The sequence below is a fragment of the Aeromonas sp. R4-3 genome, assembly GCF_040908275.1.
GTDB lineage: Bacteria > Pseudomonadota > Gammaproteobacteria > Enterobacterales > Aeromonadaceae > Aeromonas > Aeromonas rivipollensis.
Window position 1 is genome coordinate 55784 of sequence record NZ_JBFODK010000022.1, and the last position, 56128, is coordinate 111911.

General features: G+C 63.1%; 53 protein-coding genes, 1 tRNA gene and 1 pseudogene (2 of these 55 cut by a window edge). 23 read left to right on the forward strand and 32 right to left on the reverse strand.

The genetic code is table 11. From position 1 onward, the window contains the following. On the forward strand, positions 1-854 hold the 3' portion of the coding sequence (locus tag AB5Y91_RS05560; RefSeq protein WP_368169259.1) for a malic enzyme-like NAD(P)-binding protein. Its footprint begins 403 nt before the window's first position; only the last 854 of its 1257 coding nucleotides appear in the window; the start codon falls outside the window, past its left edge; the stop codon is at positions 852-854. A gap of 65 nt (positions 855-919) precedes the next feature. Here the strand turns inward: AB5Y91_RS05560 and AB5Y91_RS05565 are convergent, their stop codons facing one another. The 5 genes and pseudogenes from AB5Y91_RS05565 to trmA all read right to left on the reverse strand — a co-directional run bounded on the left by AB5Y91_RS05565 (position 920) and on the right by trmA (position 4737). Beyond that, a complete protein-coding gene (locus tag AB5Y91_RS05565) occupies positions 920-1099 on the reverse strand; it encodes a hypothetical protein (protein ID WP_163157567.1) in 180 nt (59 codons plus the stop codon). Between the two features lie 54 nt (positions 1100-1153). Continuing rightward, complete coding sequence (gene rstB / locus AB5Y91_RS05570; protein WP_368169260.1) at positions 1154-2479, reverse strand: two-component system sensor histidine kinase RstB; 1326 nt, start codon at positions 2477-2479, stop codon at positions 1154-1156. Between the two features lie 108 nt (positions 2480-2587). Further along, a pseudogene (locus AB5Y91_RS05575) lies at positions 2588-2677 on the reverse strand (two-component system response regulator RstA); the annotation flags it as partial. 25 nt (positions 2678-2702) lie between these two features. Then, on the reverse strand, positions 2703-3410 hold the full coding sequence (gene rstA / locus AB5Y91_RS05580; protein WP_368169261.1) for a two-component system response regulator RstA: 708 nt from the start codon (positions 3408-3410) through the stop codon (positions 2703-2705). 220 nt (positions 3411-3630) lie between these two features. Next, positions 3631-4737, reverse strand: a complete 1107-nt coding sequence (gene trmA, locus AB5Y91_RS05585) for a tRNA (uridine(54)-C5)-methyltransferase TrmA (protein WP_368169262.1) — start codon at positions 4735-4737, stop codon at positions 3631-3633. 169 nt (positions 4738-4906) lie between these two features. Between trmA and AB5Y91_RS05590 the strand changes: the two genes are divergently transcribed. From AB5Y91_RS05590 to AB5Y91_RS05625, 8 genes are all read left to right on the forward strand, one after another. Further along, positions 4907-6043 carry a DUF5610 domain-containing protein gene (locus AB5Y91_RS05590; protein WP_368169302.1) on the forward strand — a complete coding sequence of 379 codons (1137 nt, stop codon included), beginning with the start codon at positions 4907-4909 and terminating at the stop codon, positions 6041-6043. Between the two features lie 85 nt (positions 6044-6128). Then, positions 6129-6662, forward strand: a complete 534-nt coding sequence (locus AB5Y91_RS05595) for an ATP--cob(I)alamin adenosyltransferase (RefSeq protein ID WP_025328733.1) — start codon at positions 6129-6131, stop codon at positions 6660-6662. 97 nt (positions 6663-6759) lie between these two features. Next, positions 6760-8442, forward strand: coding sequence for an HAD-IIIC family phosphatase (locus tag AB5Y91_RS05600; RefSeq protein ID WP_368169263.1), 1683 nt, complete (start codon positions 6760-6762; stop codon positions 8440-8442). Beyond that, positions 8435-8659, forward strand: a complete 225-nt coding sequence (locus AB5Y91_RS05605; RefSeq protein WP_139744724.1) for an acyl carrier protein — start codon at positions 8435-8437, stop codon at positions 8657-8659. The genes AB5Y91_RS05600 and AB5Y91_RS05605 overlap by 8 nt, the downstream gene beginning before the upstream one ends. Further along, positions 8656-9420 (forward strand): AAC(3) family N-acetyltransferase, encoded by a 765-nt coding sequence (locus AB5Y91_RS05610; RefSeq protein WP_234677685.1) that lies wholly within the window; start codon positions 8656-8658, stop codon positions 9418-9420. The genes AB5Y91_RS05605 and AB5Y91_RS05610 overlap by 4 nt, the downstream gene beginning before the upstream one ends. Continuing rightward, positions 9410-9811 carry a VOC family protein gene (locus tag AB5Y91_RS05615; protein WP_234677686.1) on the forward strand — a complete coding sequence of 134 codons (402 nt, stop codon included), beginning with the start codon at positions 9410-9412 and terminating at the stop codon, positions 9809-9811. The genes AB5Y91_RS05610 and AB5Y91_RS05615 overlap by 11 nt, the downstream gene beginning before the upstream one ends. Before the next feature lie 2 nt (positions 9812-9813). Further along, a complete protein-coding gene (locus tag AB5Y91_RS05620; RefSeq protein WP_368169303.1) occupies positions 9814-11157 on the forward strand; it encodes a DUF4910 domain-containing protein in 1344 nt (447 codons plus the stop codon). 102 nt (positions 11158-11259) lie between these two features. Continuing rightward, positions 11260-12375, forward strand: a complete 1116-nt coding sequence (locus tag AB5Y91_RS05625) for a bifunctional 2-polyprenyl-6-hydroxyphenol methylase/3-demethylubiquinol 3-O-methyltransferase UbiG (protein ID WP_234677688.1) — start codon at positions 11260-11262, stop codon at positions 12373-12375. 134 nt (positions 12376-12509) lie between these two features. Here the strand turns inward: AB5Y91_RS05625 and malZ are convergent, their stop codons facing one another. The 9 genes from malZ to AB5Y91_RS05670 form a co-directional block, all read right to left on the reverse strand. After that, complete coding sequence (malZ, locus tag AB5Y91_RS05630) at positions 12510-14339, reverse strand: maltodextrin glucosidase (protein ID WP_290030558.1); 1830 nt, start codon at positions 14337-14339, stop codon at positions 12510-12512. Positions 14340-14370: 31 nt separating this feature from the next. Then, positions 14371-15219 (reverse strand): HDOD domain-containing protein, encoded by an 849-nt coding sequence (locus AB5Y91_RS05635; RefSeq protein ID WP_368169264.1) that lies wholly within the window; start codon positions 15217-15219, stop codon positions 14371-14373. 69 nt (positions 15220-15288) lie between these two features. Next, on the reverse strand, positions 15289-15708 hold the full coding sequence (locus AB5Y91_RS05640; protein WP_234676415.1) for an META domain-containing protein: 420 nt from the start codon (positions 15706-15708) through the stop codon (positions 15289-15291). Positions 15709-16007: 299 nt separating this feature from the next. Continuing rightward, entirely contained in the window at positions 16008-17369 is a 1362-nt protein-coding gene (gene yegD, locus AB5Y91_RS05645) for a molecular chaperone (protein WP_139744718.1), read from the reverse strand. A 91-nt stretch (positions 17370-17460) separates the two neighbouring features. After that, positions 17461-18450, reverse strand: a complete 990-nt coding sequence (locus AB5Y91_RS05650) for a 2-hydroxyacid dehydrogenase (protein WP_025328728.1) — start codon at positions 18448-18450, stop codon at positions 17461-17463. A 77-nt stretch (positions 18451-18527) separates the two neighbouring features. Continuing rightward, positions 18528-19007, reverse strand: coding sequence for a CreA family protein (locus tag AB5Y91_RS05655; RefSeq protein ID WP_171275209.1), 480 nt, complete (start codon positions 19005-19007; stop codon positions 18528-18530). Positions 19008-19027: 20 nt separating this feature from the next. Then, entirely contained in the window at positions 19028-19474 is a 447-nt protein-coding gene (locus AB5Y91_RS05660; protein ID WP_368169265.1) for a DUF962 domain-containing protein, read from the reverse strand. 138 nt (positions 19475-19612) lie between these two features. Next, positions 19613-20476: a hypothetical protein gene (locus AB5Y91_RS05665; protein WP_171275211.1), complete on the reverse strand. Its 864-nt coding sequence runs from the start codon at positions 20474-20476 to the stop codon at positions 19613-19615. Positions 20477-20663: 187 nt separating this feature from the next. After that, the gene (locus AB5Y91_RS05670; protein ID WP_025328724.1) at positions 20664-21050 is read right to left on the reverse strand and encodes a TraR/DksA C4-type zinc finger protein; all 387 of its coding nucleotides are present in this window, start codon (positions 21048-21050) and stop codon (positions 20664-20666) included. 462 nt (positions 21051-21512) lie between these two features. On the opposite strand from AB5Y91_RS05670, the gene AB5Y91_RS05675 reads away from it, so the two are divergent. The 9 genes from AB5Y91_RS05675 to AB5Y91_RS05715 all read left to right on the forward strand — a co-directional run bounded on the left by AB5Y91_RS05675 (position 21513) and on the right by AB5Y91_RS05715 (position 30992). Continuing rightward, positions 21513-22844, forward strand: coding sequence for a glutamine synthetase family protein (locus tag AB5Y91_RS05675; RefSeq protein WP_106885487.1), 1332 nt, complete (start codon positions 21513-21515; stop codon positions 22842-22844). A 275-nt stretch (positions 22845-23119) separates the two neighbouring features. Further along, positions 23120-24481, forward strand: coding sequence for an aspartate aminotransferase family protein (locus AB5Y91_RS05680; protein WP_139744714.1), 1362 nt, complete (start codon positions 23120-23122; stop codon positions 24479-24481). A gap of 54 nt (positions 24482-24535) precedes the next feature. After that, positions 24536-25633: an extracellular solute-binding protein gene (locus tag AB5Y91_RS05685; protein WP_106885489.1), complete on the forward strand. Its 1098-nt coding sequence runs from the start codon at positions 24536-24538 to the stop codon at positions 25631-25633. 115 nt (positions 25634-25748) lie between these two features. After that, on the forward strand, positions 25749-26834 hold the full coding sequence (locus AB5Y91_RS05690; protein ID WP_106885490.1) for a polyamine ABC transporter substrate-binding protein: 1086 nt from the start codon (positions 25749-25751) through the stop codon (positions 26832-26834). Between the two features lie 76 nt (positions 26835-26910). Then, a complete protein-coding gene (potA, locus tag AB5Y91_RS05695; RefSeq protein ID WP_005328474.1) occupies positions 26911-28065 on the forward strand; it encodes a polyamine ABC transporter ATP-binding protein in 1155 nt (384 codons plus the stop codon). Then, positions 28062-28967, forward strand: coding sequence for an ABC transporter permease subunit (locus tag AB5Y91_RS05700; RefSeq protein ID WP_111910851.1), 906 nt, complete (start codon positions 28062-28064; stop codon positions 28965-28967). Before potA ends, AB5Y91_RS05700 begins: the two co-directional genes overlap by 4 nt. Before the next feature lie 150 nt (positions 28968-29117). Further along, positions 29118-29960: an ABC transporter permease subunit gene (locus AB5Y91_RS05705; protein WP_163148364.1), complete on the forward strand. Its 843-nt coding sequence runs from the start codon at positions 29118-29120 to the stop codon at positions 29958-29960. Positions 29961-30049: 89 nt separating this feature from the next. Then, positions 30050-30775, forward strand: coding sequence for an MOSC domain-containing protein (locus AB5Y91_RS05710; RefSeq protein WP_368169266.1), 726 nt, complete (start codon positions 30050-30052; stop codon positions 30773-30775). A gap of 140 nt (positions 30776-30915) precedes the next feature. Then, positions 30916-30992, forward strand: a tRNA-Pro gene (locus AB5Y91_RS05715). A gap of 242 nt (positions 30993-31234) precedes the next feature. Here AB5Y91_RS05715 and AB5Y91_RS05720 read toward each other — a convergent pair. Together AB5Y91_RS05720 and AB5Y91_RS05725 are read right to left on the reverse strand one after the other, a co-directional pair. Next, positions 31235-31762, reverse strand: coding sequence for a hypothetical protein (locus tag AB5Y91_RS05720; RefSeq protein ID WP_111910854.1), 528 nt, complete (start codon positions 31760-31762; stop codon positions 31235-31237). Between the two features lie 123 nt (positions 31763-31885). After that, entirely contained in the window at positions 31886-32350 is a 465-nt protein-coding gene (locus tag AB5Y91_RS05725) for a thioesterase family protein (RefSeq protein ID WP_162519265.1), read from the reverse strand. 133 nt (positions 32351-32483) lie between these two features. Here AB5Y91_RS05725 and recQ point away from each other — a divergent pair, with 133 nt between their 5' ends. Continuing rightward, positions 32484-34307, forward strand: coding sequence for an ATP-dependent DNA helicase RecQ (gene recQ / locus AB5Y91_RS05730; protein WP_368169267.1), 1824 nt, complete (start codon positions 32484-32486; stop codon positions 34305-34307). Positions 34308-34358: 51 nt separating this feature from the next. On the opposite strand, the gene AB5Y91_RS05735 is transcribed toward recQ, so the two are convergent. Beyond that, positions 34359-34661, reverse strand: coding sequence for a cytochrome c (locus AB5Y91_RS05735; RefSeq protein ID WP_368169268.1), 303 nt, complete (start codon positions 34659-34661; stop codon positions 34359-34361). 104 nt (positions 34662-34765) lie between these two features. On the opposite strand from AB5Y91_RS05735, the gene AB5Y91_RS05740 reads away from it, so the two are divergent. From AB5Y91_RS05740 to AB5Y91_RS05750, 3 genes are all read left to right on the forward strand, one after another. Continuing rightward, entirely contained in the window at positions 34766-36193 is a 1428-nt protein-coding gene (locus tag AB5Y91_RS05740; protein ID WP_368169269.1) for a YdiU family protein, read from the forward strand. Between the two features lie 10 nt (positions 36194-36203). Next, positions 36204-36488 (forward strand): DUF3630 family protein, encoded by a 285-nt coding sequence (locus AB5Y91_RS05745; RefSeq protein WP_368169270.1) that lies wholly within the window; start codon positions 36204-36206, stop codon positions 36486-36488. A gap of 210 nt (positions 36489-36698) precedes the next feature. Then, the gene (locus tag AB5Y91_RS05750; RefSeq protein ID WP_043554198.1) at positions 36699-37373 is read left to right on the forward strand and encodes a 7-cyano-7-deazaguanine/7-aminomethyl-7-deazaguanine transporter; all 675 of its coding nucleotides are present in this window, start codon (positions 36699-36701) and stop codon (positions 37371-37373) included. 281 nt (positions 37374-37654) lie between these two features. Here AB5Y91_RS05750 and rraA read toward each other — a convergent pair whose 3' ends face one another. The 12 genes from rraA to AB5Y91_RS05810 form a co-directional block, all read right to left on the reverse strand. Continuing rightward, positions 37655-38140 (reverse strand): ribonuclease E activity regulator RraA, encoded by a 486-nt coding sequence (gene rraA, locus AB5Y91_RS05755; protein WP_005328442.1) that lies wholly within the window; start codon positions 38138-38140, stop codon positions 37655-37657. Positions 38141-38403: 263 nt separating this feature from the next. Next, complete coding sequence (gene mgtE / locus AB5Y91_RS05760) at positions 38404-39828, reverse strand: magnesium transporter (RefSeq protein ID WP_042649187.1); 1425 nt, start codon at positions 39826-39828, stop codon at positions 38404-38406. Between the two features lie 143 nt (positions 39829-39971). Continuing rightward, entirely contained in the window at positions 39972-41378 is a 1407-nt protein-coding gene (gene cysG, locus AB5Y91_RS05765) for a siroheme synthase CysG (protein ID WP_368169271.1), read from the reverse strand. 12 nt (positions 41379-41390) lie between these two features. Next, on the reverse strand, positions 41391-42203 hold the full coding sequence (gene nirC, locus AB5Y91_RS05770) for a nitrite transporter NirC (protein WP_368169272.1): 813 nt from the start codon (positions 42201-42203) through the stop codon (positions 41391-41393). Between the two features lie 51 nt (positions 42204-42254). Beyond that, positions 42255-42572: a nitrite reductase small subunit NirD gene (nirD, locus tag AB5Y91_RS05775; RefSeq protein WP_368169273.1), complete on the reverse strand. Its 318-nt coding sequence runs from the start codon at positions 42570-42572 to the stop codon at positions 42255-42257. Between the two features lie 100 nt (positions 42573-42672). Then, positions 42673-45219, reverse strand: a complete 2547-nt coding sequence (gene nirB / locus AB5Y91_RS05780) for a nitrite reductase large subunit NirB (protein WP_368169274.1) — start codon at positions 45217-45219, stop codon at positions 42673-42675. A gap of 244 nt (positions 45220-45463) precedes the next feature. Then, on the reverse strand, positions 45464-46552 hold the full coding sequence (locus tag AB5Y91_RS05785; RefSeq protein WP_368169275.1) for an ABC transporter permease: 1089 nt from the start codon (positions 46550-46552) through the stop codon (positions 45464-45466). Positions 46553-46554: 2 nt separating this feature from the next. Further along, a complete protein-coding gene (locus AB5Y91_RS05790) occupies positions 46555-47664 on the reverse strand; it encodes an ABC transporter permease (protein ID WP_368169276.1) in 1110 nt (369 codons plus the stop codon). Next, positions 47661-49415, reverse strand: coding sequence for an ATP-binding cassette domain-containing protein (locus AB5Y91_RS05795; RefSeq protein WP_368169277.1), 1755 nt, complete (start codon positions 49413-49415; stop codon positions 47661-47663). The genes AB5Y91_RS05790 and AB5Y91_RS05795 overlap by 4 nt, the downstream gene beginning before the upstream one ends. Continuing rightward, on the reverse strand, positions 49412-50380 hold the full coding sequence (gene hlyD, locus AB5Y91_RS05800; RefSeq protein ID WP_368169278.1) for a secretion protein HlyD: 969 nt from the start codon (positions 50378-50380) through the stop codon (positions 49412-49414). The genes AB5Y91_RS05795 and hlyD overlap by 4 nt, the downstream gene beginning before the upstream one ends. Positions 50381-50465: 85 nt before the next feature. After that, positions 50466-51098 (reverse strand): TetR/AcrR family transcriptional regulator, encoded by a 633-nt coding sequence (locus AB5Y91_RS05805; protein ID WP_368169279.1) that lies wholly within the window; start codon positions 51096-51098, stop codon positions 50466-50468. Between the two features lie 225 nt (positions 51099-51323). Next, positions 51324-52244, reverse strand: coding sequence for a LysR family transcriptional regulator (locus tag AB5Y91_RS05810; protein ID WP_368169304.1), 921 nt, complete (start codon positions 52242-52244; stop codon positions 51324-51326). Positions 52245-52430: 186 nt separating this feature from the next. On the opposite strand from AB5Y91_RS05810, the gene AB5Y91_RS05815 reads away from it, so the two are divergent. Then, positions 52431-53819 (forward strand): MFS transporter, encoded by a 1389-nt coding sequence (locus tag AB5Y91_RS05815; protein ID WP_368169280.1) that lies wholly within the window; start codon positions 52431-52433, stop codon positions 53817-53819. A gap of 69 nt (positions 53820-53888) precedes the next feature. Here AB5Y91_RS05815 and hslU read toward each other — a convergent pair whose 3' ends face one another. The 3 genes from hslU to AB5Y91_RS05830 all read right to left on the reverse strand — a co-directional run. Then, positions 53889-55217: an HslU--HslV peptidase ATPase subunit gene (hslU, locus tag AB5Y91_RS05820; RefSeq protein WP_005328414.1), complete on the reverse strand. Its 1329-nt coding sequence runs from the start codon at positions 55215-55217 to the stop codon at positions 53889-53891. 68 nt (positions 55218-55285) lie between these two features. Then, the gene (gene hslV, locus AB5Y91_RS05825; protein ID WP_005340772.1) at positions 55286-55819 is read right to left on the reverse strand and encodes an ATP-dependent protease subunit HslV; all 534 of its coding nucleotides are present in this window, start codon (positions 55817-55819) and stop codon (positions 55286-55288) included. Between the two features lie 187 nt (positions 55820-56006). Next, positions 56007-56128, reverse strand: partial view of an SPOR domain-containing protein gene (locus tag AB5Y91_RS05830; RefSeq protein WP_106885511.1) — the end only. It continues 718 nt past the right edge of the window; 122 of the gene's 840 nt are visible here — the last part of the coding sequence; its start codon lies beyond the right edge, outside the window; the stop codon is at positions 56007-56009.

Sequence of the window (56128 nt, forward strand, 5' to 3'; positions counted from 1 at the left end):
GCATCAACCTGGAAGACATCAAGGCTCCCGAGTGCTTCGAGATAGAGCAGGCGCTGATCGAGCGCTGCGACATTCCGGTGTTCCACGATGATCAGCACGGCACCGCCATCGTCACCGCCGCCGGCCTGCTCAACGCGCTGGAAGTGCAGGGCAAGCGCATCGAACAGAGCCGCATCGTCTGCATGGGCGCCGGTGCCGCCGCCACCGCCTGCATGGATCTGCTGATCAAGTGCGGCGCTGCGCCACAGAACATCTTCATGCTGGACCGTCAGGGGGTGATCCACAGCGGTCGCACCGATCTGAACCAGTACAAGCAGCGCTTCGCCAACGACACGCCCCTGCGTACCCTGATGGATGTCATCGACGGGGCGGACGTGTTTGTCGGTGTCTCCGGCCCGGACGTGCTGCCTGCGGAGGCGGTGGCGCTGATGGCCCCCAATCCGGTGATCTTCGCCTGCTCCAACCCGGATCCCGAGATCAAGCCCGCCCTGGCGCACTCGGTGCGCGACGATCTCATCATGGGCACGGGTCGCTCCGACTATCCGAACCAGATCAACAACGTCATCTGCTTCCCCTTCATCTTCCGCGGCGCCCTGGATGCGCGTGCCAGCCGCATCAACGATGCCATGAAGGTAGCGGCGGTGGAGGCGATCCGTGGCCTGGTGAAAGAACCCGTACCGGCCGAGGTGCTGACCGCCGCCGGGGTGAGTGCGCTCACCTTCGGCAAGGATTACGTCATTCCCAAGCCGATGGATGCCCGTCTGCTGCCTCGCGTGGCCCGCGCCGTGGCGCTGGCGGCGGTAGCCTCCGGGGTGGCGCGCATCGCGCTGCCTGCAGATTACATGCAGGATTGAGCGACTGAGCACGACAAAAGGGGCCCCATGATGGGGCCCCTTTTCATTGGGAGCTTGTGCGCCTGTTACTTGGTCTTGGGGGCCACTTTCACGGTCGGTGCGGCATGGGTCGCCTTGTGATGTTTTTTCACCACCTTGGTCTGGGTGGCCTGGGGTGCGGCAGCCTTGGTCGGGGTGGCAGCCATGGTGAAGCCGGAGGTCAGGGCGAAGACAGCAGCCAGGCTCAGGGGGATCAGCTTTTTCATATTCCAGTTCCTCGTTCGGTTTGATGACATGGAGCGGCTCTCCATGACGTCATCCTAGGGCTGCCGGGCCTGCGCTTCAGTGAGTGGCTGGTGACGGTTTGTATCCAAATGTACGGGCAGCCTGAGGCAGAAGCGGGCCCCCGTCTCGGCGGGCAGCAGTTGCACCTCGCCGCCATGGTGGCGCGCTATGCTGCGCACTATGGCGAGGCCTAAGCCCGTGCCGCCGGTGCGCCTGTCCCGGCTCTGATCCAGCCGCACGAAGGGCTCGAAGATCTGGGGCGCCAGCGCCGGATCTATGCCGGGGCCGTCGTCGGCCACCTCCAGCAGATAGTGATCCTGCTGCCGACTCATGGCGAGGCTCACCCGGCTGGCGGCATGGCGCAGGGCGTTGCCGATGAGGTTCTCCAGCGCCCTGTCCAGCAGGCGGATGTCGCCGCGCCAGGGCAGGGGATGGGCGGGAAGCTGGAGGGCGAGTCGTCTGTCCGGGCGCAGCGCCTGCCAGTCCGGGAGCCGCTCCCCGGCCCAGCGACCCAGCTCGAGATCGCTGCACTGCAGCGGCAGCTCGGGGCGATCCAGCCTGGCATAGGTGAGCATCTCCTCGATGAGGGCGTCCAGCGCGCCGAGATCCCGCTCCAGCCCCTGCTGCTCCTCGGCCGAGGGGGGCTCGGCCAGCATGGCGAGTCGGTAGCGCAGCCGCACCAGGGGGGTGCGCAGCTCGTGGGCGATGGCGTCGGTCAGCTGCTTGCGGCTGGCCAGCATGGCCTGCAACTGCTCGGCCATCTGATCGAAGGTGCGTCCCACCCGGCCCAGGCTGCTGCCGGGAGGCAGGCCGGTGCGGCAGGAGAGATCCCCGTCACCGACCCGGCGGGCCGTCTGTTCGAGCCGTTGCAGGCCGTGCCAGTGGGGGCGCAGCCAGAGCAGTATGGGCAGGCCGAGGGAGAGGCCGATGAGCAGCAGCAGGCCCACGTCCACCCAGTGCAGCTCGTGCAGATAGGAGAGATAGGGGACGGGGCCGACGATCAGCACCTGGTCGGTGCCCGGGATGCGCTGCAGGAAGGTGTCATCCTCTTCGACGATGACGATGTTGCCCGCCTCGAGGAAGGCCTGATCCTCCCTGGCCAGCGGCTGGTTGGCGAGGGCGCCGAGTTGCAGCGGCAGGTTGAGCTGCTGGCTCTGCTCCCCCATGCGGGCGGGCCAGCGTGCGGGGGGCAGCCGGGCCAGCTCGCCGGTGAGCAGCCCCAGGGAGCCCTGCATCATGTGCTCGAGATAGCGGTCCCCCGCCCGCTCGGCACTGACCTGATAGACGAGGCCGATGAGCAGGATGGCGAGGCCGAAGCAGCCGATCAGCAGCAGGTAGAACTGGATAAACAGGCGGCGCATGGGGGCTCTCCTCTTGCCTGGATTGCGTCTGGGCGCCCCCCTCATCCCCAACCCTTCTCCCGCAAGGGGAGAAGGGAGCAGAGAGCATCAAGGTCATTCGGTAACTGCTTATTCCCAGGCCTGGGGTACCAGCAGATAGCCCTTCTGGCGCACCGTCTTGATCCGGGTCGGGTTGTTGCTGTCATCCCCGGGCTTCTGGTGTGCAGGCGTGTGAGGCACCAGCTCATTCCCAGGCCTGGGGTACCAGCAGGTAGCCCTTCTGGCGCACTGTCTTGATCCGGGTCGGGTTGGTGCTGTCATCCCCGAGCCGGCGGCGCAGGCGGGAGATGGCCACGTCCATGCTGCGGTCCTGGCCGTCGTAGTCGCGGCCCCGCAGGCTGCGAAACAGCGCTTCTCGCCCCAGGATCTGGCCGGCGTGGCTGGCCAGCTCCCAGAGCAGATCGAAATCGGCGGTGGAGAGGGGCACGCTGTTGCCGTCGAGGCGCACGTCCCGCCCCGGGCCGTCGATCCGCAGGCGACCGAACTGCAGGCGCTGGGGCGGCGCGCTGAGGGCGGCCGGTTGCGGCGCCTGCCCCTGCTGGCGGAACTGGACCCGCAGTCGGGCCAGCAGCACGGGGGGCGGCGTGGTCTTGAGGATGTAGTCGTTGGCCCCGAGCTCCAGGCTGAGGATCTGGTTCATGTCGCTGTCGAGCGAGGTGAGCATGACGATGGGGCCGGTGAAGCGCGGCCGCAGATCCCGGCACAGGGAGAGGCCGTCCTGCCCCGGCAGCATGATGTCTAGCAGCACCAGGTCTGGCTGTTCGGCCTCCACCCTGGCCAGCGCGAGATCGCCCCGGGTCTCCAGCAGCACCTCTATGTCGTGGCGACCGAGCCAGCTGCTGATGAGCTGGCCTATCTCGGGATCATCTTCAACAAACAGAACGCGTGGCATGGCGGCGTGGTACCCGGCTATGGCGCGAATGCGCGTGTCGCCAGCATAACGGCTGCGCCAGCGCCCTGCACCGGGATAACTAATCAAAACAGGGCCCGAGAGCCCTTTGCACCCTTCTCCCCTGGCGGGAGAAGGGTGGGGATGAGGGGGGAGTTTGGTCCGCCTTGTGGCGTAGATACCCCCGATTTCCATGTGGCGGGCCGGGGGGAGGCGGTTCGAATCAGCCCGCCTTGCGCTTCAAGTACACCCCGGCTTCCATATGGTGGGTCCAGGGGAACTGGTCGAACAGGGCGAAGCGGGCGATCTCGTGGGTCTCGCCCAGCACCGCCATGTTGGCCTGCAGGGTCTCGGGGTTGCAGGAGATGTAGAGGATGTTGTCGTACTCCTGCACCAGCCGGACTGTGGCGTCATCGAGGCCGGCACGGGGCGGGTCGACGAAGATGGTGTTGCACTGGTAAGCGCCGAGATCGACCCCCTTGAGGCGGTTGAACTCCCGCTCGCCGCGCATCGCCATGGTGAACTCCTCCGCCGACATGCGCAGTATGATCAGGTTGTCCACTCCGTTGGCGGCGATGTTGAACTGGGCAGAATCCACGCTCGGCTTGGCGATCTCGGTGGCCAGCACCTTGCGGAAGTTCTGCGCCAGGGCGATGGAGAAGTTGCCGTTGCCGCAGTAGAGCTCCAGCAGGTCACCCTCGCTGCCGCGGGTGACATCCAGCGCCCAGCCCAGCATCTGCTCGTTGATGGCGGCATTGGGCTGGGTGAAGCTGTTCTCCACCTGCTTGTAGACCAGCTCGCGACCCTGCACGTTGAGCCGCTCGATGACGAACTCCTCCCCCAGGCAGATCTTCTGCTTGTGGGCGCGACCAATCAGTTGCAGATCGAACCCCTGGGCCCGCAGGTCGGCCTGCAGGGCCTCTGCGGCCTGCTGCCACTCCGCCTCCAGCTTGCGGTGGTAGAGCAGGCTGACGCAGAGCTGGCCGGACTGGGTGGAGAGGTAGTCTATCTGGAACAGCTTGCGGCGCAGCACCGGGTGCGGGCGCAGCCCTGCCAGCAGCACCGGCATCAGCCGGTTGATGAGCAGGCTGGCGGTGGGGAAGCTGTCGACCCGGATGATCTCCTTGGTGGCCTGGGCATACATGCAGTGGAAGAGGTCATCCCCCTCGTGCCAGATGCGGAACTCGGCACGCATCCGGTAGTGCTCGGCGGGGGAGGCATGGACCTCAAGCGCGGGCGGGTTGAAGTCGGCGAACAGCTGGGTGAGGCGATCGCGCTTCTCGTCGAGCTGGGCCTGGTAGTCGGCGGGGGTCCGCTGGGATTGGGTCATAGATACCTCAGATGCACACCGGCAGGGCCGGGCAGAAACCGGGGGAAGGCCGCAGCCAACCAAAGGGTGGGGATTTTAAAAGGCCGTCGCGGATTGTCCAAGTTTTTTGTGGTCAAGAAGTGGTCAGTCGGGCCGATAACCGATCCACCACTATGGCGGGAGAGTGATGATGCAGATCGATGGCATGGGCGCAGCCCAACCCAAGGGAGTGGGCATTGCTCCCAAATCGCCTCAACAGGCAGAGTCGAAACCGGCAGGCAGCGGGGAGGAGGTCTCCCTGAACAAGCCCCCGAAGTGGGCCCAGGTGCTGATCCAGCAGGCGCTGCAATTCGCGCTGGAGATCAATGGCCAGCACTATCAGGCCCCCAGGAGTCAGGAGTTCAAGCTGAGCCCGCCGGAGGCTATCACCCCGGAGACCCTGTTCGATTACGAGGCGGTGGCGGACAACGTGCTGCAGTTCGTCACCGGACGGCTGGGGGCGGCCCGTGCCGACGGCAAGTCGGATGAGGATCTGGCCAAGATGATGGAGCAGGCCCGCAAAGGGGTGGAGATGGGCTTCGGCGACGCCAGAAAGCAGCTCGGGGACTGGGCGGACAACGAGGACATCAAGACCGGCATGGATCAGAGCTACAAGCTGATCCAGGAGGGACTGGAGTCCTTCGAGCAAGAGTTCTTTGGCGAGGTTTCGACCACGGATCTCGGGGCGGCCAAGATGGCCAGCCGGCAACAGGCCTTCCTCGAGATCGAGACCCGGGACGGGGACAAGGTGATGCTGCGCTTTAGTGACAGTTGGCAGTTCAAGTCCCGAAGCGACGAGAGCGGCAACCAGTTCAGCCTCAAGTCGAGCCAGAGCTTCGACTTCTCCCTGGAGGGGGATCTCGACAGTGGCGAGATGGACGCCATCGGCAAGCTGGTCAAGGGGCTGGACGAGCTGGCCGGCCAGTTCTTCGGGGGCGGGGAGGGCAAGACCCTGGCTGACAGGCTGGATGGGTTGCAACTGGACGACAGCCAGCTGGCCTCCTACTCCCTCAAGCTCAAGCAGTCGGCCCGCTTGAGCCAGACCTATCAGGGGGCCCATTCGCTGCAGGAGGGGCTCAAGCCGCTGGCGGACTACCTGCCGAAGCTGAGTCAGCTGCAGCAGCAGGCCGATGCCCTGTTGCCGCCTGCCCAGCAGCAGGCGTTGACCCCTGCGGTGCTGGCGGCGCGAGGCCAGAGCGAGGCGGCCGAGGGCGCCGGTTTCATGGGCTTCAACCAGCGGATGCTGGCGGCCATGAGGCAGCTCGGCCAGCAGATGGCGACGAGCTGATCCCGGCTCGTCGCCCCTCTGATGCGGCGTTTGCCAGCCTGGGCCCGGGCTGGCACACTGCCCTTTTCTCCAGCCAGACGATGCCATGAACCCCAAGAAGCCAAGAGACAAGCGCGAGCTCTGCTACCCCTTCATCTTCGAGACCCAGTTCCAGTGCGACTACGAGATCGCCACCGACGAGCTCTGCTGCCAGGTGGGGGCCGTGCTGTCCCACCTGGTGCCGGATGCAGACACCCAGCCCATGCTGGCGGATCTGGCGATCTTGCAGCGGCTCATCTACAACCTCAACGGCTCGGTGCGCGGCAGGCTCGGGATCTTCGAGGAGGATCTGGACTGGCTGAAGGGGCGTTACGATCACTACAACGAGGCGAGCCGCGGCCGGGTCACCGGTTTCGTGCTGCCCCAGGGACCCCAACCCATCCCCACCCTGCACCTGTGCCGCTGCGGCAGCAAGAAGGTGGTGCGCCTGCTGGTGCGCCTCGAAGAGAGCGGCGTGCGCTTCGATCCCATCCTCTACCGTTTCGCCAACCTGCTGGCGAACTTCTTCTTCGTGCTCACCGTCTACCTCAAGCAGGCGTGGGATGTGACTGAAGTGCCCTATGTCAGCATCAACTACTGAAGATGGCTGAAAAAGCTTTTGTTTTTCATGAAGATCAAACACGATCATCCCATTTGTCGGTCGCCGGGATGGTTCCGGTAGTGCAGTGGGGAAGGTCATGACCATGCTTCATCTCAGTGGCAGTTCGTTCTTGATGCCGGGCAACCTTGCCTGGCGACCTCTTGCAGAATATGGCGAGGTGCAGGTGGCTCCCCATGGTCAGTGGCTGCAGACGCTGATGAACCAGGCTGCCGATGCCGCGGCCCAGACTCACATCATCATCTGGCTGTGGGAAGATCTGGTGCCAGTCCAGACCCTGCAGGCATGGGGTCGTCTGACGCAGGATGAGCAGCAGTTGGCCGTAGCCGCTTTCGTCGATGCGCTCTGCAAGCCCCTGTTGCAGTATCTGCAGCGCCGCCCGCAGGATCATCTGCTGGTCGGTGCCTGCAGCCACGCGCCACTCTCCGTCTATGGCCCGGCCCCTGCCGCGCTCGCCGCGCTGGCAAGTGCGTTTGAGCAGCAGATGGCTCGCCTGCGGCAGCAACAACCCGGCATGGACGATCTGCACCTGCCGCTCTGGCTGCAACAGCATGGCCGACATCACTGCTTTGACCGGCGCAACCTCTATCTGATGTCCTGCCCCTTCTCCATGGTCGGTCTGGCCAGCCTGGCGCAGTGGATTGTCCCCTTGTTGCAGCGGCTGCAGCAACCCGCCCACAAGGTGCTGGTGCTCGACTGTGACAATACCCTGTGGGGAGGCGTGGTTGGCGAAGACGGTGTGGGTGGCATCCTGCTGGGGCAGGATGGGGTGGGGCGTCTCTATCAGGCCTTCCAGCAGGCCGCCTGTTACTGGCACGGGCAGGGCGTCATATTGGCGCTCTGTTCCAAGAATCTGGCCGACGATGTGTGGCGGCTGTTCGATGAGCACCAAGGCATGGTGCTTGAGCTCCATCACATTGCTGCCGCTGAAATCGGCTGGGAGTCCAAGTCTCAGGGATTGCACCGGCTGGCGGAGCGGCTGAATGTCGGGTTGGACAGTTTGGTTTTCTGGGATGACAGCGAGCTGGAACGTGCTGAAGTCCGGGCCAATTGTCCCGAAGTGATGGTGGTCACCCCCCCTGCCGACATCTGGGGGTGGCCGGATGCCCTGATGACGCTGCCGGCCCTGTGCAGTCGCCACCAGAGTCAGGATGACGGCCTGCGCCAGCATTCCTATCAGGCGCAAGCCCAGGCAAATGAGGTGCGTCAGCAACTGGGCGATGAGCACGCCTTCTTGCGGCAATTGGCGCTGCATGCCGACTGGCAGCCGCTCTCCCCGGGCAACCAGTTGCGAGCCGAACAACTCAGCCAGAAGACCAATCAGTTCAATCTCTCTGCCCGCCGCTATCAGGCGGCGGAACTGGCCCGGCTGGCCGCTGAGGGTGGTGAGGTCTGGCTGGCTAGCTTACGGGACAGATTTGCCGACCACGGTATGACGGCTCTGCTGGTGGTGCGCCCGCTCGACGAGGGCAGGGCGCTGCTGGATACCCTGGCCATCAGTTGCCGGGTGCTGGGACGTGGTTTCGAATACTGGCTGCTGGCGCAACTGGTGAACCGGTTGCAGGCGCAAGGCAGGACCGAACTGGTCATCAGCCTGGTCGCTACAGAGCGTAATCTGCCGGCACGGGATTTTCTGGCGAGCCTGCCAACCCGGCCGATAACCACTCCAGCGGGGTTGATGCCGCTGGCGGACGAGGTGTTTCTCAGCCTGGCTCTCCCCTCCCTCTCTCTCCCTTTTTTGGAGTTTTATGCCAATGAATGACCTTATCGCGCTGGCACGCCAGCAGTTCCCCCAGGCCAGCGTCAATGAACAGTCAGCCCTCGGCAGTTTTCCCGAGTGGGACTCTCTGGGCCACTTCAACCTGCTGTTGCTGGTCGAGCAGCACTATGGCGTGCGTTTCGAGCCGAACGAGCTGGCTGAGCTGAAGAGTCTGGCCGACATCAAGCAAGCTTTGCTGCGCAAAGGGGTCGCCGTGTGAAGCAGGCGTTCGAGCAGGCGCTGACCGAGTTGGGGATCCCCAGAGGCGGCGCCCTGATGGTGCACTCGGATGCCATGGTGGTGGCCCAGTTTGCCGGCATGGGCAACGCCGCGGGCATCGCAGCCTTCTGGACATACCTAGAGCAGTGGCTGGGCGGGCACTTGTTGGTGCCGACCTTCAGTTATAGCCCGATGGCGGGCGAGTGCTTCGATTCTGCGCAGACCCCGAGCAAGGTGGGGCTGATGACGGAAGTATTCCGGCAGCGTGAAGGCGTGGTGCGTACGCTGGATCCCATCTTCAGTATGGCGATAAGTGGCCCATATGGACCCTCTCTGGTGGCCCGGGAGTGTCACGATTGTTTCGGCCAAGAGAGCCCCTTTGGCTGGCTGGCGGAGCAAGATGGCTGGCTGCTGGGGCTGGGTTGTCACCCTGACCGTATCACCTTCACCCACTACGTAGAGCAGAGGCTGGCCGTCGCCTACCGCTATCACAAAGCATTTGCGGGTCAGGTGCGAGTAGACGGCCGCTTGCGGGAGTGGCAGGCAAACTACTATGTGCGCGACCTGTCTCTGGCCAGCGAGATCGACCTCTCCCGGCTGGTGGCCTTGCTGCAGGCTCGGGGTGTCTGGCGCCAGGCTCTGTGCCAGCGGGTGCCTGTCTGGGCCGTCTCGTGCCGCGATTTTATGCTGGCTGCCGGCGAGTTAATGGCGGTGGCACCATACGCCCTGATCCGGGCGGGAGCAGTGCCTCATGCAATTTGATCATATTGGACTGGTCGTGCCGGACCTGGCTAGCGGTGTGGCCTATTGTCGCGACGTGCTGGGGCTGAACCGCTTCTCGGTGGCAGTTGAAGATCCACTGCAGCGGGTCTGGGTGCAGTTTGTACACGATGAAAATGGGCTGTGTTACGAACTGGTTGCCCCGGCCAGTGAGGACAGCCCCGTGACTCAGGTACTCAAGACCCGGCGCAATGTCATCAACCATCTTGCCTATCGGGTGCCTTGCCTGCAGGAGAGCGCCGTCAGACTGCGTGAGCAACGTCATCTTCCTCTAGGACCCAGCCAGCCGGCAATCGCCTTTGGTGGATCTCATGTCCAGTTTTTTCTAAGCCCCTTGGGGCATATTGTTGAGCTGATTGAGGACGTTGCATGACAATGACAACACCGATGCATACTGGTGGTTATCTTCCCATAGACTGGAGCGATCAGGCTCAACTCGGTGAACAGCTGCATCGATTCTTAACCTTGCTGTTCCCACTCAATCGTAGCCTGACTGGTGAGGGGGTTCGGCAAACACTCTCCTTGATCCGGCAGCACTGCTTGCCTGATTTGACCATCCATGAGGTGGAAAGCGGGACCACATGCTTCGACTGGACAGTGCCCGATGAGTGGAATGTAAGGCAGGCTTATATCGTAGGGCCTGACGGGCACAAGGTCGTTGACTTCAAGGACAGCAACTTGCACCTGGTCGGTTATTCTGAGCCAGTGCGTTGTACCCTGTCGCTGGCAGAATTGCAGCCATATCTGCATTCATTGCCCGAACTGCCGGACGCTATCCCCTATATCACATCTTATTACCAGCGCCGTTGGGGCTTTTGTTTACCCCATAATGTGCGGGAAGCGTTGCCGGAAGGAAATTATGAGGTTGTGATCGATACCAGCTTGCAACCGGGCTCACTGACTTATGCAGAGTGGGTGCTATCAGGGGAGAGTGAGGAGGAGATCTTGTTATCCAGCTATGTTTGCCATCCCTCCATGGCCAACAACGAGTTGTCTGGTCCAGGCGTCGGGGTGTTTCTGATGGCCTGGCTTGCCTCCTTACCCAAGCGACGCTACAGCTATCGATTGATGCTTGTTCCAGAGACGATCGGAGCTATCGTTTATCTCTCTCGTCATCTGGAGCACCTCAAGTCTCATACGTTGGCCGGTTTTAATCTCACCTGCATGGGGGACGAGAGGTGTTACTCTTTCTTACCGTCCAGGCAGGGGAATTCTTTAGCTGATCGTATTGGACGCCATGTGCTGGGTCATATTGCACCTGATTATATGGTGTATAGCTATCTTGAGCGAGGGTCCAACGAACGTCAGTTATGTGCCCCCGGAATAGACCTGCCAGTCACAACTATGATGCGCAGCAAGTACGGTTGCTATGCCGAATACCATACCTCATTAGACGATCTTACCTTGGTCACGCCACGGGGCCTGGCGGATAGCTTCCTGGCGTTACGGCGAGCGATCGAGTGTCTGGAGTTGGATGAATGTTGTGAGGCCACCGTATTGGGCGAACCCCAGCTGGGACGACGTGGCCTCTATCCGAATCTGTCTACACGTGATTCCGGCGATCAGGTGAGGGACATGATGAACTTGCTGGCGTACAGCGATGGCCATATGAGCCTGTTTGAGATTGCCGAGGTCATCGACGTACCGTTTTGGCGGGTCGAACCCTTGGCTAGAAAGCTAATCGATGCAGGGGTTCTGCGCAGGTGTAGTCGTCGTTGAGAATAGGTACTTCGTTGCATGATGTGATGGATGAGAATCCAGAGACAACGCGTTCGAACAACCTTGTTTCATCAATCCTGATCATATCTTTAGGAGAGGATCATGAGATGTCCATATTGTCACAGTGATAACACATTGGTTTTCCTTGAACGCAAGATGCCAGCCGTTTTATCTGCCTACTCTGGTGATTTTCCGGTAAAGGTATCGGAATTGCAGGTCAGTGCCTGCAAGGATTGCCTGGTGGGGTTTGCATCCAAGAAGTTATCATCGGAAGAGCTGACGGAAATATATGACAACTATCTATATATATCTCCGCTGAATAATATCGGCGCTTCTAAGTATGACGGCATGATTAATACCATCGCCAGTCATTTTGGCAAAGATGAAAAAATATTTGAGATTGGCTGTTCAGAAGGCTATTTGTTGAAAAAACTGAACGACATCGGATTCTCCAATGTAACAGGAATTGAGCCAGGCCCCCAAGCCGATATTGCGAAGGGCTTGGGGCTTAACGTCATAAAAGGTTATTTTAATGCACGCCATGTTCAGGACAAGATAGATGGTTACTATCTTATGCATGTGTTTGAGCATTTTGAAGATCCCTTCTCCATCTTTAAATTAATGTCTGAAACCTTGAATGATACCGGAAGGATAATCATTGAGGTCCCTGACTTCGGTGGTTTCCATGTACAGCACCTCTTCTACTATAACATCTACTTCATGCAAGGCCTGGCCCGTGATAACAAACTCAAAATAATATATCACTGCGTTGAGAATGACAGTTTGAGGGTTGTCTTTGTAAAAGCTGAAAATACACGTTACAACGAAATTGAAGTGGCCTTTGATAAAGCAGGTTATATCGAGAACCTCTCAATATTTAAGCAGCGGTGCGATGCATCTCGCAATAGAGTCAATGCCTTTCTCAGAAAGGCAGGCAGCGTCGTTTGGTGGGGGGCTGGTTCTGCATCCGTTATTTTGTTGAACGGGGTTGAGAAAGAGGTTTTGGATGGCACAAATATCATGGTCGTTGATGGCGATCAGAATAAAGCCGGTCGCACTGTGCCTGGAGTGAATCTCAAGGTGAGTTATTTTGAGAAAATCCGTAATAAGCATGTCAGTAACCTGGTGATTGCATCAAGTTTCTATAAAGAAATATTTGAGACAATGAAGGCTAACGGAATCACATATGATCATGTCGAAGTGTTTAGTGATGCCTGATTAAAGGCTTAAGAGTGGTGAGGATCGTCAGGGTGACATGCAGTAAATCATTTTAATTTTACTGGTAGGGAATTTAAGTCTGCCGGTAATAATGGCGGGACAGAGCCCGCCATTTATTTGATAGTATCTCTTCATCAGCTGGAGAGCAGCACCCTGGCCGAGTTGGCCGGTATGGTGAGCTGCACCTCCCCTTGCACCACCTCGAACTTGTCGCCGTTGAAGGCGTCGGTGAAGCGGCTGGCGGGGCTGGCGGTCTGCCACAGGGGCAGGCTGATGGTGCGCGGCTCGGTCGGGTGGCGGTTGCAGGCCACCACCACCTGATCGCTTTGCAGGGTGCGGGCGAACACATAGCTGTGAGGGCCGGCGTAGAGGGTCTGGATGTCGCCCCGGCGCAGGGCCGGACGCTGGCGGCGCAGCTGGATCAGGCGGCGATAGTGATCGTGCAGCACATGATCCCAGTCGGTGGTGTCCCAGGGGAAGCAGCGACGGCAGTCCGGATCGTTGCCGCCGGAGAGCCCCACCTCGTCGCCGTAGTAGATGGAGGGCACGCCTATGTAGGTGATGAGCAGGGTGGCGGCGAGCCGCATGCGCTGCTTGTCCTCCCCCAGCAGGTGGAGGAAGCGGGCGGTGTCGTGGCTGTCCAGCAGGTTGAACTGGGCCAGTTGGTTCTTGAACGGGATATGGGCCCGGGCCAGCTTGAGCCATCTGTCCAGCTCCTCGGCGCTGATCTTGATGGGGTGATAGGCGATGTCCTGCCCCGCCAGGAAGGCGCGGATGGGGTGGGCGAAGCCGTAGTAGTTCATGGCGCCGTCCTCCTGATCCCCCTGCAGCCACTGGCTCGCCTCGAAGAAGTGTTCGCCGAGCACGTAAGCGTCCGGGTTCTCCTGCTTGACGGCGCCGCGAATGGCCCGCACATGGCCGCTGTTGCCCATGGCCGAGCCCCGCTCTCCCAGCATGTGGATGACGTCGAAGCGCCAGCCGTCGATCTGGTAGGGGGCGCGCATCCAGTAGCGCAGAATGGCGTTGTCTGCCCGATACACGGCGTCCTGCACCTGCTCGCTGGCGAAGTCCAGCTTGGGCAGGCTGCGAATGCCTTTCCAGCTGACATAATCCCCTTCCTTGTCGAAGGTGTAGAAGCTGCGCCAGGGGGAGTCAGGGTTGCTCTGGGCCCCCAGCGGCGGGCAGAACCAGGGGTGGTCGGTGGAGGTGTGGTTGACCACGGCGTCCAGGATGATCTTCATGCCGCGCTGATGCAGGTTGCGGGTCAGCTCGGCAAACTGGGCATTGGTGCCGAGGTGCGGATCCACGCTGTAGTAATCCTGGGTGTCGTACTTGTGGTTGCTCGGCGAATCGAAGATGGGATTGAGGTAGAGCGCCGTCACGCCGAGGGACTGCAGGTAGTGCAGCTTGGCGTCTATGCCCGCCAGATCCCCGCCGTAGAACTCGCAGGCGCCGTGGCCCTCCTCGTGGCGGCTGACCGGCTCCCCCCAGGCCTTGCTGATGACCGCCTTGCCGCGGTACTCGTACTCGTGATGCTTGACGCTGAGCGACGGGTCGCCGTTGCAGAAGCGGTCCGGGAAGATCTGGTAGAAGACCTGATCCTGTACCCAGGTCGGCGGCTGGTGATGGCTGTTGAAGCGGAAATGCTGCTCCCGCGGCGGCATGGCGGCGCTGACGCCCGCCCCGTGCAACCACCACTGCTCCTGGTCGGTGAGGCACTTGAAGCAGTAGAGGTGGATCTCCTGCCCCTTGGCCAGCGGCAGCTCGACCTGCCAGACCTGCAGCCTGTCCCGGGTCGAGACGGGGCGCATGGCTACCAGATACTCCTCGTTGTCCGGCTCGTGGCGCAGCCACACCTCGCGGATGGGGGCGTCCAGCTCGCTGAACAGGGTGAGCAACAGGGTATCGGCACTCTCTTTGAACCAGGGTGCCACCTGGGGATGAAACAGGAAGGGATGGGTCATGGTATCTACTGCATCAGAGGGTGGCCAGAGGCTACTGGGTCAGGAGGTCGGCGAGGGCATTGCCCTGCTCGTGGAGTTGCTCCAGCTGATCCGCCAGGGTGGCGGGATCCAGCCCGAGCTGGTCGGCCAGCGGCTTGGGGAAGCGCGCTATGATGGCCTGGGCCGGTACCCCGGCGTGCCAGGCGAAGGAGACGAAGACGGAGAGCCGGATCAGCACCGCCTCCTTGCTCACCGGATCGTGGGAGAGGGGATCCAGCTGCTGGGCGATGGCATCGACGAAGGAGGCCGACAGGTTCCAGCGCTTCGCCAGCTCGGCGCCGAGCTGGGCATAGTCGTACCCCAGCATCTCCCGCTGGGCCTCGACCCGGCTGCTCCCCTTCTCGATGGCCAGGTTGATGAGCCCGGCCTCCTCCGGCAGGGTGCTCTGGATCAGCAGCTCGCCGATGTTGTGAATGAGGGCGCAGGTGAAGGCGCTCTCCGGATCCACCACCTTGGTCTGCTGGGCCAGGGTGCGGGCTATGGTGGCGACCTGGAAGGTCTGGGTCCAGAAGCGGTGCTTGTCAAAGCCAGGGGGGGCCTTGAAGCTGCTGATGATGCCGGAGGCGACCACCACGGAGCGCAAGCGGTTGAAGCCGAGGCGGATCACCGCCTGCTCGATGGAGGTCACCTCGTTGCCCCGGCGCAGGGCGGCGGAGTTGGCCATCCGCAGCACCTTGACGCTGATCACCTGGTCCATGGCGATCTTGGCCGCGATCTCGTCGATGCGGGCATTCTCATCGTTGAAACTCTGCATCAGCTCGTGCAGTAGCTGCGGGATTGTGGGCAGTTGTTTGATCTTGCCAAACAGGCGATCCATCGACATGGCTGAGGCAGCCTCCATTGCGAACAGTGCCTCATATTGTGCCACAGCTGGGCCAGTTGTTCCTGTCGGCGAGTGGTTTTGTGAGCCCTAGTACACCCAGTCTCGCAGTCTGTATTCCAAACGGTGCTGTTTTCCGGTCAGGATCAGGGTCTGTGGCGTGCCGCTCAGGGTCGCGCCCTCCATCAGGGTGGCGAGTACCGCCTGTTCGATCTGGTCGAGCCGGGGCGGGCAGGCCATGGCCGTGCTGCCGAGGCTGGTAACCCAGAGTCTGTCATCCTCGAGATGGCCCTGGCCGAAGTAGCGGTTGCACCCGGCGATGCCATTGACGGTGAAGTGCTCCCCTATCTCGATATCGGGGGGATTGACGCGGCTGCTGGGGATGGCCTGGCCATCCAGCTTGTCGAGCACCCAGTGGTGGTGCTGCAGATCTTGCGAGGCGAAGCGGGGAGTACTGCTGCAGGCGCTGAGCAGGAGCAGGGCGAGCAGCAGTAGCAGAAATCTGGGCATGGAAGGGGCTCCGGTGATGGGAGCGACAAGCATACCCGTGCCATGGCCCGGGAGGCAGGGCGAGGGGGGGCCAGCCCGACCGCTTCTGTCGCCCTCAGGGGAAGGGGGGTGTCGGTAAATGGCAACACCCGCCCCGGGCGAGCCTCGTTTCAGGCAGCAGGGGTCGCCCATGGACCCCTGCCGGTACCTCAGCCGGCAAACAGCCGCTCGGCGTAACGGGCCAGGCCCGAGGTTATCAAACCGAAGTCATCCCCTCCTTCCAGAGGGGATGTGGTGGGTAGCCTTTGGCGTGTCGGGGATCAGCCGGCGAACAGCCGTTCGGCGTAGCGGGCAAGGCCCGAAGCCACAGAGCCGAAGTCATCCCCTCCTTCCAGAGGCACTGCGGGCAGCTTCTGGCGAATGAAGGCCTTGATGAGGGGGGAGCGGGCGCTGCCACCTGTGACGAAGACCCGGTCCGGCGACACGCCAGCGGCGGCGATCGCCTCGTCCATCAGCTCGCCAATCTTCTCCAGCAGGGGGGCCGAGGCACTGGCCAGCTGAGGGCGAGTGAGTTCCGCCTCCAACCCCTTCTCCAGCTCGTTCAGGGTCTGGTGATTGAGCTCATGGTCGGACAGGGCGATCTTGCCCTGCTCGGCACGCCACACCAGCTGGTGGCTCAGCTTGTGGGCCCGCAGGCTGGCGAGCCGTGAGAGCTTGCTGCCGGGCTGGCTGTCGAGCTGCAGATCCTGCAGCTGGCGGGCGGTATCCAGGCTGTAGAAGCGGCTCTGGGCGCTGACGTCGTTGATGGCGGCCGCGTCCCAGAACAGCGGGTGGGGCAGGGGCTTGCCGGTCTTGAGGGTCTCATGCATGCCGAGCAGCGGCATCATGCCCTCCACCGTCAGGCGGATGTCGAAGTCGTTGCCGCCGATGCGCTGGCCGCTGTGGCCGAGCAGATCGCCGCTGCGATCGAGCCGATCGCGGTGGCTGGGGCCCATGCGCAGCATGGAGCAGTCCGTGGTGCCGCCGCCTATGTCCACCACCAGCACCACGGCATCCTCGGTGAGGCGCGCCTCGAACTCGAAGCCGGCGGCGACCGGCTCGTAGAGAAACTCCACCCGCTCGAAGCCGGCGAGGCGGGCAGCCTCACCCAGGATGGCGATGGCCTGGCGGTTGCTCTCCTCCCCGGCCAGCCCCTGGAAGTTGACCGGGCGACCTATCACCGCCTGGCGCACGGGGGCACCTGTCTGCTGCTCCGCCTCGTGGCGGACGTGCAGCATCATGGCGCAGACGATGTCCTCGAACAGGGCGATCTGGGGCGCCTTGAGGCCGTAGGCCCCGAGGAAGGATTTCGGCGACTTGATGTAGTAACCGTCATCCGGCTCCTCCAGGTAGCGCTCCAGCGCCGCCCCGCCGAAGCTGAGCTCGTCGATGAGCCCCTCTTCGCGCATCTGGCGACGCACCGCCTGAGCCCGGGTCACCACGGGGCCGCGCAGCTTGAGGTACTCAGCTTGCTGGGTGCTGGCCAACCGTTCGGCCAGCAGGCCGGCGATGGCGTCCCGGTGCGGGGCGTGCAGGGTGGAGGGGAGGTAGTGGGAACCGGAGAGGGTCAGCAGCCTGGGGCTGCCCTGTTCCATCACGGCGACGGCACAGTTGGAGGTACCGTAATCAAATCCGATAAACATGGCGGCCAGGCTCCTGAGTAAAAAAGGGCTGGTAGCCTACCCGATGGCGCCGGGTCTCACAACCCGGCGCCCGGTTTATTGCGCGGAAAGCTTATTCCACCTCGTTGTCGCTGCGGCCCTGGCTCTCGATGGCCTGGATGTTGCCGAGGGTGGTGTCGGCGATGGCGTGCAGCGCCTCCCGGGTCAGGAAGGCCTGGTGACCGGTGAACAGCACGTTGTGGCAGGCGGAGAGACGGCGGAAGACGTCATCGGTGATCACCTCGTTGGACTTGTCCTCGAAGAAGAGATCTTCCTCCTCCTCGTAGACATCCAGCCCCAGGGCGCCGATGCGGGAGGTCTTGAGGGCCTCGATGGCGGCGTTGGAGTCGAGCAGGCCGCCCCGGCTGGTGTTGATGATCATCACACCGTCCTTCATCTTGGCGAAGGCCTCCTTGTTCAGCAGGTGGTAGTTCTCCTTGAACAGGGGGCAGTGCAGGCTGATGACGTCGGACTGGCGCAGCAGGGTGTCGATGTCCACGTACTCGGCCCCCAGATCGATGGCCGCCTGGCTCGGGTAGGGGTCGCTCACCAGCAGGCGCATGCCGAAGCCCTTGAGGATGCGCAGGGTGGCGATGCCGATCTTGCCGGTGCCTATGATGCCGGCGGTGCGGCCGTGCATGTTGAAGCCGACCAGACCCTCCAGGGAGAAGTTGGCATCACGGGTGCGCTGGTAGGCCTTATGGATGCGGCGGTTGAGGGTCATCATCAGACCCACGGCGTGTTCGGCGACCGCCTCCGGGGAATAGGCGGGCACCCGCACCACTTTCAGCCCCAGCTCCTTGGCGGCGACCAGATCCACGTTGTTGTAACCGGCGCAGCGCAGGGCGATCACCTTGGTGCCGTTGGCGGCCAGCTCGGTCAGCACTTCCCGGTCGGCATCGTCATTGACGAACAGGCAGACCACGGGGAAGTGATGGGCCAGCCGGGCTGTCTTGGCCTCCAGCCGCACGTCGAAGAACTCCAGCTCGAAGCCGTACTGGCTGTTGGCCTGATTGAAGTGTTCCTTGTCGTAGCTCTTGGTACTGAAAACGGCGACTCTCATGGTGCGCTCTCCGCAGATAATGATGTGGTTAAATTACAACAAATAGTGACCGTCATCACGGGATAAATGGTGGGGATTCAGCCCCACGGCATGATGGGGACGGCGCTCACTGCGCTCTTGTACGAACCATCCACCAACTTGGTGCTGTAAGTCAGATAGACCAGCGCATTGCGCTTCTCGTCGTAAAAACGCACCACCTTCTGCTCCTTAAACACCAGGGAGGTGCTGACGTCGAACACCTCTTCCCCGGCTTTGAGCTTGGCGGGCAGGGTGATGGGACCTATCTGGTGGCACGACAGTGAGGCGTGGGAGGGATCTTCCGCCAGCCCGAGACCGCCCTTGACGCCCCCTGTCTTGGGGCGGGCCAGATAGCAGGCGACGCCGGCTATCTTGGGGTCGTCGAACGCCTCCACCAGGATCTTGTGATTGGGGCCGACCAGCTTGAAGGCGGTGCTCACCTCGCCGACGGGATCGGCCTTGTCGGCCAGCGCCGGGCCGGCAAACAGCATGCCCAGCAGCAGAGGCAGGGCGCGGGTGAGGGGGGAATCGTGTGTCATGGTTTCTCCTTTGGACTCCCTCAGTAGGGGATGCCCAAGCGACGATAGAGGCTGGCCAGCACCCAGGCGGGGCCTACCAGCAGAAATTGCAGGTCGGCGAGGAAGGAGGGGCGCTTCCCCTCTATCCGGTGGCCGACGAACTGGGCTACCCAGAGCAGCACGAAGCCGAACAGGGCGGGCCACAGCAAGGGTCCTTGCCAGCTGTGGCAGAAGGCCAGCCCCAGCACGGTCAGCGCCGCCATCCCCACGAACAGGGCAAACGACAGTTGCAGGTAGAAGGCCAGCACCGGAATGGCAACCAGCGCCGCCCAGTTGAGGGAGGGCGGCAAGGGCCCGGCCGGCAGGCACCAGAGCAGGGCCAGGGTGCAGAGGTCGATACCGGGCACCGCCACCTTGTGGATGGCCACATTGACCGGGTGCCGGTGGCTCTGGCCGTAGTCGCTGAACCAGTCGTCGAGTCGTTTCATGGCACCTCCCTGGTGCGGCTGGTTGAAACCGGCCCGCTTATTCCCTGCGAGCCGGTGGTCAGGGACTAACGCCCTTGTGGCGGTGAATGCTTGGCTGCGTTACTGCCCCTGCCTGGGGGGATAGTCCCGGCCCCGGCGTTACTGCCCCTGCCTGGGCGGATAGTCCCAATATTGGGCTGGAATGCTCCTGAGCAAAGGGGTCATGTCCGGGTTGGGCAGGGATATGGTGACCCGCTGCTCCAGGTTCGCGCTGGCCAGCGCCTCGCGGACCCTGGGATTCTCGTGGAAGAACTTCATGAAGCTGCCGTCGGCATAGGCCCGCTCCAGTCCGGTCTGGAGCGCCTTGGCCAGCTTGGGGGACTCTGGGCTGACGAAGAAGAACTCGGCGAAGGGGTAGCGGATCAGCAGGTGCTGCTCTATGGCGAGATTGGGGTACTGGGCCGCCAGCTCACGGCGTTCCGCGAAGATCTCCACCAGACCGCGGGGGAAGAAGTCGAGCTTGTCGCCGTCGTTGATGAGGCGGAACAGGTTGCTGTAGCGCCCCGCGTAGGTCGCTATGCCCGCCTGCTCCAGGATCTTGTTGTCGGCCCAGCCGACCCCCTGGGCCGCCTTCAGCTGCTTGAGATCTGCCAGTGTGTTGACCTGGTTGAACTTCTCCTGGGCATCGCTGTGAATGAACGACAGCCGCAGCCCTTCCAGACCGCGAAACAGCGGAATGGGGACGGGGATCAGGGCGGATTCGAGGGCGCTGGAGGTACCCATCCAGAACACATTGATGGTTTTGCCCTTGCGCAGCTCCTGCTGCAGGGTGAACTGATTGAGATTGAGATCAACCCGCTTCAGCTTGTAGGGCTGTCCGGCACGGTTGAGTGCCAGCTCCAGCAGCTTGAGCTGGTATTCGCTGTCGAGGTCATTGATCGGTCGGCTGGGGACCTTGACGGTGAGAGTCTGTGCCTGTGCCAGCAGCGGCAGGCACAAACACAGCTTGATGAGCCATTTCACGCTCTGATCTCCTGTAGAGTCCGGGACTTGCCCGGAGTCTAACAGAAGTTGTCACGCTCTTGCTGTGAAGCCGCAAACAAGGTTCATGTGCAGCCCGGCATGCTCGTCTGTCTACACGGACGCCGGTGCCTGCACACTGCCTTGCCGGCGGCCTCGTGCGACAAGGTGGTGACGGTTCACTGGCGCATCAGGCGACGCGGCGGAACACGTGGGTGTCGTTGAATTCCTTGGTGCTCTGGCACTCGACGCAGAAGCGGGACTCAGGACGAGCCTGCAGCCGTTTGAGGGAGATCTCGTCACCGCAGGATTCGCAGTAGCCAAAGTCTCCTTCATTGATGCGTCTCAGCGCCCCTTTCAGCTTGCGCAGATGCAGCTTGTCGTGCTCGATGCGGTTCAGCTCCAGACGGCGGGCCTCCTCGATGCTGGCACGATCAATTTCATCGGCCATCTCGTTGGTATCGGTGGCGATGGCCTGGCTGGCTTGGGAGTTGAGACGCTCTTCGAGCTCGAGGATTTGTCGCTCGATCTGACCCTTGTAAAAGGCCAGTTGGTCTTCAGTCATGAAATCACACATAGGGTTTGCTACCAGTCAGTTTCCCAATTTTTCCCATTTATGGGGGCTGTCGGCCCGCAGACCAAGCCCCTGTAGTCCGATTTGCACCAAATCCATGCAGGAGAGTGCAAATCAGGGCGGGCCTTGTACCAAAAAAATGCGGGTATGCAAAGCAAATAGGATAAGGATTGTGCGCCCTTGCAAAGAAATGGGCCCGTTCCGACAGGGGCTGACTGAGTATCGAGCAGGTTCTGTCCAGCCTTGGCATCGGGCTTGCAGTGGGCTTATCGTGGCACAGAGTGTTTAGTATTTGGTGCCGCCTTGGTCATTATATCGGCCGTTGTTTATAGTTTTTTAAACACCACCGCTTGACAAGGGCCTTTGTCACGGGCTTTTATGGTGAGGTCGATTACATTTTCTTAACAAGGGTGTTCCTTATATTAGACACCCTTGCCAATGACAACCGTAGAGTCGGGGTTTAACATGGACAGTATCAAGGGCTGGATGGAGAGCAATCGCATCACGGAAGTGGAGTGCCTGTTCCCGGATTTCACCGGCAATGCCCGAGGCAAGATCATTCCAGCCAACAAGTTTCTGCGCGAAGGGGGCATGCGGCTGCCCGAGGTCATCTTCACCCAGACGGTGACCGGCGAGTACCCGGATGACGACAGCATGATAGACCCGCTGGAGCGGGACATGCAGCTCTATCCCGATCCCAACACCATTCGTTTCGTGCCCTGGGCACTGGAGCCCACGGCTCAGGTGATCCACGACTGTTTCGACATCAATGGCAAGCTGATCGACATAGCGCCGCGCTCCGTGCTGCGCCGGGTCTTGTCATTTTACGAGAAGCAGGGCTGGAAGCCGGTGGTGGCCCCCGAGCTCGAATTCTATCTGGTCAAGCGCAACGAAGACCCCGACTATCCGCTGGTGCCGCCGGTGGGCCGCAACGGCCGCCCCGAGACGGCGCGCCAGTCGTTCAGCATCGATGCGGTCAACGAATTCGATCCCATTTTCGAGGACATGTACGACTACTGCGAGGCCCAGGAGCTGGAGGTAGACACCCTGATCCACGAGTCCGGCGCCGCCCAGATGGAGATCAACTTCCTGCACGGTGACGCCATCGATCTCGCCGACCAGGTGTTCCTGTTCAAGCGCACCATGCGGGAAGCGGCCCACCGTCACGGCATCTATGCCACCTTCATGGCCAAGCCCATGAGCGATGAGCCGGGCTCCGCCATGCACATCCACCAGAGCCTGGAAGACGCCGAAGGGCGCAACCTGTTTGGCACCAGCGAAGGGGGCAACTCCGAGCAGTTCATGCACTTCATCGCCGGCCTGCAGAAGTACACCCCGGCGGTGACCGCCCTGCTGGCGCCGAACGTCAACTCCTACCGCCGCCTCACCTTCGGCGAGAGCGCGCCGCGCAACGTGCAGTGGGGCGTGGAAAACCGCACCTGCGGCCTGCGGGTGCCCTTCTCCGAGCCGAGCGCGCGCCGGGTCGAAAACCGCTTCGCCGGTGCCGACGCCAACCCCTATCTGGCGCTGGCCGCCACCCTGGCCTGCGGCTACCTCGGCATGCTGGAGAAGCTGGAGCCGATGCAGGAGATGAAGGCGAGTGCCTATGACCTGCCCTACAGCCTGCCCCGTTCCCTGGAGGAGTCGCTCAGCCATCTGGAGCAGTGCGAGCCCATCAAGGACATGCTGGGGGAACGCTTCATCCGCGCCTTCGTCGCGGTCAAGCGCAAGGAGTACGAGACCTACTTCGGGGTGATCAGCCGCTGGGAACGGGAATTCCTGCTGCTGAACGTCTGACCCGTCTCGGGAGGGGCGCAGATCCCTCCCGTCACTCTCAAAGCAAGATGGCACTGGCTCGTGAGGGGCGGCTGATGGCGCCCGCTCGCGGCCGTACCGTGCCCGTGGGCCAGCCGCCCTCAGCAATTGACGAACAAACATCGCTCAGATCGAAGGAACCGAGGAGCAAGCAACGCAGCATTCCGCCCGTGAGTAGCAGTGACCGGGAGAGTGCCAGCCGCCCTCGACATTGACGAACAAACATCGCTTAAATCGAAGGAACCGAGGAGCAAGCAATGAAGCAGACCACCCGCGAGTGGCAGCAACTGGATGCCAGCCACCACCTGCATCCCTTTACCGACTTTCAGGCCCTGAACAAGAAGGGCAGCCGCATCATCACCAAGGCCGAGGGGGTCTATCTGGAAGACTCCGACGGGCGCCGCATCCTGGACGGGATGGCGGGCCTGTGGTGCGTCAACCTGGGTTATGGCCGCCAGGAGCTGGTGGATGCCGCCACCCGCCAGATGCAGCAACTGCCCTATTACAACCTCTTCTTCCAGACCAGCCATCCCCCCGCCGCCGAACTGGCGACCCTGCTGGCCGAGATCACGCCGCCCCATCTCAACCACGTCTTCTTCACCGGCTCGGGCTCGGAGTGCAACGACACTGTGCTGCGCATGGTGCGTCACTACTGGGCCAGCAAGGGGCAGCCCGACAAGCAGGTGATCATCAGCCGCCACAACGCCTATCACGGCTCCACGGTGGCGGGCGCCAGTCTGGGGGGCATGAAGGGCATGCACGCCCAGGGTGGTCTGCCCATTCCCGGCATAGTCCACATCGATCAGCCCTATCACTTCGGTGAGGGTGAGGGCATGAGCGCCCACGAGTTCGGCCTGGCCCGTGCCCGCCAGCTGGAAGAGAAGATTCTGGAGCTGGGGGTGGACAAGGTGGCGGCTTTCATCGGCGAGCCTATCCAGGGGGCCGGCGGCGTCATCATTCCGCCCGACAGCTACTGGCCCGAGATCCAGCGTATCTGTGACAAGTACGGCATCCTGCTCATCGCCGACGAGGTGATCTGCGGTTTCGGTCGCACCGGCCACTGGTTCGCCAGCGAAGGCTTCGGCATCAAGCCTGACCTCATGTGTCTGGCCAAGGGCATCACCTCGGGCTACCTGCCGATGGGAGCCGTGATGGTGGGGGACAGGGTCGCCAAAGTGCTGGTGGAAGAGGGGGGCGAGTTCAACCATGGCTTCACCTATTCCGGTCATCCGGTGGCCTGCGCCGTGGCCATTGCCAACATCCAGCTTATGCAAAGTGAGAGCATAGTTAAGCGCGTTCATGATAGTATCGGCCCCTATTTGCAGCGCCGCTGGAGCGAGCTTGCCGATCACCCGCTGGTGGGAGAAACCCGGGGTAAAGGTCTGGTTGCCGCGTTGGAAATAGTCCAGGACAAACAGACGAAACGTCGTTTCCCGGCCGAACTGCACGCCGGGATGACCTGTCGGGAGTTCTGTTTTAACAATGGCTTGGTGATGAGGGCTGTCGGCGATACCATGATCATATCGCCCCCCTTGGTGATCACCGAGGAACAGGTGGATGAATTGGTCAAACTGGCCAGGCTCAGTCTGGATCTGACGGCTGCAAAGCTGCAGGAATAGGCTGAAACCGGGCAGATTGGCTTACGCATACAATTTGCTTAGGAGACAAGGACTATGTCTTTTAAAAAGGGAATGATGGCTGCTTCCGTGGCGCTGGTCATGATGAGTACCGGGGCGATGGCCGACGAGAAGGTGCTGCACGTCTATAACTGGAGCGACTACATAGCGCCGGATACGCTGGAAAACTTCCAGAAGGAGACGGGCATCAAGGTGGTGTATGACGTGTTCGACAGCAACGAGGTGCTGGAAGCCAAGTTGCTGGCGGGCAGTTCGGGTTATGACATCGTCGTCCCGTCCAACCCCTTCCTGGCCAAGCAGATCAAGGCAGGCGTCTTCCAGAAGCTGGACAAGTCCAAACTCTCCAACTGGCAGAACATGGATGTCGATCTGCTCAAGGCGCTCGAACCGAGCGATCCGGGCAACCAGTACTCCATCCCTTACCTGTGGGGCACCATTGGCTACGCCTACAACGCCGAGAAGGTGAAGGCCGTGCTGGGTGCCGATGCGCCGGTCAACTCCTGGGATCTGGTGTTCAAGCCGGAGAACATGGCCAAGTTGAAGGAGTGCGGTGTCTCCTTCCTCGACTCGCCGACCGAAATGCTGCCGGCCGCCCTGCAATACCTGGGCTTCAAGCCGGATAGCCAGAAGCCGGACGAGTTGAAGAAGGCTGAGGAGCTGTTCCTCTCCATCCGCCCCTATACCGCCTACTTCCACTCCTCCAAGTACATTTCGGATCTGGCCAACGGCAACCTGTGCGTGGCGGTGGGTTACTCAGGTGACCTGCAGCAGTCCAAGGCACGTGCCGCCGAAGCCAAGAACGGTGTCAGTCTGACTTACACCATTCCGAAAGAGGGGGCTGGCAGCTTCTTCGACATGATCGCCATCCCGGCGGATGCCAAGAACGTCGAGGCAGCCCACACCTTCATCAACTATCTGATGAAGCCGGAAGTGATCGCGAACATCACCAACGTGGTGCAGTTCCCGAACGGCAACAAGGCAGCCACTCCGCTGGTGGACGAGGCGATCCGCACCGATCCGGGCATCTACCCGACGGCGGACACCCTCAAGAAGATCTACACCTTCCCGGATCTGCCGGCCAAGGTGCAGCGTCTGATGACCCGCAGCTGGACCAAGATCAAATCAGGTAAGTAAGTGACGAGTACCCCTCCCGGTCCGCAGTTCGGCCGGGAGGGTGGTGACCACCCGACAGGTTGGACGGCGCGTATGGATGCGCGACTGGCAAAATCACACAAACGAGGACTGATAAGTGCACATGACCAAGATGGCAACGCTGGCCCTGACCCTGGGGTTTGCAAATCTGACCCAGGCAGCCCCTGTGGTTCATTTTTACAACTGGTCCGATTATATCGGCGAGACCACCCTCAGTGACTTTCAGCAGAAGACCGGGATCAAGACCGTCTACGACGTGTTTGACTCCAACGAGACGCTGGAGGGCAAGCTGCTGACCGGACGCACCGGTTACGATCTGGTCGTGCCTTCCAACAATTTCCTGGCCAAGCAGATCCAGGCGGGGGCTTTCCAGAAGCTGGATCCCGCCCTGCTGCCCAATCTGGCCAATCTGGATCCCCTGCTGCTCAAGCAGCTCGACAAGGTGGATCCGGGTCATCAGTACGCCGTGCCCTATCTGTGGGGCACCAACGGCATCGGTTACAACGTCGACAAGGTCAAGGCGGCACTCGGGGTCGACAAGATTGACTCCTGGGCCATCATCTTCGAGCCGGAAAACATGAAGAAACTCTCCCATTGCGGGGTGGCCTTCCTCGACTCGGCGGACGAGATGATCCCGGCAGCCCTGAACTACCTCGGCCTCAACCCCAACAGCCACGATCCTGCGGATCTCAAGCGTGCCGAAGAGCAGTTGCTCAAGGTGCGCCCCTATGTGACCTACTTCCACTCCTCCAAGTACATAGGGGATCTCGCCAATGGCGACATCTGTGTGGCGGCGGGGTTCTCCGGTGACATACTGCAGGCGGCGGCCCGGGCCGACGAGGCAGGCAAGGGGATCAAGATTGCCTACAGCATCCCCAAGGAAGGAGGCAATCTGTGGTTTGACATGATGGCGATCCCCTCCGATGCCACCAACGTCAAAGAGGCTCACGCCCTGATCAACTACATTCTCGAGCCGCAAGTGATCGCCAAGGTGAGCGACTACGTGGGTTACGCGAACCCGAACATCAAGGCGGGAGAGTTCATGGACAAGGCCGTGCGCGATGACGAGTCAGTCTATCCCCCCCAGGCGGTGCTGGAGCGTCTGTATGTGCAGGAAGCACATCCCCGCTCGGTGCAGCGCCTGATCACCCGGAGTTGGACCAAGATCAAGTCCGGAACCTAACCTTGGCGCCCATCCCGGGGCGCCAGATTGTATTGATGGATCGGCCCCGGCCGGTATCACCTTTGGGAGTTTGGTAATGGCGATAGCCTCCAGTGCCTACAAGAAAGCCCTCGAGGGCAGCCAGCAGCGTAAAGAAGTGCTGGTCAAAATAGACAGGGTAAGCAAGCAGTTCGACGAAACGCTGGCGGTCGATAACGTGTCTCTCAACATCCACAAGGGCGAGATCTTCGCCCTGCTGGGTGGTTCAGGTTCCGGCAAGTCCACCTTGCTGCGGATGCTGGCCGGGTTCGAGCGTCCCACCGAGGGGCGGCTGTTCCTGGATGGGGTCGACATTACCGACATGCCGCCCTATGAACGTCCCATCAACATGATGTTCCAGTCCTACGCCCTGTTTCCTCATATGACGGTGGCGCAGAACATCGCCTTCGGTCTCAAGCAGGATGGCCTGCCCAAGGCAGAGGTCGACGCCCGGGTGGAGGAGATGCTCAAGCTGGTGCAGATGACCCAGTATGCTCGTCGCAAGCCGCACCAGCTCTCCGGCGGTCAGCGCCAGCGGGTCGCCCTGGCCCGCTCTCTGGCCAAGCGCCCCAAGCTGCTGTTGCTGGATGAGCCCATGGGGGCGCTGGACAAGAAGCTGCGCTCCAAGATGCAGCTGGAGCTGGTGGAGATCATCGAGCGAGTCGGCGTAACCTGCGTCATGGTGACCCACGATCAGGAAGAGGCCATGACCATGGCCGAACGGATCGCCATCATGCACCTGGGTTGCATCGAGCAGATCGGCAGCCCGATGGACATCTACGAGACCCCGGCCAGCCGGCTGGTGTGCGAGTTCATCGGCAACGTCAACCTGTTTGACGGCCTGCTGGTGGAAGATGAGCAGGACCACGCCACCATCGCCTGCGCGGATTTGGAGCAGCCCATCTACGTGGGCCACGGCATCAGCTCCCGTGCCGAGAACAAGAAGGTGACCTACGCCCTGCGGCCGGAAAAATTGCTGATGAGTCTGCACAAGCCGGAGGAGATCGAGCATCCGGACTTCAACTGGACCAAGGGTGAGGTCTATGACATCGCCTATCTGGGCGGCCATTCGGTTTATCACATCCAGCTGCCCTCGGGCAAAATCGTTCAGGCTTTCATCGCCAATGCCGAACGCCACGGCAAGCGGCCAACCTGGGATGACCAGGTGTTCCTCTATTGGGAAGATGACAGCGGCGTGGTGCTGCAATCATGAAGGCATTGAGACGACTCAAGCAGTTGGGGGGACGCCAGCTGGTGATCGGCATCCCCTTCTTCTGGCTGTTCCTCTTCTTCCTGCTGCCCTTCATCATAGTGGTGAAGATCAGCTTCGCCGAAGCGGATGTGGCTATCCCGCCCTACACCGACGTGGTGACCTGGGCAGACAATCAGCTCACCATCTTGCTCCACATGGGCAACTACCTGCTGCTGCAGGAGGATGAGCTCTACATAGCGGCCTATCTGGGCTCCCTCAAGATGGCCTTCATCAGCACCCTGCTGTGCCTGCTGATCGGCTATCCCATGGCCTACTCCATAGCGCGGGCCAACAAGGAGACCCAGACCGTCCTGCTGCTGCTCATCATGATGCCGACCTGGACCGCCATCCTGATCCGGGTCTACGCCTGGATGGGCATCCTCAGCAACAATGGTCTGCTCAACAGCTTCTTGCTGGGGATAGGGGTGATAGACGAGCCCTTGCAGATCCTCAACACCAACCTGGCGGTCTACATCGGCATCGTTTACTCCTACCTGCCGTTCATGGTGCTGCCGCTCTACGCCAACCTGGTCAAACACGATCAGAGCCTGCTGGAGGCGGCCTCCGATCTCGGTGCCCGCAACCTGACCCGGTTCTGGCAGATCACTGTGCCACTCTCCAAGAACGGCATCATCGCCGGTTGCATGCTGGTCTTCATCCCCGTGGTGGGCGAGTTCGTCATCCCTGAGATGCTGGGCGGCCCCGAGACTCTGATGATCGGCAAGGTGCTGTGGCAGGAGTTCTTCAACAACCGCGACTGGCCGGTGGCGTCCGCCCTGGCGGTGGTGATGCTGGCGGTGCTGATAGTCCCCATCATCCTGTTCAACCGCAACCAGGCGAAGGAATTGGAGGGCAAGGTATGAAAAAGGCGTTGCAGATAGTCCCTGCATCCATTCCGTTCAACCGCAATCAGGCGAAAGAGCTGGAGGGCAAGGTATGAAGAAGGCGTTGCTGATAGTCCCTGCATCCATCCTGTTCAACTGCAACCAGACAAGCGTATTGGAGGGTCAGGCATGAGACGTCTCGGTTTTTCCAAGCTGATGCTGTGGCTGGGGCTGCTGTTTATCTACCTGCCCATGGTCATCATGGTCATCTACTCCTTCAACGCCTCCAAGCTGGTGACGGTATGGGGGGGCTGGTCACTCAAGTGGTACTTCGGCCTGCTCGACAACAAACAGTTGATTGGGTCCGTGTTCCGCTCCCTGGAGATCGCCTTCTACACCGCCATAGCCGCGGTGGCGCTGGGGACTGTGGCCGCCTTCGTGCTGACCCGGATCCCGCACTTCCGTGGTCGCACCCTGTTCGGTGGCATGGTGACGGCGCCCCTGGTGATGCCAGAGGTGATCACAGGTCTGTCGCTGCTGCTGCTGTTCGTGGCCATGGCCCAGCTGGTGGGCTGGCCCGCCGAGCGGGGCATGCTGACCATCTGGATTGCCCACACCACCTTCTGTACCGCCTACGTGGCGATAGTGGTGTCGGCGCGGCTGCGGGAGCTGGATCTCTCCATCGAGGAGGCGGCCATGGATCTCGGCGCCAAGCCGTGGAAGGTGTTCTTCCTCATCACCATCCCCATGATAGCTCCGTCGCTGGCGGCGGGCGGCATGATGTCGTTCGCCCTGTCGCTGGATGATCTGGTGCTGGCGAGCTTCGTCTCAGGTCCGGGTTCCACTACCCTGCCGATGGAGGTGTTCTCGGCGGTGCGGCTCGGGGTGAAACCCGAGATCAACGCGGTGGCCAGCCTGATCCTGTTGTCGGTGTCGCTGTTCACCTTCGGCAGCTGGTACCTGATGGCGAGGGCGGAGAAACGCCGCCGCGCCGAGATTGCCATGACCACCCAGATGCAGGCCGTCGCCTGACCCCGGGGCTGTTGAGGCAGTAACACGGCTTGCGCCGACGGCTCAACAGCCCCTAAGATCCGCATTCTCTCATCCGTCAGGAGCATGGAATGCGGATCTCCCTCTTTATCGGCCAGAGCGCCGAGATGAATGCCGAACTCGCCCCCGGACTCGTCAGTGCCATCGAAAAGCATGTGGCAGGCCATCCCCTGTGGTGCAGCTTCTCGGGCCTGGAGGGAGATGAGCAGAGCGACCAGCGTCATCACGGCGGCCCGGATCGCGCCCTGCACTATTATCCTGCGGATCACTACCCCTGGTGGAAGACCTGGCAAACCGCGCTGGGCCTGCCTGCCCCCCGAGCTCCCTGGCAGCCGGCGGCCTTTGGTGAAAACCTCTCCGGCCTCGGCTTGACCGAAACGCAAGCCTGTATCGGCGATGTCTATCGCCTCGGCGAGGCGCTCATCCAGATCAGCCAGCCGAGATCTCCCTGCTTCAAGCTCAATCAGCGCTTTGGCTACCCGCACCTCTCCCAGGTGATGCAGCTCAACGGCCGCTGCGGCTGGTTGCTGCGGGTGCTGGAGGAGGGGCGCGTGGCCCCGGTGGATGAGCTGCTGCTGATGGACAGGCCCTATCCCGAGCTGACGGTGAAGCGCACCGCCGACATCCTGTTCAACCAGACCCGCCACGAAGGGGACCTGCAACTGCTGCTGGAGAACCCGGCGCTCTCTCCCAACTGGCGCCAGCATGCGGCCCACTGGCTGGAGCACGGGGTCGTTGCCGATTGGAGTCGACGTCTGCTGGGACCGGCCGAGTTTCAGCTGCCGCCAAAAGCGTAACTGAGTACCGGGACGAGCCCGGCGCCCCTTATCGCCATGAAACGCTGGATTATTGAGCGTAAAGCCCTTTTTTTGTGGCGAAAGCAAAAAAAGGCTTGTGTCATGTCGGGGCTTTCGGTAAATTCTCGCCCCGCAGACATCGGTGTGTAGCGCAGCTTGGTAGCGCACTTCGTTCGGGACGAAGGGGTCGGAGGTTCGAATCCTCTCACACCGACCACATTAGAAAAGGCCGCTCATCGAGCGGCCTTTTCGCATTTGGATTTTGCCTTTGCCGTTCTCGGTAGACGGGGCAGGAGCGGTATACGGGGTCGATTGCCTGGTGCTGAATGCCGCCCATTAAAAGGGCCACCGCTCGGTGGCCCCACAGGTGGAGTCTGATCCTGACTCCGGCACTCTAGATTGTGGCAATCTCGTTGTGGGTCTTGTCGATGGTGCCCTCCTTGCGCCCTGGGCGCATGATCAGATATGCCAGTGTTGATGCCGCAATGCCTTGAAGCCGTGCTGAGTTTGCAGAGCCGCATGCTTGGGGTACTCACTAATGAAATGTGCTATTCCCTCCATCAGTTGTGACCGCAGAGAAGACACGGGCTCGTGCCAGGCCTGCAGGCAGAGATGGCCGGGGATCAACTGCTCTCGATACGCTTCCAGCAGCTGTTCTGGCCAGGGCTCGATATGGGAATCATGATGCAGTAAATAGTGGACGGCGGGTTCACGGGCATAGATGAACTGAACTTGGGCCAGGTCGCGTTGGCTGAGCGTTTGGCTGCCGATGTGGCAAGTCAAATATTTCCCCGTCTTCAGATTCAGGAAGTGACCGCGTTGCCGACAGGCAATGATGCGATACCAAGGCAGGGGTGAACAGAGAGAATACCCCTTCAGCTCCTGTTCCAACCAGTGACGGCACTCGGGCGTCTGCACCTCTTCGCGCATGGACTCGAGCTGTGTCAACAAGGCTCTGGATGGTTGGGTAGCCAGCATCGCGCTCATCGTCTGCAATCCTCCCTCTGCACACAATCCCGACTTCCAGTATGGACCCTGGCCGGTGGCGGGGGTAACAATTCTAATGATTAAAATCAGCTTAGAAGCGCACTTTTTATGCAATAAAGACCATTAGCCGACCAGGTAGGTGCCGGTGCCAAAGGCGATATGAGTCCCTTCTTCGTTGTGCAGTTCCATACGGGCGACGGCGACCTTGCTGCCCGCCCGTATGATGTGGGCGGTGGCGATGAATTCGTTGCCGCGACCGGGCCGCAGATAGTCGACCCTCAGGTCAATGGTGCCGAGGCGGGAGAAACGCTCCTTGAGGTAGCTGGGGGAGAAGTCCTCCAGCTCGTCGATGCAGGAGGCGGCGACTATCATGCCGCCCGCCACGTCCAGCAGGCTGGCGGTGACACCGCCGTGCAGTATGTTGTGAAAGGGGTTGCCGATCAGCTTGTCATCCATCTTGATGCGCAGCTCCACCTTCTCGAAGTCATAGTGGGTCACCTGCATGCCGATGAGCTTGTTGAACGGCATCTTCTCGGCGAACAGATTGGCAATGCCACTGAGCGCCATCTTCTTCAACATCTGTTTCATTCTCTGATACCGATCCCTGTCATCAAAGCCGAGTAAAAACTCCAGCCAGTCTGCAACACTTCCTTAACAGTCGCAATGGCAGGTTTATTGTGGGCGGCGGCTGCTTTAGAATGGCGACCCCAAAGGAGAGCCCATGACCGCCATTGCCGACACCTTGCCCGATACCCCCCTTGCCCTGCTGCAGGCGGTCTTCGGCTACCAGCAATTTCGGCCTGGCCAGCTCGAGATCATCGAACAGATAGTGGGGGGGCGCGATGCCCTGGTGCTCAAGCCCACAGGTGGCGGCAAGTCGCTCTGTTACCAGATCCCGGCGCTGCTGCGGCCCGGGCTCGGGGTGGTGGTCTCCCCCCTCATTTCGCTGATGAAGGATCAGGTGGACAGCCTGCGCGCCAACGGCGTGGCGGCTGTCTACATCAACTCGGCCCTGAGCCGGGAAGAGATGATCCAGAACTTTGCCGCCATGCGTCGCGGCGAGATCAAGCTGGTCTATGTCTCCCCCGAGCGGCTGCTGCAGCACGAGTTTCTGGATCGGCTGGCAGAACTGCCCCTCGGGCTGTTCGCCATCGACGAGGCCCACTGCGTCTCCCAGTGGGGCCACGATTTTCGCCCCGAATACGCGGCGCTGGGGCGGCTCAAGCAGTGGTTCCCCCAGGTGCCCGTGGTGGCGCTCACCGCCACCGCCGACGAGGCGACCCGCAGCGACATGCTGCATCGCCTCGAGCTGAACGACCCCTTCATTCACACCGCCAGCTTCGACAGACCCAACATCCGCTACAGCCTGGTGGAGAAGTTCAAGGGGGCTGAGCAGTTGCTGCGCTACGTGCAGAGCCAGAAGGGCAACTGTGGCATCGTCTACTGCTCCAGCCGTAACCGGGTGGAAGAGGTCGCAGAGCGGCTCTCCCGCCACGGCTGCAAGGCGGCGCCCTATCATGCGGGCCTGCCGCTGGATCAGCGGCTGCGCACCCAGGATGCCTTCCTCAAGGACGACGTCGAGATAGTGGTGGCGACGGTAGCGTTCGGCATGGGCATCGACAAGCCCAACGTGCGCTTCGTGGTGCACTACGACATTCCGAAGAACATCGAATCCTACTATCAGGAGACCGGCCGGGCCGGCCGCGATGGCACCCCCGCCGAGGCGCTGCTGCTCTACGATCCCGCCGACATAGGCCGGGTGCGGCGCCTGCTCGACAACATAGAGAACCCCCAGCAGCTGCAGGTGGAGCAGTACAAGCTCAACGTGATGGCGGCCTTCGCCGAGGCGCAGACCTGCCGCCGTCAGGTGCTGCTCAACTACTTCGGCGAGTACAACGACAAGCCGTGCGGCAACTGCGATATCTGCCTGGATCCCCCCAAGAGCTATGACGGCACCGAAGATGCCCAGAAGGCGCTCTCCTGCGTCTGGCGGGTGGGGCAGAACTTCGGGGTGGGTTATGTGGTGGAGGTGCTCAGGGGCTCGCTCAACCAGCGCATCAAGGATCACGGCCACGACAAGCTGTCGACCTACGGCATCGGCAAGGATCAGAGCCACGAGTACTGGATGAGCGTGATCCGCCAGCTGATCCACAAGGGGTTGCTGACCCAGAACATCACCCGCAATCTGGTGTTGCAGCTGACCGAGGCGGCCCGCCCCGTGCTGCGCGGCGAGACGACGCTGGCCCTGGCGGTGCCGCGGCTGCAGCCCATCTCCAGCCGCAAGGAGAAGCGCAGCGGCCTGCTCGACAATGCCAACTACGACAAGCGGCTGTTCAAGGAGCTGCGGGCCCTGCGCAAGCAGATCGCCGAGGATGAAGAGGTGCCGCCCTATGTGGTGTTCAACGACGCTACCCTGGTGGAGATGGCCCAGCTGATGCCGATGACCGAGGACGAGATGCTGACGGTCATCGGTGTCGGCAACCGCAAGCTGGAGCGCTTCGGTGAAGCCTTTATGGACCTTATCATCGAGTATTGCCGCCGGTAGGGTCGATTAGCGCAGCGTAATCGACCGCATCCGGGATAGGGCGTCGCCAGGCTACTTCAAGCTGGCGTAATAGGCCGCCAGGTTCTCCATGTCCGCCTCGTTCAGCATCGCCATGAAGGGGGCCATCAGCGGCTCTGTGCGGCTGCCCTCCTTGAAGGCTTTCATCTGTTTCAGCAGATAGGCAGCGTTCTGGCCGGCCAGATGGGGATAGACGGGGACGGTCGCCTTGCCATCCACCCCATGACAGGCGGCGCAGACCGCCGCCTTGGCCTTGCCCGCTTCGATGTCGGCGGCCTTGACCTGATGTCCCCAGGCCAGCGCCAGCAGGGGCAGGGCATATATCCATTTTTGCATTGTTTTCTCCGTGAAATGAAATAGCGCGATCGCCTGTTAGCCTGTGCGGGCAGACGGCGGTATAAAGAGTGACACGAGCATACGCAGGGACGAATCACGCCACCATGAAGTTGATCAACACTTTCGCCACCGAACTGCCCTGGGCCTGCGAGCCCGTGGCCCCTCAGCCCCTGCGTGAGCCCAGGCTGCTGCACCTCAATCAGGGGCTGCTGCGGGAGCTGGGGCTGGACGGGGTCGGTGAGGCTGATTGGCTCGCCTGCTGCGGGCTGGGGCAGCCGTTGCCGGGCATGCAACCGGTGGCCCAGGTCTATGCGGGCCATCAGTTCGGTGGCTACAGCCCCCGGCTCGGCGATGGTCGTGCCCTGCTGCTGGGGGAGCAGCAGGCGCCGGACGGCCAGCGCTGGGATCTGCACCTGAAGGGGGCGGGCAAGACGCCCTTCTCCCGCTTCGGTGACGGCCGCGCCGTGCTGCGCTCCAGCATCCGCGAGTATCTCGCCTCAGAGGCGCTCCATGCCCTCGGCATTCCGACCACCCGAGCCCTGGTGCTGGTGGGCAGTGACGAGCCGGTCTACCGGGAGCAGGTCGAGAGCGGGGCGACAGTGCTGCGCACAGCACCTAGCCACCTGCGCTTCGGTCACTTCGAGTATTTCGCCTGGAGTGGCCAGGGGGAGAAGATCCCCGCCCTCATCGACTATGCACTGCGCCACCATTTCCCCGAACTGGAGAGCGGTGCCGAGTTGTTCGCCGAGGTGGTGCGGCGCACCGCGCGCCTCATCGCCAAGTGGCAGGCGGCGGGCTTCTGCCACGGGGTGATGAACACAGACAACATGTCCCTGCTCGGGCTGACCCTGGATTACGGCCCCTACGGCTTTATCGACGCCTATGTGCCCGACTTTGTCTGCAACCACTCGGATCCGGGTGGTCGCTACGCCCTGGATCAGCAGCCGGCGGTGGGTTACTGGAACTTGCAGAAGCTGGCCCAGGCGTTGGCGGATCAGGTGGATGGCGAGGCCCTGGCGGCGGCCCTGGCCCAGTACGAGCATCAGCTGATGTTGCACTACTCCGAACTGATGCGGGCCCGACTCGGCCTGGAAACCTGGGAGGATGAAGACCCGGCCCTGTTCCGCCAGCTGTTCCAGCTGCTGGCGGCACATCGGGTGGACTATCACCTCTTCCTGCGCCGTCTGGGTGAGCTGACGTCTCAGGGAGAGTGGCCCGCCTCCCTGCTGGCGCTGCTGCCGGATCCCGCCCCCTGGCAGGAGTGGCTCGACGCCTATCGGGCCCGGCTGGCCCGGGAAGGGAGCCAGGATGCGGCACGCAAGGCGCGGATGGACGCCGTCAATCCCAAGTACGTGCTGCGCAATGCCCTGGCCCAGCAGGTCATCGACGCCGCCGAGACGGGGAACATGGCGCCGTTCGAGCGGCTGTTTGCTGTCCTGCAGCGCCCCTATGACGAGCAGCCGGAATACGAGGATCTGGCGACCCCGGTTCCCCGGTGGTATTGCGGTGGCGAGCTCTCTTGCAGCAGTTGAGGAGTGAAGGATGAACTGGCGGGTAACGCAGGTGGATGCCGAGTCGGCCGTGCTGCTGACCTGTCCCGGGCTCTGCTGGGACAACTTCCCTGCCCTGGCCGAGGAGCTGGTCGAGGGGTGGGAGCTTATCCCGATCGAGCGGGAGTGGGGGGCGGATCGCCACAGCTGGCTGCTGGAGTTCGAAGGCAGCCGGTTGCGGCTGGAGTATGAGCAGCACAGCGGCTGCTGGCTGGAGGCGACACACCCGGACGACAGGGCGGTGGTGCTCTGGCTGGGTCGGCAACATGGGGCATGAGTCCCGATGATGGTTGCCGGGTCCGTCGCACAAGCATTGAATGACCGGCCTGGGGGTCTGTGGCGTCGCCCTTCGACGATGGTTGCCGCAGGCTGAACCAGCAGCATAAGGATTGAACTATCCGTGTCGGGGCGTATAATCTCGCCCCTCAATTATCGCCAATGGTGGCGGTATGGGTTCCCTAACCCCATTAACCAAAAAGGTCACAATATGAATCTGACCCCTGCTCAGCACCAGACGGCGCTGGTGCGTCTCTCGTTGTTCCACATCCTGATCATCGCCAGCAGCAACTACCTGGTGCAGCTGCCGATCACCATCTTTGGCTTCCACACCACCTGGGGTGCCTTCAGCTTCCCGTTCATCTTCCTGGCCACCGATCTGACGGTGCGGATCTTCGGCGCCGGACTGGCCCGCAAGATCATCCAGACCGTGATGCTGCCGGCCCTGGCCGTTTCCTATGTGCTCTCTGTGCTCTTCTTCGAAGGCAGCTATCAGGGCATGGGAAACCTGGCGGAGTTCAACCTCTTCGTGGCGCGCATCGCCCTGGCCAGCTTTATGGCCTATCTGGTGGGCCAGTTCATGGATGTGGTGGTGTTCAACCGCCTGCGGCTGCTCAGGGCCTGGTGGGTGGCGCCGGCCGCCTCGACCCTGTTCGGCAACCTGGTGGATACCATCGCCTTCTTCAGCATCGCCTTCTGGCGCAGCACGGATCCCTTCATGGCCGAGCACTGGGTCGAGATAGCGACCGTGGACTATGTGTTCAAGCTGCTGATAAGCCTGGGACTGTTCGTGCCGCTCTACGGCGTGCTGCTGCGCTACCTCAGCCGCAAGCTGGTGGGGGAGGCCGGTCTGGCCGGTCTGCAAACGGCCACACGACAAGCCTGACAAGAATGACCACCCGCGCGGTGGTCATTTTTTTGCACTTTTTATAAATAAGGCTTGCACAGTTAAATGAGAATGATTATTGTTAACTTGTTTTCCGGGAAAGACTTCATTCGTTCCAACGTGATGGACTTCTTGTGAAGGCACGACATTGCTCACATTGCTTCCAGTTAAGGGGCCAGTTGTTTACTGGCCCTCTTTTTTTGTCTTTTTTCAGCAGCTTGTAGCCAAATGACGGCCATAAAAAATGGGAGCCAGGGCTCCCATCTTCAGTCTGTGTCGGCTCATTCTATGTCGAGCGCATCGGGGGAGAGGATCACCCCTGTGGTATCGGCGTAGAGGTGATCATCCGGCAGGAAGGTGACACCGCCGAAGTTGACCGGCAGATCCGTCTCTCCCACATCCTTGTGGTCGGCACCGACCGGGATGGCGGCCAAGGCCTGAATGCCGATATCCAGATCCTCCAGGATGTCGACCTCGCGCACGCAGCCGTAGCAGACGATGCCTTCCCACTCGTTTTCCGCCGCCGTGGTGGCGATCTCGCTGTCGATCAGGGCCCGGCGCATGGAGCCGCCGCCGTCGATCAGCAGCACGCGGCCGACGCCGTTCTCCTTGACGACTTCACGGATGAGGCCGTTCGATTCGAAGCATTTGACCGTGGTGATGACGCCGCCGAAAGAGGCACGGCCGCCGAAGGAGCAGAGCATGGGTTCGAGTACATCCACCATGTCCTGATAGATGTCGCACAGTTCTGAAGTGTTGTATTCCATTGAGTCAAATCCACCGCTGGAAACAGGTGGATCCAGTATAAGGAGTGGGACTGGCATTTCAATGAATATTCCTTGAACAAGCATGGGGATAAGAGACTGCACATGGATTCCCTGCAGCCAATCGCCGGGTCGCCGAGAGACTCAGAGCATCGAGCTGCCACGGGGGACTTTCATCACCCGCCTTGCGGGTCAGGGGCATGTGCTCGTCTTCCCGGCCGAAAAAGCAGGCCATCAGACCCCTTCATATTGGCGCCGATCCGGTACTAGAGCAGGAACAGGGTCGCCAGCCCGAGGAAGATAAAGAAGCCGCCGGTGTCGGTGATGGCGGTGATCATCACGCTGGCCCCCACCGCCGGATCCCGCCCCAGCCGACTCATGGTCATGGGAATGATGACCCCCATCAGGGCCGCCACCAGCAGGTTCAGCACCATGGCGAGCGTCATGACGGCGCCCAGGGCCGCATCCTGATAGAGGAAGTAGGTAGCGACCCCCATGGTGCCACCCCACACCAGGCCGTTGATCAGCGCCACCCCCAGCTCCCGCCACAGCAGGAAGGAGACGTTGCCCGGCTGGATGTGCTGCAGCGCCAGGGCCCGCACTATCATGGTGATGGTCTGGTTGCCTGTGTTGCCGCCAATCCCTGCGACTATGGGCATCAGGGCCGCCAGCGCCACCAGCTGCGAGATGCTGTGCTCGAACAGGCCTATGACCCGGGAGGCCACGAAGGCGGTACAGAGGTTGAGGGCGAGCCAGGCCCAGCGGGTCTTGACCGCCTTGGCGACAGGGGCGAACACGTCTTCTTCCTCGCTGATCCCCCCCATGCGGCGCAGATCGGTGTCGCTCTCCTCATAGACCAGGTCCACCACCTCTGCGACGGTGAGCCGCCCCATCAGCTTGCCCTTGCCATCCACCACGGCAGCGGAGACGAGATCGTCCCGCTCGAAGGTACGAGCCGCCGCCTCGTCGTTGTCTTCCGGATCGAAGGTGACGGGGTTTTTCTCCATCACATCTTCCACCTTGGTTTCCGGCTTGTGCAGCAGCACTGTGGTGAGGGGCAGCTCCCCCTGCAGCCGGTTGCGTCTGTCGGTGACGAACAGCTTGTCGGTGTTGGCGGGGATCTTGCCGAGCTGGCGCAGATAGCGCTGCACAGTCGCCAGGCTTATGTCGGCCCGCACCGTGATCAGCTCGAAGTCCATCATGGCGCCGACCGTGTGCTTGCCGTAGCGGATCACCTCCCGCACCCGGTCGCGCTGGTCAGGGGCCATGGAGGTGAGCAGCCGGCCCATCAGGTTGCGGGGCAGGTATTGGCCCAGATAGATCTGATCGTCGATGTCGAGGGTGCGCAGGGCGTGTAGCAGCGCCTTGTCGCTCATGCCGCTGATGAGGCTGTCCCACACCGTCTCAGACGCCTCGACCAGGATCTGGCCGTGGCGCTCCGGATCTACCTGCTGCCACAGCACCTGGCGCTCGTCCGGCGGCAGGGACTCCAGGGCATCGGCGACGTCGGCGGCCGGCAGGCTGTTGACCAGGCGCGTCAGCTCGCTGGTCTGATCCCGCAGCTCGGCGTCCTGCACCCCTTGGGGATCGAGCAGGCTGTCGGTGAGGGCATCGTCGGCCAGCAGCAGGGTGAGGATGCGGGCTCTGTCGTGTTCACGCTGTTTGGCGCTGTTCTTGGGGGGGAGAGACATGCAGCAAGATTCCTGAATTCGGTTGGCCGGATGGCCTTGCTCCATAGGATACCAAATTCAAAACAAGAGGTTATGACAGTAAATGCAGGATAAAGAAACGCCACCCCAAGGTGGCGCTTTCAATACTGGCGTTGGGCCGCGTCTCAGGCCGATGCCGCGATCCGCGCTGCGTCATTGCCCTGGCCGAACCAGGCGAGCTTGTCCGCCAGGGTGACGACCGAGCCGACCATGATGAGGGCCGGGCTCTCGACGCCGATGGCCAGCTCCGGCAACTGGTCCAGGGTGCCACGAATGACCCGCTGGCTCGGTTGGGTGCCGCGCTCGATCAGTGCCACCGGGGTGTCGCCCCCCTTGCCGTGGGCCAGCAACTGTTCGCGGATCACGGCGCAGGAGGAAAGCCCCATGTAGAACACCAGGGTCTGCCGATCCCGGGCCAGCAGGGGCCAGTCGAGATCCTGGGCACCCCCCTTGCCGTGAGCTGTGACGAAGCGCACGCTCTGGGCGTGATCCCGGTGGGTGAGAGGGATGCCCGCGTAGGCGGCGCAGCCACTCGCCGCCGTGATCCCCGGCACCACCTGAAAGCCCACGCCGCTGCCGACCAGCGTCTCCAGCTCCTCGCCGCCCCGGCCGAAGATGAAGGGGTCGCCCCCCTTGAGCCGCACTACCCGCAACCCCTTCTTCGCCTCGTCCAGCAAGAGTTGGTTGATCCCCTCCTGGGGCACGCAGTGGTTGCCCGCCTGTTTGCCGACGAAGATGCGTCTGGCATCCCGCCGCACTAGCGCCATCACCTCGTCCGAGACCAGCCTGTCATAGACCACCACATCCGCCTGCTGCATCTGGCGCAGGGCGTGCAGGGTGAGCAGGCCGGGATCGCCGGGGCCGGCGCCCACCAGGATCACCTCGCCCTTGGCAGCGGCATCCTCGGCAAAGAGCGTGTCGGCCAGCTGGTTGGCGGCGGCCTTGTCGCCGCGCGCCAGAGCCTGACCGAGCCGGTCGGCGCCGAGCAGTCGCTCCCAGAACTGGCGTCGCTCCCCCATGCTAGGGAAGCGGGCCTTGACCCTGTCTCTCAGGCCGCCGGCAAAGGTCGCCACGGCGCCGAGGTGCTGGGGCAGCAGGGCCTCCAGCTTCTCGCGCAGCAAACGGGCCAGCACCGGGGCCTTGCCGCCGGAGGAGATGGCCACCATCAGCGGCGATCTGTCGATGATGGACGGCATGATGAAGCTGGAGCGTTTCGGGTCATCTACCACGTTGGCAAATATCCCCGCTTGGTTCGCGCTCTGGTAGACCAGCGCATTGACCTCGCGCCGATCGGTTGCGGCCACCACCAGCCACTTGCCCGTCAGCTGAGCCGGCTCGAACTCGCCGGCCAGCCACTCTATCTCACCGTCAGCGGCAAGGGTTGCCAGTTCGGGGTCGAGGGCGGGGGAGACCAGGGTCAGCCGGGCACCGGCATCCAGCAGCAGGCGCGCCTTGCGCGCCGCCACCTCACCGCCGCCAACCAGCAGCACGGGTTTGTTGTCGAGTCGGCAAAAGATGGGCAAGTAGTCCATGGGGCCTCCGGATCAGGCGGTTTGGGTCTGGCTGGTGGTGGCGCTGGCGTCGATAGCCGCGACCGGGCGCTCCGCCTTGGGGGTGGCATACCAGTAGCCGAGGCCCATGAAGAGGGCGCCGGAGACTGTGTTGCCCAGGGTCACCCACAGCAGGTTGTGGCCTATGCCGCCCAGGGTGTAGGCCTCGGAGTGGGCGCCGAACCAGGAGAGGGCGAACAGTGTCATGTTGGCGACCGAGTGCTCGTAGCCGGAGGCGATGAAGGCCAGCAGGCACCACCAGATGGCGATGAACTTGGCGGCACCCTCGGTGCGCAGCGCCATCCAGATAGCGAGGCAGACCAGCCAGTTGCAGAGGATCCCCTTCATGAACAGGGTCAGGGCCGGAGCCTGAGTCTTGGCCAGCGCCACCTTGTGGGCAAGGCTGCCCGCATCCGGCAGCAGGCTGCCGCCGTAGGAGTAGATCAGCGCCACTGCTATGGAGCCGAGCAGGTTGCCGGCCCAGGTCTGGGGCAGGATGCGCAGCAGGTCGGCCATGGAGATCCTGCCCGTCTTCACCCCGAAGGTGAGGAACATGGTGTGGCCGGTGAACAGCTCGGAGCCGGCGATGATCACCAGAGTCAGGGCTATGCCGAAGGTGGCCCCCATCACCAGCGGCCGGATGGCCGGATCCACCAGGTTGCCCAGGGTGAAGATGAGTATGATGCCGAGGCCCACATAGGCCCCCGCCATGGCGGAGCTGAGCCAGAAGCCGAGCTTGTCGCTGCGCTCGAAGCGGTTGATGCGGGCCGCGTTGGCGGCGCACTTGTTGATGGTGTCTGTATACATGCTGGCTCTCTTTAAGCGGGCCGCCCGCAGGCAGCCCTGATGTGTATGGGATTAGACGGCGACCCAGACCTGCTGGTCACGCACTTCAACGGCATAGGCCGCAATCGACATGGCCGGATTCTCGAAGCAGTGGCCGTCGCTCAGGCGAAAGCGCTGCTTCTTGAGGGGGCTGGCGACCCAGAGCGCGCCGTCGTGTTCACAGATGATGCCCCGCGACAGCACGTTGGCGGCGAAGAAGGGATCCCGGTTGTCGATGGCGAACACCTCGGCGGCCGCGCTAGGGCGGAACAGGGCGATCTGACGACCCTCGATCAGAGCGCAGACGCCGGTGCCCGGCAGGATGTCGTTGAGTTGGCAGGCAAGTTTCATCGCTTAATCTCCACGTCGAGTTGGAGGAACTGGCTATTGAGCAGGGCGCAAACGTCCATGCAGCCCGGCAGGGTGTCGTTGAATTGGCAGGCAAGTTTCATCATTTGGTCTCCACCTCGATCTGGTAGACGGGGATGCGCTCGGCCGGGGTCGCCGGTCTGTGTTGGTCGCGCTCGGCGACGAACTGGACGTCCGGGTCGCGCTTGTCGCTGTTGATGAAGTGGCTGAAGCGCTGCAACGCTTGCTCTTCGTTGAGGGTGCGGGACCATTCGCACTCGTAGCTGTCGATAAGGCGCTGGATATCGCGCTCCAGGGTCTCGGCCAGCCCCAGCTTGTCGTCGACGATCACCTCGCGCAGGTAGTCGACCCCCCCTTCCAGATTGCCGAGCCAGACCGAGGTGCGCTGCAGTTTGTCGGCGCTGGTGACGTAGAACATCATAAAGCGGTCGATCAGCTTGATCAGGGTCTCGCGGTCAAGATCCGAAGCCAGCAGGTCCGCGTGGCGCGGTTTCATGCCGCCGTTGCCGCCCACATAGAGGTTCCAGCCCGCGTCTGTGGCTATGATGCCGACGTCTTTACCCTGCGCTTCCGCACATTCACGGGTACAGCCGGAGACCCCGAACTTCATCTTGTGCGGGGTGCGAATGCCCTTGTAGCGGTTCTCGAGGAAGACCCCGAGGCCGACGCTGTCCTGCACGCCGAAGCGGCACCAGGTGCTGCCGACGCAGGTCTTGGCCATGCGCAGCGCCTTGGCGTAGGCCTGACCTGTCTCGAAACCGGCCGCCAGCAGCTTGCGCCAGATGGCGGGTAGATCATCCTTCTGGGCTCCGAACAGGCCGATGCGCTGGGCGCCGGTGATCTTGGTGTAGAGCTTGTAGTCGCGGGCCACTTCGGCCACCGCCAGTAGCCCTTCCGGGGTCACTTCGCCACCGGCCATGCGCGGGATGACGGAGTAGCTGCCGTCTTTTTGCATGTTGCCGAGGAAGATGTCGTTGGTGTCCTGCAGCTGGGTATTGAGCGGGCTCAGCACATGCTCGTTCCAGCAGGAGGCGAGGATGGAGCCGACGGTCGGTTTGCACACTTCGCAGCCATAGCCCTGACCATGCCTGGCCAGCAGCTCGTCGAAGCTCTTGATCCCTTCCACCTTGACCAGGTGGAACAGCTCCTGACGGGAGTGGGGGAAGTGGGCGCAGAGGTGGTTGTTGACCTCTATGCCCTGCTTCACCAGTTCGGCGTTGAGCACCTGGCTGATGAGGGGCACGCAGCCGCCGCAGCCGGTACCGGCCTTGGTGTGCTGCTTGATGGCGGCAAGCGTGGTGTGACCCTCGGCCACCGCCTGGGCTATGTCGCCCTTGGAGACGTCGAAGCAGGAGCAGATTTGGGCGGTTGAAGGCAGGGCATCCACCCCCAGGGTCGGCTTGGCACCGGCGTAGGCGGGCAGGATCAGGGTATCCGGGTGGCTCGGCAGCGGCAGGGCGTTGAGCATCATCTGCAGCAGGTTGCCGTAGTCATCCACGTCACCCACCAGCACGGCGCCGAGCAGGCGGCTGTTGTCTTCGCTCACCACTATCTTCTTGTAGACGCCGGCCTGGTCGTCCTGGAACACATAGCTGTGGCTGCCCGGGGTGCGGCCATGGGCATCGCCGATGGAGCCGACGGAGACGCCGAGCAGCTTGAGCTTGGCGCTCATGTCCGCCCCCTCGAAGCGGCTGTCGCCGCCGAGCAGGTGGTCGACGGTGACCTGGGCCATCTTGTAGCCGGGCGCCACCAGCCCGAAGAAGCGACCCTGCCAGGCGGCGCACTCGCCGATGGCATAGATGTCGGGGTCTGAGGTGAGGCAGTGATCGTCGATGAGCACACCGCCGCGCTCCGCTATGGCCAGTTCGCTATAACGGCCGAGGGTGTCCTGCGGGCGTATGCCGGTGGAGAAGACCACCACGTCCACGTCAAGGGCGGTGCCATCGGCGAAGGCGAGGCGGTGTTTGGCCTCCTTGCCGCCATGCATCAGGATCTCGCTGGTGCTCTTGCTGGTGTGAACCTGCACCCCCATGGACTCTATCTTGCGGCGCAGCAGCTGGCCGCCCTGGCCGTCGAGCTGCTCCGCCATCAATACCGGGGCGAACTCCACCACATGGGTCTCGAGGCCCAGCGCCTTGAGGGCGCCGGCGGCTTCGAGGCCAAGCAGGCCACCCCCAATGACAACGCCACTCTTGCCGCTCTTGGCGGCGCTGCGGATGGCTTTCAGATCCTCGATGGTGCGATAGACGAAGCATTCGTGGTGCTGACTGCCCGCAATGGGCGGCACCCAGGGGTAGGAACCGGTGGCCAGCACCAGCTTGTCATAGCCGACCACAGTGCCCTTGTTGGAGTGCACCTCGCGGGCCGCCCTGTCGATTTTTTTCACCGCTTCGCCGAGCAGCAGGCGGATGCCGTGCTTCTCGTAGAAACCGGGTTTGACGAGGGAGAGATCTTCGCTGGTGTGGTGGGAGAAGTAGGAGGAGAGATGGACACGATCGTAGGCGGGACGCGGTTCTGCACCGAAGACGGTGATCTCGAACCGGTCCGGATCGGATCGCTCGATCAACTCTTCGATGAAGCGGTGCCCCACCATGCCGTTGCCGATGACGGCCAGCCTGACTTTGCTCATGATTGCCTCTGATTTGGAGTAATAAAACATCATTCTGAAGCTAGGCTACCCAGTCGGCGGGGGCGGTCGATTGATGCAAATCAAGTGTCTATTTATATATCTCCTCAGGGGTAATTCGAGGGAATTCAAGCTTATACATAAATAGGTATACCAGTTGACGGTTTCCGTACCCGGCGTGGCTGCTGGCTCCGGTCGAGTGCCGGCATGGGGGGCAAGAGGCCGGCCCCTGGCAGGGGCCGGGTCATCAGGCGATATGGCGGCGGAACATGGCCAGCGCCAGGGAGAGGGAGACACCGGCGATGGCGAGCAGGGGCCAGAGCAGGGGCCAGGCCGCCGACCAGCCGAGATCCTTGAGGAAGACCCCCTTGAGCAGCAGGATGAAGTGACTGAGGGGATCCACGGCCGCCAGCCACTGGAACAACAGCGGCATGTTCTCGATGGGGGAGACATAGCCGGAGAGGATCACCGCCGGCACCATGAAGGAGAAGACCCCGAGAAACGCCTGCTGCTGGGTCGAACAGAGGGACGAGACGAAGAGCCCTATCCCCGCCAGCGCCAGGCCGTAGCAGACCATGCCCGCCATCAGCAGCGTGGTGCTGCCGCCAAACGGCACCTGATAGAGGAAGCGGGCCGCCAACGCGACTATGGTGCCCTGGCCCACCGCCACCAGAATGCCGGGCACCGCCTTGCCCGCCATGATCCAGCCCGCGGTGAGGGGGGAGACCAGCAGTTGATCGAAGGTGCCCTCTTCCCGCTCCCGCGCCACCGACAGGGCGGTGACGATGAGGCAGCCTATGGTGGTGATGATGGCCACCAGGGAGGGCAGTATGTGCCAGCTGAACTCTATGTTGGGGTTGTAGAGGTGGCGCACCGTGAGCTCCGGCAGCCCCTTGCCCTCGCTCTGCCAGCGGGCGATCACCTGATTGATGTAGCCCGCCGCCACCTGCCCCCCGTTGGAGCGGCGCCCGTCGATGATCAGCTGCACCTTGGCGGTGTCGCCGCGCGCCAGACGGCGGGAGAAATCCTGCGGGATGATGAGGCCGATCAGGGCCTGCTGCCCGGTGATGGCATCTGTCATCCCAGCCTCGCCCGCCACCGGCATTACAGTGGTGAAGGCGGGCATGTGGGTGAGACGCTCGATGAGCTCCCGGCTCTGCGTCCCCCCATCCTGGTCGTAGATGGCCAGGGTGTTGCCGGTCACCTCCAGGGTGGCGGCGAAGGGGAAGAGGGCCGTTTGCAGCAGCACCGGCATGATGAGCAGGAAGCGTCCCTGGGTATTGCCCATCAGGGCCTGCAACTCTTTTCGGATCAGCCACCAGAGTCGGATCAGCATGTTTACTCCAGGGTGCGCCGCGTCTTGCGGGCGGTGAGGGCCAGCCAGAAGGCGGCCAGCAGCAACAGGCAGACGCCGTTGACCAGCAGGATGGAGAGCACGTTGCCCGCCTGGTAGAGGGTCTGCAACGAGCTCGCGAAGTAGCGGGCCGGAATGAGGTGGGTGATGGCTCGCAGCAGGGGTGGCATGCTGGCGATCTCGAACACGAAACCCGAGAGCATCATGGCCGGCAGAAACGCCGCCGTCAGCGCGGCCTGGGCGGCGTTGAACTGGCTGCGCATCACTGTGGAGAGAAAGAGCCCGAGCCCGAGGGCGCTGCCGAGAAACAGGGTGGTGAGCACGAACAGGGAGATCAGCGAGCCGCGCCAGGGCACCCCCATCACGGCTACCGAGAAGAGCAGGCAGATGAGCATGGCGGCGATACCGAGCCCGTAGTAGGGCAACAGCTTGGAGAGCAGCAGCTCTGTCTTGGTCACCGAGGTGGCGAGCAGCGCCTCCATGGTGCCGCGCTCCCACTCCCTGGCCACCACCAGGGAGGTGAGCAGGGCGCCTATGATGGTCATCACCACGGCGATGGACCCGGGCACCAGGAAGTTGCGGCTCACCAGGGCCGGGTTGAACCAGGCGCGGCTCTCCACCGCCACCGGCAGAGAGACGCCCTCCCTGACGAGCCACCCCTGCCAGATCCCCTGCACGTAGTTGGTGACGAAGTTCGCCGTGTTGGGTTCAGAGCCGTCGGTGAGCAGCAAGACCCTGGGGGTGCCGCCGCCCTGGCCCGCCATGGCACGGGAGAACCCCTCGTCGATCACCAGCAGGCCGCGGATCTCGCCGCGCTCCAGGCTGCCGAGCAGCGCCTCCTTGCTCGGACCGCCCTTCACCTCAAGGGCGTTCGAGCCGCGCAGGGCCTGTTCGAGGCGGATGGCCGGGGCGCCGCCGTCGGTGCGCCAGATGCCGAGTCGCAGGTGGTCCACATCCAGGTTGATGGCGTAGCCCATCACCACCAGCAGCACCACGGGCATGATGAAGGCGATCAGGATGCTGCTGGGGTCGCGCACTATTTGCAGGGACTCCTTGTGGCACAGGGCCAGCAGACGGCGGCGGTTGATGCTCATGCGTCCTCCTCACTGGCCTGCTCGACTAGCGTGATAAAGGCCTCTTCCATCGTTGGTAATGAAGAGGTTGGCAGGGAGAGGGTGGCGCCTCCGGCGGCACTGGCCTTGAGTTCGTCCGGGGTGCCGAGCGCCAGCAGGCGACCGCGGTAGATGAGAGCGATGCGGTCGCAATACTCCGCCTCGTCCATGAAGTGGGTGGTGACCAGCACTGTGACCCCGTGATCGGCCAGGGCGTTGATGTGGGACCAGAACTCCCGCCGGGTCACAGGATCGACCCCCGAGGTGGGCTCGTCGAGGAACAGCAGCGGCGGCTCGTGGAGCAGGGCGCAGGCGAGGGACAGGCGCTGGCGCAGGCCAAGGGGCAGGGATTCCGTCTGCTGGCCGAGCCAGGGGCCGAGGGCGAACGCCTTCACCATAGCGTCGATGCGCGTCTGCTGCTGGCGACCGAACAGGCCGTAGATGCCGGCGAAGAACGACAGGTTCTGGGCCACGGTGAGCTGCTTGTAGAGGGAGAACTTCTGGGCCATGTAGCCGAGGTGCTGACGCGCCGCCGAGGGGCTGCGGGCCAGATCGATGCCGGTCACCAGCGCCTGCCCGCTGCTTGGGCGCAGCAGGCCGCACTCCATCTTGAAGGTGGTGGACTTGCCTGCGCCGTTGGGGCCGAGCAGGCCGAAGATCTCCCCCCGGCGCACCGCGAAGCTGACGTCGTCGGTGGCGGTGAAATCGCCGAAACGCTTGGTGAGGCGGCGAGCCTCGATCACCGTCTCCTGGGAGACCCCCTCGGGCAGGCTGGCCTCGCGCATCAGCTGCGCCAGGCTGGATTCCCCACCCGGGCCGCCCCCCAGCAGATCGATAAAGGCATCCTCCAGCCGGGGCGGGGCCGGTTGAAAGGCGCCGTTGGTCAGTTGCAGTTCTGCCAGCGGCGGGGGCGTCATTCCCGGGTGCAGCAGCAGACGCACCCGCTCCCCCGCCACAGTGCCGTCCATCACCGCCGGGTGGGCCAGGGCGCGGCGTAGCAAGGCGCGCCGCTCCCGGCCGTCCAGTTCTCCGGCTTCCAGCAACCAGCAGCGGCTCGCCATGGCCCCCATGAGTGTCGCCGGGGTGCCGCTGGTGCGCACCTCGCCGTCCGCCATCAGCAGCACGTGGTCGCACAGCTCGGCCTCATCGAGGTAGGCTGTGCTCCAGAGCACCGTCATGCCTCCCTGGGCCAGCTCGCGCACCATCTTCCAGAGGGCGCGGCGGGAGATGGGATCGACCCCGACCCCGGGCTCGTCGAGCAGCAGCACGTCCGGGGTGCCGAGCAGGGCGCAGGCCAGCCCGAGCTTCTGCTTCATCCCCCCCGACAGCTTGCCCGCCGGCCGTGCGGTGAAGCGGGCGAGATCGGTGAAGGCGAGCAGGCGCTCGAAGGTGGGGCTGCGCTCTGGCTCCAGCACCCCGCGCAAGTCAGCATAGAGGTTGAGGTTCTCCTGCACGCTGAGATCCTCGTAGAGCCCGAACTGCTGGGGCATGTAGCCGAGCCGCTGACGCAGGGCATCCCCCTCGCGTACCGGATCCAGCCCCAGCACCCGGATTTCCCCGGCCTCCGGTACCAGCAGGCCGGCCAGCAGGCGCAGCAGTGTGCTCTTGCCAGCTCCGTCCGGCCCCACCAGGCCCGTGATGCCGCCGCTCGGAATGGTGGCCGAGATGGCGTTGAGGGCCACCCGATCGCCGAAGCACTTGGTGAGCCCGGCGAGCTGGATGGCGGCGTTCATGGCTGCAGCCTGACGGTGACCGGCATCCCCTGGCGCAGTGCAGAGTCAGGATCCTGCACCACTATGCGCAGCCGGTAGACCAGGTGGGTGCGAAGATCCGGCGTCTCCACCGATTTGGGGGTGAACTCGGCGGTAGGGGAGACAAAGCCCACCACCCCCTGATAGGGCTTGTCCGGCCTTGAGTCGGTAATAAGGGTCACCTTGGCGCCGCTCGGGAAGTGGCCTAGCCAGGGCTCCTCCACATAGGCGCGTACCCAGACAGGCGCGGTCAGTGAGAGGTTGAAGGCGGTGGCTCCCGGCTGCACCATGCTGCCGGTCTCGATGGCGCGGGTGAGGAGGATGCCGTCGCTCGGGGCTGTCAGCACGGCGTCGGCGAGCGCCAGTTCGGCACTGGCCAGCGCCGCTTTGGCCCCTTGCAGCTGGGCATCGGACTGGGCAATTTCTTCGGGGCGATAACCGGTCTCGAGCTGGCCGAGCTGCTCGCGTGCGGAGCGCACCTGGGCCTGGGTCTGATCCCGCTGGGAGCGGGCGCTGTCGAGCTGACCACGGGAGATGGCACCGGTCGCCGCCAGCGCACTCTGGCGACGCCACTGCTGCTCTGCCTCGAGCGCAGCCGCCTCGGCGGCGGCCAGTTCGGCCCGTGCCCGATCGCGCTCTTCGCTGCGATACCCCTTGTGCACCAAGGCGTTGGCCGCTTCGATCGCGGCCAGATTGGCTCGGGCGCTGTCGCGCTGGTGGGCGAGGGGCACGGGATCGAGGCGGGCCAGCAATTGGCCTGCTTTTACGCTATCCCCCTCATCGACCAGCACCTCGCTGACCCTGCCGCCGACCCTGAACGCCAGGTTCACATCGCGGATGTCGACGTTGCCGTAGAGGATGGAGCCGTCGGCCGGGCGGCCCTGCCACCAGAGGTAGCCGCCGATCAGGGCCAGCAGCACTGCCAGGATGGCGATGCGTTGTTTCATGTCGGATCTCCTTCGGGGCGGCCCTGCCACCCGAGGTAGCCACTGAGCAGGGACAGCAGCAGGGCCAGAATGGCGATGGGTTGTTTCATGCGGGATCTCCTTCGGGGCGGCGCAGGCCGCGCAGGGCCCACGTCAGGCGTTGCCGGGCGGCCTCGGGATTGTCTATCTGGGACAAAAACGGCGCCGCCTCCGGGGGCAGCCAGCCGAGCTGGCGACCACCACCGGCGATCACCAGGGGCAGACCGACGGAGCCCATGATGAAGATCATCAGCTGCAACGGATTGCCCGCCACCAGGGAGCCCTCCGCCTGCGCGTTGCGCACCTGCTCGAGCAGCAGCAGGGGGTGGCGGCGCGGCAGGCTCAGCAGAAAGCGCTGGGCCGCGCGCTCGCCGGCCAGGGCATCGCCAAACAGGTGATTGATGAAGCTGCGCTGGCGCGCCACCAGGGCGATCACCGCCACCATGGTGGCCTCGAAGGTCGCGAGGGCAGAGGGGTAGGTGCCGCGGGCAGCCACCGCCTTGAGCTCATCAAAGAGGGGGGCGTACCAGAGCTCCACCAGCTCGTCGATGAAGGCGTCGCGGTTGCCAAAGTGATAGACGAAGGTGCCGAGATTGACCTCGGCCGCCGCCGCCAGCTCGCGCACAGTGAGGCCGCGCAATCCCTTGTCGGTGGCGATCGCCAGGCCCGTATCGAGCAGTTTTTGACGAGTGGGGTGCATCTAACAGCGCTCCTGTTGCACAGATTTTGATCTGAATTATACGCTTGTATAAAATCGAAGGAAGGGGCGGGCCGATCTTTTTTTGAACAAGTGTGAGCGGCGCCTCGCGGCTCTGTGTGACGGAGGGAAAAGGCGGGTACAGCGGGCCAAAGCCCTCGGAATTCCGGGCGGCCGCACCGTGCTCCCCGGGCGGTCAGGAGGTGGATTTGCCTGCCGCCAGGGGGATCAGCTGTCTCTGGTGTCCCCTCCATAGGGGGCCTGGGCGCAGGTCTCGCGGATGAGGGCGCGCAGCCAGCGGTGAGCCGGGTCGGCGTCCTGACTGGGGTGCCAGATTAGGGCGACCCTGATCCCTGCCAGCGGGAAGGGCAGGGGCAGGGTCACCAGATCGGTGTGCAGGGCGGAGCAGTGCCGCTCGGGAACCGTCGCCACCAGGTCGCTGCCCCGCACCAGGGCCAGGGCAGTGGCAAAGCCGGGGACCAGGGTCGCCGCCTCGCGTGTCAGCCCGAGGTGCGCCAGGGCCTCGTCTATGGGGCCCTGCTCCAGCCCGCGCCGTGACACCAGTATGTGGCGGGCGGCGGCATAGCGGGGGGCGGTCAGGGGGCCCTCGCACAGGGGGTGGCCCGGACGCACCACGGCGACGAAGTGGTCCTGAAACAGCGCCTGGGTGCGCAGCTCGGGTGCCGTCTCTGCGCCTATGACGCCGGTTTCGAAATCCAGCTCGCCGCTGCGCAGGGGGTGGCTCCCCTTGTCGGGTTTGGCCAGAAAGTGCAGCCTGACCCCGGGGGCCTCGGCGGCGAGCCGGGCCAGCAGGGCAGGGCCGACCGACTCCACGAAGCCGTCGCTGGATCTCAGGCGGAAGGTGCGCACCAGCCGGGCCGGGTCTATCTCCTGCTGGGGGCGCAGCACGGCGTGCGCGTCCTGCACCAGCTGGCTGACCTGGGCGCGCAGGGCCAGGGCACGCGGCGTGGGCACCAGGCCCCGGCCCGCCCTGACCAGCAGGGGGTCACCCGTGGTCTCCCGCAGCCTGGCCAGGGCCCGGCTCATGGCGGAGGGGCTCAAGGAGAGTCGTCTGGCGGCACCGGCCACGCTGCCCTCGTCCAGCAGGGCATCCAGGGTCAGCAGCAGATTGAAGTCGGGGGTGTTCATGGCATTGCCCTCGCCGAGCCGGGGATCCCGAGTGATGACCCATGACGGTCGGTTGGCTTCATCATACGCGAGAACCCTGATCTTCATATGGCGTCTGGTGCAGCTATAAGCTGCAAGTCGTGCGTCTTCCGCCAACTCATGCTCCCCGCTAGCCTTGTGGCATCATCCTCTGCCGGAGACAGTGCCATGTCAGAACCCAAGCCCCTCCCGACCCCTGCCGCTCGCCGTCTCGGCCTGCTGGCACTCGGCCTCGCCACCCTGCTGCCCATGTTGGGGGGCAGCCTGGCCAACATGGTGCTGCCCGCCCTGGGGCAGGCCTTTGCAGTGCCCTTTGCCAGCCTGCAGTGGGTGCTGGTGGCCTATCTGCTGGGGATCACCTGCCTGACTGTGGTGGCCGGCCGACTGGGGGACAGGTTCGGTCGGCATCGCCTGCTGCTCCTGGGGCTGGGGCTCTTTGCGCTGGCCTCGTTGCTGTGCGCCCTGGCGCCGACCATAGGCTGGCTGATCGCGGCCCGTGCCCTGCAGGGGGTCGCTGCGGCCTGCATGCTCTCCCTGGCGCTGGCCATGGTGGGCCAGCTGGTGCCACCGGCGCGGCGGGGTTGGGGCATGGGGCTGCTCGGTACCCTGTCGGCCTGCGGCACTGCGCTCGGCCCCTCCTTTGGCGGCCTGCTGACGGCCGGCTTTGGCTGGCAGGCCCCCTTCCTGCTGCTGGTGCCCCTCAGCCTGCTGGCGCTGGGCTGTGCCCGGCTCGGTCTGCCTCGGGACGGCTCCTCGCCACAACAAGAGAGGATGAACCTCGCGAGCCTGTCACTGCTGGTGGCGGCCCTGCTCTGCTACGGCCTGGCGCTGACTCTGGGGGGCGCCCTGGCCCTCTGGTGGGGGGCGGGGGCCCTGCTGGTCACGGCCTCGTTCGTTCGCCGCGAGCGCCGCGCCCCCGTGCCCCTGTTGCCGCTGGCGCTGCTGGGGGCCCCGGGGCTTGGCAACGGCCTTGTCGCCAGCGCCCTGGTGGCCAGCGTCATGGTGCTGACCCTGCTCATAGGCCCCTTCTACCTGAGGGGCGTCTTCGGTCTCAGTCTCGGGACTGTCGGCCTGATGATATCGGGCGGGCCCCTGCTGGCGGCCCTGACGGGCATGCCCGCCGGCTGGCTGGTGGACAGGCTGGGGGCGCGGCAGGTGGTCCGGCTGGGGCTGGCAGTCATGGGGGCTGCGGCCCTCGGCCTGGCCGGGGCGGCGGGGCAGTTCGGCCCGCTCGGCTACCTGCTGCCCATACTGCTGCTGACCGCCGGCTATGCCCTGTTCCAGACTGCCAACAACAGTGCCGTGGTGGGGGAGGCGAGTGAGCAGACCCGGGGCGCCGTGGCCGGTCTGCTGACCCTGTCGCGCAATCTGGGCCAGCTGACCGGGGTGGCCGGGCTCGGCGGCCTGTTCGCCGCCCTGGTGGGAGAGCAGGGTCTGACCCTGGCCAGCGAGCTGGTGTTCGGCACCCGGGCCCTCTTCGCCCTGAGCGCCTTGCTGATTGGTCTGGCGTTCTGGCTGGTGGGTCGCCGCCGGGAGGGGATGCTGGTCAGCGCCTGAGCCTGAGCAGAAACGCATACAAAAACGCCTCCGCGAAGGGAGGCGTTTGTCTAACGGGAGGCGGCGAGCTTACAGAATATAGCGGCTCAGATCCTCGTCCTCGATCAGGGCGCCGAGGTGGGCGTTGACGTAGTCGGTGTCGATGACGAAGGTCTCGCCGGACTTCTCGGAGGCGTCGTAGGAGATGTCTTCCATCAGCCGCTCCATCACTGTGTGCAGACGGCGGGCACCTATGTTCTCGGTGCGCTCGTTGACCTGCCAGGCCGCCTCGGCCAGACGGCGGATGCCGTCCTGGGTGAACTCGATCTTGACCCCTTCGGTGGCCATCAGCGCCTGGTACTGATCGGTCAGGGAGGCGTTCGGCTCGGTCAGGATCCGCTCGAAATCATGGGTAGTCAGTGCGGTCAGCTCGACCCGGATCGGCAGGCGACCCTGCAGCTCGGGGATGAGATCCGACGGACGGGCCACCTGGAAGGCGCCGGAGGCGACGAACAGTATGTGATCTGTCTTGACCATGCCGTGCTTGGTGTTGACGGTGCAACCCTCGACCAGCGGCAGCAGGTCACGCTGTACCCCTTCACGGGAGACATCGGGGCCCGAGCTCTCGCCGCGCTTGCAGATCTTGTCGATCTCGTCGAGGAAGACGATGCCGTTGTTCTCGACCGCGGCAATGGCCTTCTGCTTCAGCTCTTCCGGGTTGACCAGACGGGCCGCTTCCTCTTCGATCAGCGCCTTCATGGCCTCTTTGACCTTGATCTTGCGCTTCTTCTTCTGCTGCTGGCCGAGGTTCTGGAACAGCCCCTGCAGCTGGTTGGCCATCTCTTCCATGCCCGGCGGGGTCATGATGTCGACGCCCATGGGGGTGGCGGCGAGATCCAGCTCTATCTCCTTGTCATCCAGCTGACCTTCCCGCAGTTTCTTGCGGAAGATCTGGCGGGTGTTGGAGTTGTCGGCCTTCTCCTCCTCGCCCCAGCTGTTGCGCGGATTCGGCAGCAGGGCGTCGAGGATGCGCTCCTCGGCGGCTTCCTCGGCGCGGTATTTCATCTTCTCCATCTCGGTCTCGCGCACCAGCTTGATGGCGACATCGGTGAGATCGCGGATGATGCTGTCCACTTCCTTGCCCACATAGCCCACTTCGGTGAACTTGGTCGCTTCCACCTTGATGAAGGGGGCGTTGGCGAGCTTGGCCAGACGACGGGCGATCTCGGTCTTGCCGACCCCGGTCGGGCCTATCATCAGGATGTTTTTCGGGGTCACTTCATGGCGCATCTCTTCGCTGAGCTGCATCCGGCGCCAGCGGTTGCGCAGGGCCACGGCCACCGCACGCTTGGCATCGGCCTGACCGATGATGTGTCTGTCCAGCTCGTGGACGATTTCTCTCGGGGTCATCTCGGACATGATGGAGTTCCTGTATCCGGGGCGGGCAGGGCCCACCCCTTGGAGAATGAGTTGGCTGACGGGCGCCCTTACTTGGCGCTGTAGTCCAGCACTTCGATGGTGTGGTTGCCGTTGGTGAAGACGCAGATGTCGCCCGCAATCTTGAGGGACTTCTCGACTATGGTCCTGGCATCCAGCTCGGTGTTTTCCAGCAGGGCGATGGCGGCGGACTGGGCGAAGTTGCCGCCGCTGCCGATGGCGATCAGGTCATGCTCCGGCTGCACCACGTCACCGTTGCCGGTGATGATGAAGGATTTGTGCTCGTCGGCCACGGCCAGCAGGGCTTCGAGGCGGCGCAGGGCGCGATCGGTGCGCCAGTCCTTGGCCAGCGCCACGGCGGCGCGTTCCAGGTTGCCCTGATGGGCCTGCAGTTTGGCTTCGAAGCGCTCGAGCAGGGTGAAGGCGTCGGCGGTGCCGCCGGCAAAACCTGCCAGCACCTTGCCGTTGTAGAGACGATGAACCTTGCGGGCGTTGCCCTTCATGACGGTGTTGCCGAGGGAGACCTGGCCATCACCGCCGATCACGACCTGGCCGTTGCGGCGGACGGAAACTATGGTAGTCACTTTACTTACCTCGCTTGAGCCGAATGACGGCCGGACTGTGCATGGCAAGAAAGATGGGGATGGCAAACCGGCTTTTCAAGCCTGCCTGTTGTCGGGAGAAAGGGGGAGGCCATGCCGGCGAGGGAGAGGGGAGTCGAAAGGAGAAGGGCCGGGGTTGTCCCCCGGCCCTTCTTGATTGGCTCTGTGGCTAGCCTTTCTTGGGAATGCAGCCGCTGATGCCTGAGCTCTGCAGCTTGCGGTTGGCCGCATCGACGGCCGCCTTGCCGCTGAAGGGACCCACCATCACCTTGTAGACGGTGCCATTGGCGC

Bases quoted from the DNA above. Each gene is read 5' to 3' on its own strand.
- AB5Y91_RS05565 (WP_163157567.1), bottom strand. From the start codon at position 1,099: ATGAAAAAGCTGATCCCCCTGAGCCTGGCTGCTGTCTTCGCCCTGACC.
- rstB (WP_368169260.1), bottom strand. From the start codon at position 2,479: ATGCGCCGCCTGTTTATCCAGTTCTACCTGCTGCTGATCGGCTGCTTC.
- rstA (WP_368169261.1), bottom strand. From the start codon at position 3,410: ATGCCACGCGTTCTGTTTGTTGAAGATGATCCCGAGATAGGCCAGCTC.
- trmA (WP_368169262.1), bottom strand. From the start codon at position 4,737: ATGACCCAATCCCAGCGGACCCCCGCCGACTACCAGGCCCAGCTCGAC.
- AB5Y91_RS05590 (WP_368169302.1), top strand. From the start codon at position 4,907: ATGCAGATCGATGGCATGGGCGCAGCCCAACCCAAGGGAGTGGGCATT.
- AB5Y91_RS05595 (WP_025328733.1), top strand. From the start codon at position 6,129: ATGAACCCCAAGAAGCCAAGAGACAAGCGCGAGCTCTGCTACCCCTTC.
- AB5Y91_RS05600 (WP_368169263.1), top strand. From the start codon at position 6,760: ATGACCATGCTTCATCTCAGTGGCAGTTCGTTCTTGATGCCGGGCAAC.
- AB5Y91_RS05605 (WP_139744724.1), top strand. From the start codon at position 8,435: ATGAATGACCTTATCGCGCTGGCACGCCAGCAGTTCCCCCAGGCCAGC.
- AB5Y91_RS05615 (WP_234677686.1), top strand. From the start codon at position 9,410: ATGCAATTTGATCATATTGGACTGGTCGTGCCGGACCTGGCTAGCGGT.
- AB5Y91_RS05620 (WP_368169303.1), top strand. From the start codon at position 9,814: ATGACAACACCGATGCATACTGGTGGTTATCTTCCCATAGACTGGAGC.
- AB5Y91_RS05625 (WP_234677688.1), top strand. From the start codon at position 11,260: ATGAGATGTCCATATTGTCACAGTGATAACACATTGGTTTTCCTTGAA.
- malZ (WP_290030558.1), bottom strand. From the start codon at position 14,339: ATGACCCATCCCTTCCTGTTTCATCCCCAGGTGGCACCCTGGTTCAAA.
- AB5Y91_RS05635 (WP_368169264.1), bottom strand. From the start codon at position 15,219: ATGGAGGCTGCCTCAGCCATGTCGATGGATCGCCTGTTTGGCAAGATC.
- AB5Y91_RS05640 (WP_234676415.1), bottom strand. From the start codon at position 15,708: ATGCCCAGATTTCTGCTACTGCTGCTCGCCCTGCTCCTGCTCAGCGCC.
- yegD (WP_139744718.1), bottom strand. From the start codon at position 17,369: ATGTTTATCGGATTTGATTACGGTACCTCCAACTGTGCCGTCGCCGTG.
- AB5Y91_RS05650 (WP_025328728.1), bottom strand. From the start codon at position 18,450: ATGAGAGTCGCCGTTTTCAGTACCAAGAGCTACGACAAGGAACACTTC.
- AB5Y91_RS05655 (WP_171275209.1), bottom strand. From the start codon at position 19,007: ATGACACACGATTCCCCCCTCACCCGCGCCCTGCCTCTGCTGCTGGGC.
- AB5Y91_RS05660 (WP_368169265.1), bottom strand. From the start codon at position 19,474: ATGAAACGACTCGACGACTGGTTCAGCGACTACGGCCAGAGCCACCGG.
- AB5Y91_RS05670 (WP_025328724.1), bottom strand. From the start codon at position 21,050: ATGTGTGATTTCATGACTGAAGACCAACTGGCCTTTTACAAGGGTCAG.
- AB5Y91_RS05675 (WP_106885487.1), top strand. From the start codon at position 21,513: ATGGACAGTATCAAGGGCTGGATGGAGAGCAATCGCATCACGGAAGTG.
- AB5Y91_RS05680 (WP_139744714.1), top strand. From the start codon at position 23,120: ATGAAGCAGACCACCCGCGAGTGGCAGCAACTGGATGCCAGCCACCAC.
- AB5Y91_RS05685 (WP_106885489.1), top strand. From the start codon at position 24,536: ATGTCTTTTAAAAAGGGAATGATGGCTGCTTCCGTGGCGCTGGTCATG.
- potA (WP_005328474.1), top strand. From the start codon at position 26,911: ATGGCGATAGCCTCCAGTGCCTACAAGAAAGCCCTCGAGGGCAGCCAG.
- AB5Y91_RS05700 (WP_111910851.1), top strand. From the start codon at position 28,062: ATGAAGGCATTGAGACGACTCAAGCAGTTGGGGGGACGCCAGCTGGTG.
- AB5Y91_RS05705 (WP_163148364.1), top strand. From the start codon at position 29,118: ATGAGACGTCTCGGTTTTTCCAAGCTGATGCTGTGGCTGGGGCTGCTG.
- AB5Y91_RS05710 (WP_368169266.1), top strand. From the start codon at position 30,050: ATGCGGATCTCCCTCTTTATCGGCCAGAGCGCCGAGATGAATGCCGAA.
- AB5Y91_RS05720 (WP_111910854.1), bottom strand. From the start codon at position 31,762: ATGAGCGCGATGCTGGCTACCCAACCATCCAGAGCCTTGTTGACACAG.
- AB5Y91_RS05725 (WP_162519265.1), bottom strand. From the start codon at position 32,350: ATGAAACAGATGTTGAAGAAGATGGCGCTCAGTGGCATTGCCAATCTG.
- recQ (WP_368169267.1), top strand. From the start codon at position 32,484: ATGACCGCCATTGCCGACACCTTGCCCGATACCCCCCTTGCCCTGCTG.
- AB5Y91_RS05735 (WP_368169268.1), bottom strand. From the start codon at position 34,661: ATGCAAAAATGGATATATGCCCTGCCCCTGCTGGCGCTGGCCTGGGGA.
- AB5Y91_RS05740 (WP_368169269.1), top strand. From the start codon at position 34,766: ATGAAGTTGATCAACACTTTCGCCACCGAACTGCCCTGGGCCTGCGAG.
- AB5Y91_RS05745 (WP_368169270.1), top strand. From the start codon at position 36,204: ATGAACTGGCGGGTAACGCAGGTGGATGCCGAGTCGGCCGTGCTGCTG.
- AB5Y91_RS05750 (WP_043554198.1), top strand. From the start codon at position 36,699: ATGAATCTGACCCCTGCTCAGCACCAGACGGCGCTGGTGCGTCTCTCG.
- rraA (WP_005328442.1), bottom strand. From the start codon at position 38,140: ATGGAATACAACACTTCAGAACTGTGCGACATCTATCAGGACATGGTG.
- mgtE (WP_042649187.1), bottom strand. From the start codon at position 39,828: ATGTCTCTCCCCCCCAAGAACAGCGCCAAACAGCGTGAACACGACAGA.
- cysG (WP_368169271.1), bottom strand. From the start codon at position 41,378: ATGGACTACTTGCCCATCTTTTGCCGACTCGACAACAAACCCGTGCTG.
- nirC (WP_368169272.1), bottom strand. From the start codon at position 42,203: ATGTATACAGACACCATCAACAAGTGCGCCGCCAACGCGGCCCGCATC.
- nirD (WP_368169273.1), bottom strand. From the start codon at position 42,572: ATGAAACTTGCCTGCCAACTCAACGACATCCTGCCGGGCACCGGCGTC.
- nirB (WP_368169274.1), bottom strand. From the start codon at position 45,219: ATGAGCAAAGTCAGGCTGGCCGTCATCGGCAACGGCATGGTGGGGCAC.
- AB5Y91_RS05785 (WP_368169275.1), bottom strand. From the start codon at position 46,552: ATGCTGATCCGACTCTGGTGGCTGATCCGAAAAGAGTTGCAGGCCCTG.
- AB5Y91_RS05790 (WP_368169276.1), bottom strand. From the start codon at position 47,664: ATGAGCATCAACCGCCGCCGTCTGCTGGCCCTGTGCCACAAGGAGTCC.
- AB5Y91_RS05795 (WP_368169277.1), bottom strand. From the start codon at position 49,415: ATGAACGCCGCCATCCAGCTCGCCGGGCTCACCAAGTGCTTCGGCGAT.
- hlyD (WP_368169278.1), bottom strand. From the start codon at position 50,380: ATGAAACAACGCATCGCCATCCTGGCAGTGCTGCTGGCCCTGATCGGC.
- AB5Y91_RS05805 (WP_368169279.1), bottom strand. From the start codon at position 51,098: ATGCACCCCACTCGTCAAAAACTGCTCGATACGGGCCTGGCGATCGCC.
- AB5Y91_RS05810 (WP_368169304.1), bottom strand. From the start codon at position 52,244: ATGAACACCCCCGACTTCAATCTGCTGCTGACCCTGGATGCCCTGCTG.
- AB5Y91_RS05815 (WP_368169280.1), top strand. From the start codon at position 52,431: ATGTCAGAACCCAAGCCCCTCCCGACCCCTGCCGCTCGCCGTCTCGGC.
- hslU (WP_005328414.1), bottom strand. From the start codon at position 55,217: ATGTCCGAGATGACCCCGAGAGAAATCGTCCACGAGCTGGACAGACAC.